This is a genomic window from Pseudalkalibacillus sp. Hm43 (assembly GCF_051842935.1).
Taxonomy (GTDB): Bacteria; Bacillota; Bacilli; order Bacillales; family Fictibacillaceae; genus Pseudalkalibacillus.
Genome location: NZ_JBPXRR010000001.1, coordinates 628,700 through 686,370, shown reverse-complemented (window position 1 = coordinate 686,370; position 57,671 = coordinate 628,700). Strand labels below are relative to the sequence as shown.

General features: G+C 43.4%; 63 protein-coding genes (2 of these 63 running past the window's edge). 16 read left to right on the top strand and 47 right to left on the bottom strand.

The window, feature by feature from the left end:
• Positions 1-84 carry the end of a PAS domain S-box protein gene (locus tag ACSVDE_RS03745; RefSeq protein WP_439299623.1) on the top strand. 2,097 nt of this gene lie to the left of the window's left edge, so the window shows 84 of its 2,181 coding nt (coding positions 2,098-2,181); its start codon lies off the left edge, out of view; the stop codon is at positions 82-84.
• Between the two features lie 260 nt (positions 85-344).
• Positions 345-1,160 (top strand): TerC family protein, encoded by an 816-nt coding sequence (locus ACSVDE_RS03740; RefSeq protein ID WP_439299622.1) that lies wholly within the window; start codon positions 345-347, stop codon positions 1,158-1,160.
• A 52-nt stretch (positions 1,161-1,212) separates the two neighbouring features.
• On the opposite strand, the gene ACSVDE_RS03735 is transcribed toward ACSVDE_RS03740, so the two are convergent.
• The 17 genes from ACSVDE_RS03735 to ACSVDE_RS03655 form a co-directional block, all read right to left on the bottom strand.
• Positions 1,213-1,782: a manganese catalase family protein gene (locus tag ACSVDE_RS03735; RefSeq protein WP_439299621.1), complete on the bottom strand. Its 570-nt coding sequence runs from the start codon at positions 1,780-1,782 to the stop codon at positions 1,213-1,215.
• A 32-nt stretch (positions 1,783-1,814) separates the two neighbouring features.
• Positions 1,815-2,078 (bottom strand): spore coat protein CotJB, encoded by a 264-nt coding sequence (locus ACSVDE_RS03730; RefSeq protein WP_439299620.1) that lies wholly within the window; start codon positions 2,076-2,078, stop codon positions 1,815-1,817.
• On the bottom strand, positions 2,059-2,304 hold the full coding sequence (locus ACSVDE_RS03725; RefSeq protein ID WP_439299618.1) for a spore coat associated protein CotJA: 246 nt from the start codon (positions 2,302-2,304) through the stop codon (positions 2,059-2,061). Before ACSVDE_RS03725 ends, ACSVDE_RS03730 begins: the two co-directional genes overlap by 20 nt.
• A 128-nt stretch (positions 2,305-2,432) precedes the next feature.
• Positions 2,433-2,828 (bottom strand): DoxX family protein, encoded by a 396-nt coding sequence (locus ACSVDE_RS03720; RefSeq protein WP_226547776.1) that lies wholly within the window; start codon positions 2,826-2,828, stop codon positions 2,433-2,435.
• A gap of 188 nt (positions 2,829-3,016) precedes the next feature.
• Positions 3,017-3,763: a type I methionyl aminopeptidase gene (gene map, locus ACSVDE_RS03715; protein WP_439301924.1), complete on the bottom strand. Its 747-nt coding sequence runs from the start codon at positions 3,761-3,763 to the stop codon at positions 3,017-3,019.
• Between the two features lie 82 nt (positions 3,764-3,845).
• Positions 3,846-4,475, bottom strand: a complete 630-nt coding sequence (locus tag ACSVDE_RS03710; RefSeq protein WP_439299617.1) for a TVP38/TMEM64 family protein — start codon at positions 4,473-4,475, stop codon at positions 3,846-3,848.
• Between the two features lie 98 nt (positions 4,476-4,573).
• Entirely contained in the window at positions 4,574-5,029 is a 456-nt protein-coding gene (locus tag ACSVDE_RS03705; RefSeq protein ID WP_439299616.1) for a pyridoxamine 5'-phosphate oxidase family protein, read from the bottom strand.
• Between the two features lie 197 nt (positions 5,030-5,226).
• The gene (gene hpaD / locus ACSVDE_RS03700) at positions 5,227-6,210 is read right to left on the bottom strand and encodes a 3,4-dihydroxyphenylacetate 2,3-dioxygenase (RefSeq protein WP_439299615.1); all 984 of its coding nucleotides are present in this window, start codon (positions 6,208-6,210) and stop codon (positions 5,227-5,229) included.
• Between the two features lie 11 nt (positions 6,211-6,221).
• A complete protein-coding gene (hpaB, locus tag ACSVDE_RS03695; RefSeq protein ID WP_439299614.1) occupies positions 6,222-7,697 on the bottom strand; it encodes a 4-hydroxyphenylacetate 3-monooxygenase, oxygenase component in 1,476 nt (491 codons plus the stop codon).
• Positions 7,698-7,778: 81 nt separating this feature from the next.
• Complete coding sequence (hpaE, locus tag ACSVDE_RS03690) at positions 7,779-9,296, bottom strand: 5-carboxymethyl-2-hydroxymuconate semialdehyde dehydrogenase (protein ID WP_439299613.1); 1,518 nt, start codon at positions 9,294-9,296, stop codon at positions 7,779-7,781.
• The gene (locus ACSVDE_RS03685) at positions 9,277-10,071 is read right to left on the bottom strand and encodes a fumarylacetoacetate hydrolase family protein (RefSeq protein WP_439299612.1); all 795 of its coding nucleotides are present in this window, start codon (positions 10,069-10,071) and stop codon (positions 9,277-9,279) included. Before ACSVDE_RS03685 ends, hpaE begins: the two co-directional genes overlap by 20 nt.
• Positions 10,071-11,000: a 2,4-dihydroxyhept-2-ene-1,7-dioic acid aldolase gene (gene hpaI, locus ACSVDE_RS03680; RefSeq protein WP_439299611.1), complete on the bottom strand. Its 930-nt coding sequence runs from the start codon at positions 10,998-11,000 to the stop codon at positions 10,071-10,073. Before hpaI ends, ACSVDE_RS03685 begins: the two co-directional genes overlap by 1 nt.
• 96 nt (positions 11,001-11,096) lie before the next feature.
• Positions 11,097-11,756 (bottom strand): GntR family transcriptional regulator, encoded by a 660-nt coding sequence (locus tag ACSVDE_RS03675; protein WP_439299610.1) that lies wholly within the window; start codon positions 11,754-11,756, stop codon positions 11,097-11,099.
• Between the two features lie 334 nt (positions 11,757-12,090).
• The gene (locus tag ACSVDE_RS03670) at positions 12,091-12,732 is read right to left on the bottom strand and encodes a response regulator (RefSeq protein ID WP_439299609.1); all 642 of its coding nucleotides are present in this window, start codon (positions 12,730-12,732) and stop codon (positions 12,091-12,093) included.
• Positions 12,733-12,749: 17 nt separating this feature from the next.
• Complete coding sequence (locus ACSVDE_RS03665; RefSeq protein WP_439299607.1) at positions 12,750-14,564, bottom strand: GAF domain-containing sensor histidine kinase; 1,815 nt, start codon at positions 14,562-14,564, stop codon at positions 12,750-12,752.
• Between the two features lie 112 nt (positions 14,565-14,676).
• Positions 14,677-15,426: an HAD family hydrolase gene (locus ACSVDE_RS03660; RefSeq protein WP_439299606.1), complete on the bottom strand. Its 750-nt coding sequence runs from the start codon at positions 15,424-15,426 to the stop codon at positions 14,677-14,679.
• A 48-nt stretch (positions 15,427-15,474) separates the two neighbouring features.
• Entirely contained in the window at positions 15,475-15,846 is a 372-nt protein-coding gene (locus ACSVDE_RS03655; RefSeq protein WP_439299605.1) for a hypothetical protein, read from the bottom strand.
• Between the two features lie 186 nt (positions 15,847-16,032).
• Between ACSVDE_RS03655 and ACSVDE_RS03650 the strand changes: the two genes are divergently transcribed.
• Positions 16,033-16,266, top strand: coding sequence for an IDEAL domain-containing protein (locus tag ACSVDE_RS03650; protein WP_439299604.1), 234 nt, complete (start codon positions 16,033-16,035; stop codon positions 16,264-16,266).
• Between the two features lie 44 nt (positions 16,267-16,310).
• Here ACSVDE_RS03650 and ACSVDE_RS03645 read toward each other — a convergent pair whose 3' ends face one another.
• Positions 16,311-16,673, bottom strand: a complete 363-nt coding sequence (locus tag ACSVDE_RS03645) for a hypothetical protein (RefSeq protein WP_439299603.1) — start codon at positions 16,671-16,673, stop codon at positions 16,311-16,313.
• Between the two features lie 159 nt (positions 16,674-16,832).
• On the bottom strand, positions 16,833-17,234 hold the full coding sequence (locus tag ACSVDE_RS03640) for a transporter (protein WP_439299602.1): 402 nt from the start codon (positions 17,232-17,234) through the stop codon (positions 16,833-16,835).
• 150 nt (positions 17,235-17,384) lie between these two features.
• Between ACSVDE_RS03640 and ACSVDE_RS03635 the strand changes: the two genes are divergently transcribed.
• On the top strand, positions 17,385-17,609 hold the full coding sequence (locus ACSVDE_RS03635) for a hypothetical protein (protein ID WP_439299601.1): 225 nt from the start codon (positions 17,385-17,387) through the stop codon (positions 17,607-17,609).
• Between the two features lie 121 nt (positions 17,610-17,730).
• Complete coding sequence (locus ACSVDE_RS03630; RefSeq protein WP_439299600.1) at positions 17,731-18,930, top strand: DUF819 family protein; 1,200 nt, start codon at positions 17,731-17,733, stop codon at positions 18,928-18,930.
• Positions 18,931-19,038: 108 nt separating this feature from the next.
• Here the strand turns inward: ACSVDE_RS03630 and ACSVDE_RS03625 are convergent, their stop codons facing one another.
• The 6 genes from ACSVDE_RS03625 to ACSVDE_RS03600 form a co-directional block, all read right to left on the bottom strand.
• Positions 19,039-19,173 (bottom strand): hypothetical protein, encoded by a 135-nt coding sequence (locus ACSVDE_RS03625; RefSeq protein WP_439299599.1) that lies wholly within the window; start codon positions 19,171-19,173, stop codon positions 19,039-19,041.
• A 12-nt stretch (positions 19,174-19,185) separates the two neighbouring features.
• Positions 19,186-19,398, bottom strand: a complete 213-nt coding sequence (locus tag ACSVDE_RS03620) for a hypothetical protein (RefSeq protein WP_439299598.1) — start codon at positions 19,396-19,398, stop codon at positions 19,186-19,188.
• 179 nt (positions 19,399-19,577) lie between these two features.
• Positions 19,578-19,850 (bottom strand): hypothetical protein, encoded by a 273-nt coding sequence (locus ACSVDE_RS03615; protein ID WP_439299597.1) that lies wholly within the window; start codon positions 19,848-19,850, stop codon positions 19,578-19,580.
• 107 nt (positions 19,851-19,957) lie between these two features.
• A complete protein-coding gene (locus ACSVDE_RS03610) occupies positions 19,958-20,476 on the bottom strand; it encodes a hypothetical protein (protein ID WP_439299596.1) in 519 nt (172 codons plus the stop codon).
• A 74-nt stretch (positions 20,477-20,550) separates the two neighbouring features.
• Positions 20,551-21,591 carry a glycoside hydrolase family 15 protein gene (locus ACSVDE_RS03605; RefSeq protein WP_439299595.1) on the bottom strand — a complete coding sequence of 347 codons (1,041 nt, stop codon included), beginning with the start codon at positions 21,589-21,591 and terminating at the stop codon, positions 20,551-20,553.
• 274 nt (positions 21,592-21,865) lie between these two features.
• Positions 21,866-24,217: a putative bifunctional diguanylate cyclase/phosphodiesterase gene (locus ACSVDE_RS03600; protein WP_439299594.1), complete on the bottom strand. Its 2,352-nt coding sequence runs from the start codon at positions 24,215-24,217 to the stop codon at positions 21,866-21,868.
• A 161-nt stretch (positions 24,218-24,378) separates the two neighbouring features.
• Here ACSVDE_RS03600 and ACSVDE_RS03595 point away from each other — a divergent pair, with 161 nt between their 5' ends.
• Together ACSVDE_RS03595 and ACSVDE_RS03590 are read left to right on the top strand one after the other, a co-directional pair.
• Positions 24,379-25,308 carry a DMT family transporter gene (locus tag ACSVDE_RS03595; RefSeq protein ID WP_439299593.1) on the top strand — a complete coding sequence of 310 codons (930 nt, stop codon included), beginning with the start codon at positions 24,379-24,381 and terminating at the stop codon, positions 25,306-25,308.
• Positions 25,301-25,888: a lysostaphin resistance A-like protein gene (locus ACSVDE_RS03590; RefSeq protein WP_439299592.1), complete on the top strand. Its 588-nt coding sequence runs from the start codon at positions 25,301-25,303 to the stop codon at positions 25,886-25,888. The genes ACSVDE_RS03595 and ACSVDE_RS03590 overlap by 8 nt, the downstream gene beginning before the upstream one ends.
• Before the next feature lie 78 nt (positions 25,889-25,966).
• On the opposite strand, the gene ACSVDE_RS03585 is transcribed toward ACSVDE_RS03590, so the two are convergent.
• The 5 genes from ACSVDE_RS03585 to ACSVDE_RS03565 all read right to left on the bottom strand — a co-directional run bounded on the left by ACSVDE_RS03585 (position 25,967) and on the right by ACSVDE_RS03565 (position 29,907).
• On the bottom strand, positions 25,967-26,182 hold the full coding sequence (locus ACSVDE_RS03585; RefSeq protein ID WP_226547800.1) for a DUF2188 domain-containing protein: 216 nt from the start codon (positions 26,180-26,182) through the stop codon (positions 25,967-25,969).
• A gap of 160 nt (positions 26,183-26,342) precedes the next feature.
• Positions 26,343-26,705, bottom strand: coding sequence for a hypothetical protein (locus ACSVDE_RS03580; protein ID WP_439299591.1), 363 nt, complete (start codon positions 26,703-26,705; stop codon positions 26,343-26,345).
• Positions 26,706-26,939: 234 nt separating this feature from the next.
• Complete coding sequence (gene copZ, locus ACSVDE_RS03575) at positions 26,940-27,143, bottom strand: copper chaperone CopZ (protein ID WP_439299590.1); 204 nt, start codon at positions 27,141-27,143, stop codon at positions 26,940-26,942.
• 24 nt (positions 27,144-27,167) lie between these two features.
• Entirely contained in the window at positions 27,168-29,588 is a 2,421-nt protein-coding gene (locus tag ACSVDE_RS03570; RefSeq protein ID WP_439299589.1) for a heavy metal translocating P-type ATPase, read from the bottom strand.
• Between the two features lie 19 nt (positions 29,589-29,607).
• A complete protein-coding gene (locus ACSVDE_RS03565) occupies positions 29,608-29,907 on the bottom strand; it encodes a metal-sensing transcriptional repressor (RefSeq protein ID WP_439299588.1) in 300 nt (99 codons plus the stop codon).
• Positions 29,908-30,050: 143 nt separating this feature from the next.
• Between ACSVDE_RS03565 and ACSVDE_RS03560 the strand changes: the two genes are divergently transcribed.
• From ACSVDE_RS03560 to ACSVDE_RS03550, 3 genes are read left to right on the top strand one after another with little or no spacing between them, the layout of a single operon-like run.
• Positions 30,051-31,592, top strand: coding sequence for a spore germination protein (locus ACSVDE_RS03560; RefSeq protein ID WP_439299587.1), 1,542 nt, complete (start codon positions 30,051-30,053; stop codon positions 31,590-31,592).
• Positions 31,582-32,676: a GerAB/ArcD/ProY family transporter gene (locus ACSVDE_RS03555; protein ID WP_439299586.1), complete on the top strand. Its 1,095-nt coding sequence runs from the start codon at positions 31,582-31,584 to the stop codon at positions 32,674-32,676. Before ACSVDE_RS03560 ends, ACSVDE_RS03555 begins: the two co-directional genes overlap by 11 nt.
• Positions 32,677-32,681: 5 nt before the next feature.
• The gene (locus ACSVDE_RS03550) at positions 32,682-33,806 is read left to right on the top strand and encodes a Ger(x)C family spore germination protein (protein WP_439299585.1); all 1,125 of its coding nucleotides are present in this window, start codon (positions 32,682-32,684) and stop codon (positions 33,804-33,806) included.
• Between the two features lie 52 nt (positions 33,807-33,858).
• On the opposite strand, the gene ACSVDE_RS03545 is transcribed toward ACSVDE_RS03550, so the two are convergent.
• The 5 genes from ACSVDE_RS03545 to ACSVDE_RS03525 form a co-directional block, all read right to left on the bottom strand.
• Positions 33,859-34,914 (bottom strand): class I SAM-dependent methyltransferase, encoded by a 1,056-nt coding sequence (locus ACSVDE_RS03545; protein ID WP_439299584.1) that lies wholly within the window; start codon positions 34,912-34,914, stop codon positions 33,859-33,861.
• 86 nt (positions 34,915-35,000) lie between these two features.
• Positions 35,001-35,756 (bottom strand): TspO/MBR family protein, encoded by a 756-nt coding sequence (locus tag ACSVDE_RS03540; RefSeq protein ID WP_439299583.1) that lies wholly within the window; start codon positions 35,754-35,756, stop codon positions 35,001-35,003.
• Between the two features lie 42 nt (positions 35,757-35,798).
• On the bottom strand, positions 35,799-36,464 hold the full coding sequence (locus ACSVDE_RS03535; protein WP_439299582.1) for a TetR/AcrR family transcriptional regulator: 666 nt from the start codon (positions 36,462-36,464) through the stop codon (positions 35,799-35,801).
• A gap of 28 nt (positions 36,465-36,492) precedes the next feature.
• Positions 36,493-37,512, bottom strand: a complete 1,020-nt coding sequence (locus ACSVDE_RS03530; RefSeq protein WP_439299581.1) for an ABC transporter permease — start codon at positions 37,510-37,512, stop codon at positions 36,493-36,495.
• Positions 37,502-38,236: an ABC transporter ATP-binding protein gene (locus ACSVDE_RS03525; protein ID WP_439299580.1), complete on the bottom strand. Its 735-nt coding sequence runs from the start codon at positions 38,234-38,236 to the stop codon at positions 37,502-37,504. The genes ACSVDE_RS03530 and ACSVDE_RS03525 overlap by 11 nt, the downstream gene beginning before the upstream one ends.
• A gap of 222 nt (positions 38,237-38,458) precedes the next feature.
• Between ACSVDE_RS03525 and ACSVDE_RS03520 the strand changes: the two genes are divergently transcribed.
• A complete protein-coding gene (locus tag ACSVDE_RS03520) occupies positions 38,459-39,529 on the top strand; it encodes an ATP-binding protein (RefSeq protein ID WP_439299579.1) in 1,071 nt (356 codons plus the stop codon).
• A 35-nt stretch (positions 39,530-39,564) separates the two neighbouring features.
• On the opposite strand, the gene deoD is transcribed toward ACSVDE_RS03520, so the two are convergent.
• Together deoD and ACSVDE_RS03510 are read right to left on the bottom strand one after the other, a co-directional pair.
• Positions 39,565-40,278, bottom strand: a complete 714-nt coding sequence (deoD, locus tag ACSVDE_RS03515) for a purine-nucleoside phosphorylase (RefSeq protein WP_439299578.1) — start codon at positions 40,276-40,278, stop codon at positions 39,565-39,567.
• Positions 40,279-40,367: 89 nt separating this feature from the next.
• Positions 40,368-42,062, bottom strand: coding sequence for a M3 family oligoendopeptidase (locus ACSVDE_RS03510; protein ID WP_439299577.1), 1,695 nt, complete (start codon positions 42,060-42,062; stop codon positions 40,368-40,370).
• A gap of 323 nt (positions 42,063-42,385) precedes the next feature.
• On the opposite strand from ACSVDE_RS03510, the gene ACSVDE_RS03505 reads away from it, so the two are divergent.
• Positions 42,386-43,255, top strand: a complete 870-nt coding sequence (locus tag ACSVDE_RS03505) for an STAS domain-containing protein (protein ID WP_439299576.1) — start codon at positions 42,386-42,388, stop codon at positions 43,253-43,255.
• Between the two features lie 35 nt (positions 43,256-43,290).
• Here ACSVDE_RS03505 and ACSVDE_RS03500 read toward each other — a convergent pair whose 3' ends face one another.
• The 10 genes from ACSVDE_RS03500 to ACSVDE_RS03455 form a co-directional block, all read right to left on the bottom strand.
• Positions 43,291-44,055 (bottom strand): class I SAM-dependent methyltransferase, encoded by a 765-nt coding sequence (locus ACSVDE_RS03500; RefSeq protein ID WP_439299575.1) that lies wholly within the window; start codon positions 44,053-44,055, stop codon positions 43,291-43,293.
• Positions 44,056-44,060: 5 nt separating this feature from the next.
• A complete protein-coding gene (locus ACSVDE_RS03495) occupies positions 44,061-44,456 on the bottom strand; it encodes an HIT family protein (RefSeq protein WP_439299574.1) in 396 nt (131 codons plus the stop codon).
• A 133-nt stretch (positions 44,457-44,589) separates the two neighbouring features.
• Positions 44,590-46,569, bottom strand: coding sequence for a S9 family peptidase (locus ACSVDE_RS03490; protein ID WP_439299573.1), 1,980 nt, complete (start codon positions 46,567-46,569; stop codon positions 44,590-44,592).
• A gap of 23 nt (positions 46,570-46,592) precedes the next feature.
• Entirely contained in the window at positions 46,593-47,462 is an 870-nt protein-coding gene (gene opp4C / locus ACSVDE_RS03485; RefSeq protein ID WP_439301923.1) for an oligopeptide ABC transporter permease, read from the bottom strand.
• 77 nt (positions 47,463-47,539) lie between these two features.
• Entirely contained in the window at positions 47,540-48,490 is a 951-nt protein-coding gene (locus ACSVDE_RS03480) for an ABC transporter permease (RefSeq protein ID WP_439299572.1), read from the bottom strand.
• A 144-nt stretch (positions 48,491-48,634) separates the two neighbouring features.
• Entirely contained in the window at positions 48,635-50,290 is a 1,656-nt protein-coding gene (locus ACSVDE_RS03475) for a peptide-binding protein (protein WP_439299571.1), read from the bottom strand.
• 93 nt (positions 50,291-50,383) lie between these two features.
• Entirely contained in the window at positions 50,384-51,409 is a 1,026-nt protein-coding gene (locus ACSVDE_RS03470) for an ABC transporter ATP-binding protein (RefSeq protein WP_439299570.1), read from the bottom strand.
• Positions 51,378-52,397, bottom strand: coding sequence for an ABC transporter ATP-binding protein (locus tag ACSVDE_RS03465; RefSeq protein ID WP_439299569.1), 1,020 nt, complete (start codon positions 52,395-52,397; stop codon positions 51,378-51,380). The genes ACSVDE_RS03470 and ACSVDE_RS03465 overlap by 32 nt, the downstream gene beginning before the upstream one ends.
• A 275-nt stretch (positions 52,398-52,672) precedes the next feature.
• Entirely contained in the window at positions 52,673-53,920 is a 1,248-nt protein-coding gene (locus ACSVDE_RS03460) for an MFS transporter (protein WP_439301922.1), read from the bottom strand.
• 118 nt (positions 53,921-54,038) lie between these two features.
• Positions 54,039-54,233, bottom strand: a complete 195-nt coding sequence (locus tag ACSVDE_RS03455; RefSeq protein ID WP_439299568.1) for a hypothetical protein — start codon at positions 54,231-54,233, stop codon at positions 54,039-54,041.
• Between the two features lie 141 nt (positions 54,234-54,374).
• On the opposite strand from ACSVDE_RS03455, the gene ACSVDE_RS03450 reads away from it, so the two are divergent.
• From ACSVDE_RS03450 to ACSVDE_RS03435, 4 genes are all read left to right on the top strand, one after another.
• Complete coding sequence (locus tag ACSVDE_RS03450) at positions 54,375-56,396, top strand: molybdopterin-containing oxidoreductase family protein (protein ID WP_439299567.1); 2,022 nt, start codon at positions 54,375-54,377, stop codon at positions 56,394-56,396.
• A 78-nt stretch (positions 56,397-56,474) separates the two neighbouring features.
• Positions 56,475-56,669, top strand: coding sequence for an alpha/beta-type small acid-soluble spore protein (locus tag ACSVDE_RS03445; RefSeq protein WP_226547824.1), 195 nt, complete (start codon positions 56,475-56,477; stop codon positions 56,667-56,669).
• Positions 56,670-56,757: 88 nt separating this feature from the next.
• The gene (locus ACSVDE_RS03440; RefSeq protein ID WP_439299566.1) at positions 56,758-57,009 is read left to right on the top strand and encodes an atypical membrane-integrating protein (Mistic protein); all 252 of its coding nucleotides are present in this window, start codon (positions 56,758-56,760) and stop codon (positions 57,007-57,009) included.
• A gap of 437 nt (positions 57,010-57,446) precedes the next feature.
• A protein-coding gene (locus ACSVDE_RS03435) for an SRPBCC family protein (RefSeq protein WP_439299565.1) crosses the window boundary here: on the top strand, positions 57,447-57,671 show its 5' end (the start). It continues 234 nt past the right edge of the window; only the first 225 of its 459 coding nucleotides appear in the window; it begins with the start codon at positions 57,447-57,449; the stop codon falls past the right edge of the window.

Below are 57,671 nucleotides of genomic sequence, written 5' to 3'. Positions count from 1 at the left end.
CAAGGAAAACTTACGTTCAGCAGTGAAATCAATGTCGGGACAACGGTTGATATCATCCTGCCGATTGAAGATCCTGAGGTTTAAAATCCTTTCGATTGGGTATCTGTAAAGGTGACTGACAAAATTGACATCAGGCTCGTTTCTATATATCACTGCCATAGAATTACAAAGGGGAGTAGCTTTAACGGTCATGTCGTCATTTCAGAGGTCTTCCTCTCGGCATGATCGGCAACTCTACGTTGTTAGCAAGACCTTTGCCTCTCATGGTAAGGTCTTTTTTGTTTATGAAGACTGGGACCATTGGAGGGATTCGAGTCTTTTTCCATATTGAAAGGAGTAATCTTATGGATTCACTATGGTTGGAGTATGCTTGGACCTTACTCATTCTGATTGGTCTTGAAGGCCTACTTTCTGCTGACAACGCCCTCGTAATGGCTGTAATGGTCAAACATCTACCGAAAGAACAACGAAAGAAAGCTTTGTTTTATGGAATACTAGGTGCTTTCGTCTTCCGATTCGCTGCACTGTTTGCAATCACATTCCTGGTGAATGTTTGGCAGGTGCAGGCCATCGGTGCTGCCTATTTGATTTATATCGGAGTCAAACATATCTACAAACAACGGAAGAAAAATCAACAGGAAGATGATGATGAAGCTGCAAAAGCGGGACAGATGGTCGGCAAAAAAGGCTTTTGGAAAACGGTCATCCAAGTCGAGCTTGCCGATATCGCATTCGCAGTTGACTCGATTCTCGCTGCCGTTGCATTAGCGATCGCCCTACCTGAAACCCCACTACCGAAAATCGGAGGTATGGATGGCGGACAATTTGCCGTCATATTCCTCGGTGGTTTGATTGGATTGCTGTTGATCCGAACGGCCGCCACGTATATTTCCAAAGTGCTGAAACAACGTCCAGGGCTTGAAACCGCGGCTTATCTTATTGTCATTTGGGTAGGTGTAAAACTCATCATCCACACGATTGCACATCCGAAAGTCGGCTGGATTGACGAACACTTCACTCATAGCATCGGTTGGAAATTGACATTCTACGGTATACTGCTTGCGATCGCGATTGGCGGATGGTTTTTATCTGGACAACAAAAAGAGGCAGAAAACCAAGGCAGCAAGAATTCCTCCAAGCACGAACCAGAAAATGCATAATCATTGAAAAGGGAAGACTCCAGTGTGAGCCTTCCCTTTTGATATTTATCGTTCAGAATATCTTCTTCCGATCCCGCTCTTCTTTTAAAATCTCAACAGCTTCCCTGAATCGTTGAGAATGGATGATTTCCCGTTCTCTTAAAAAACTCAAGCTATCATTCAAATCCGGATCGTCACTCATGTTGATGATCCACTGATAGGTGGCACGAGCCTTTTCTTCAGCTGCGATATCTTCATACAGATCGGCTATCGGATCTCCTTTTGCTGCAATATAGCTCGCTGTCCATGGAACACCGGCAGCATTACTATAGAATAAAGCACCATCATGGTTTGCATAATGCTCCCCTAAGCCAGCTTCCTTCATTTCTTCTGGAGTTGCGTCTTTTGTCAGCTTATAAATCATCGTCGCAATCATCTCTAAATGAGCGAATTCCTCGGTCCCTATATCTGTCAGTAATCCGACGACTTTATCAGGTATCGTATATCTTTGATTCAAATATCGTAAAGCAGCAGCCAGCTCCCCATCAGCCCCGCCGTACTGCTCGACCAGATACTTCGCCAATCGAGGGTCACACTTACTGACTTTGACAGGGTATTGCAGCTTTTTTTCATAAACCCACATGTCCCTTCAATACCTCCTCCTCATTGAAAATTCTACATCTGCCATGGCCACGGAGGTTTGTTCCAGTTCCATGGATAGCCGGAATAACTATGTCCATACTGTGTGAGCGGTCCATATTTCTGTTCGATTTGCTGCCTGAGCACCATACTTTTCTGAGAGTAATCATTGAACTGTTTAATTGCCTGATAGTCTTCAGGATGTGTATCCAGGTATAACGTCAATTCCACCAACACAAAGTCGACCTGTTGAAGCTGCTCCATCCAATTGTAAAATTCCTCAGGCATCCGCTCCGTCATTCTCTGAATCCTCCTCCCGATGTTTGTACGGATTGCTGTATGGGGCAAACAACGCTGGCCATAACGTTCCTTTTTTCAGTGCCGTGCACGGATCAAACTGTTGCAGACCATACGGCTGATAGCCCATGTAAAGGTTCGGAGGTGTTTCATAATATTTCACACGGATCGGGCGGCAAGGATCACAGGGTCCGATATAGGGGCGATACGATTTCCTATAGCTGTTCATACTCAAGAAGCCTCCCTATAAAAAACGAAGTCACTCTCATCCTATTCATGAAAAACTGTGATTAGAAGGCATGCAAAAAGAGCAGCCTCAATGAATGAGACTGCTCAGCTAAATGAATACTTTACTTGTTAAAATACGAGTGCATCAAGGGAGTATAGTCCGGGTCCAGCCAAGCCAACTGCCACTGCTACAGCTATGATGGCGAGGTTGTATTCAAACCCGCCTTCTGTCGCCCAATAGCCATTTTGGCCGTGTACTTTCATGATGGCAATGATCATCGGGACGATCATCAAGACAGCTCCAAGTTGCGTCAGGAATCCGAAAGCGATCAAGAGTCCCCCGACCAGTTCCCCTAGACCAGCCATGAGTGCCATCGTATAACCCGGTTTAAGTCCGAGTGATTCAAAGAATCCACCTGTGCCTTGTAAACCATGTCCTCCGAACCATCCAAACAATTTTTGAGTACCGTGTGCTGCAAATGTCACTCCGAAGACCACACGAAGAATAAGTAGTGCAATATCCATATGAAAACCTCTCCTTTTTTGTATTTGTATAGTGTGTAGTTTTTTTCACTTACTTTATGTAAGTATAATATGTCATTATACTTACTTTTGTCAAGTAACTTTTAGAACTTATTTTAAGGCGAAAAAACCACAGTCCTCTTTGTACTGTGGTTAAGGTTGGTTGTTAAATTTTAGGGATGTAGGAGAAATCATTGTTCTGTAAGGATAAGTGGACCGTTCTTCGTAATGGCGACGGTATGCTCGTATTGGGCGGAAAGTTCACCATCCACCGTCCTTGCTGTCCAGCCATCCTCTCCAATATACACAAAATAAGCGCCGCAATTCAGCATCGGTTCAATCGTAATGACCATACCTTCCTCAAGCACCGGTCCCTGTTCAACCGGACCGAAATGAGGAACAATCGGAGATTCATGGATCTGCCTGCCGATCCCATGACCGATGAAATCTTTCACTACCGAATATCCTTTGTCAGTAGCGAATCTTTCGATCGCGTTCGCAATATGACCGATACGATTGCCAACTTGTGCCTGTTCAATCCCGACATAAAGGGCTTCTTCTGATGCTTTCAGGAGTGCCTCCGCCTTCTTTCCTACCTGACCGACTCGGTATGACCATGCTGAATCTGCCAACCACCCGTTCAAGTTCACGACAAAGTCGATTGTCACGATATCTCCCTCTTGTAACGGTTCATTCGTCGGAAAGCCATGGCATACGACGTCATTAACAGATGCACAAGTCGCAAAGGGATAACCTTGATACCCTTTTTGTTCAGGTGACGCGCCATGTTTCTTCAAATATTCGTCGACAAATGCATCGATCTCCTTCGTTGAGACACCTGGCTGTATCCGTTTGAAGATTTCCTTATGGCATTGGCTGAGAAGTTTGCCTGCTTCATACATATGGTTGATTTCATCTTTTGTTCTTCGGGTAACCAGATCGATCATCCTCTCTGGAAAGTAAAAAAGAGACCATTCCATTGAATCATCTCTTCATCCTATTACTAAGTATACGCCTATGTTACTCTGATATTTTCGTATTAACCGGTTTATGCAGCTTTCGCTCTAATAATTTTCCGAACAACCACAATATGACGATGACGACCGAAATTACAATCATTTTCACAGGTTCTCTGATAATGGAAAAGAAGTCATGTCCAATATAAGAAATGAAGAAGACCATGACGAGCTTTCCTAAACTGACCGCTAGAACGAATGTCAATGTGTTGACTTTAGACAAGCCGCTGACGACATTGATCAGAGCAGATGGGGTGAATGGAAAACAATATAAGACGAACAAAAGCCCAAAACCCTTCCGTTCCACCCAGGATAGCATGGATTTCGTTTTGTTGTGTTTGGTCAGGAACCGCATGAACCTTTGCTGTGCATACCTTCGAACGAGCAAAAACACGAAGACCGAGCCGAATACGGTACCGATCCAGGAAAAAAGAACCCCCCAGAAAAATCCGTAAGCAGCCGCATTCCCAGCGACAAACAAAACGAGTGGCAAGATCGGAAGAAACGCTTCCAGCATCGGTAACAATATTCCCGGAAAAGGACCAAGGTCATTGTATTCATCCAGCCATCGTAATATATCCTCTTGCGACAAATCCGTTAAGAAGTATTTGAATTTTTCCCAGTAGACACCCATGGACTTACTCCTTCAAATCAACTCTATGTTTCGTTTCTTATCATACCACTTTTTTAAAAAAGGGCGACCCAAATATTCATTTGGGTCCCCCTCTCCATTTACTTCATCAATGCTGCATAAACGGAGTCGTCTAGTTCTTTCGCTTTTTCAGGATTGTAGGTCTTCTCGTAAGCTGGCTCTTGAGTGATTTTCGCACCCCAGAACATGCTCTCAAAGACAGCTTCAACTGTAATTTCAATTTTTGCAAGCTTCAGATTGACGCCTTCCATCGTATCTTCAAGGATTTCTGCTTTCCCTTGGATGGAATATACCGTTTCAAGCCCGATGATGTTCAAAACAACACCAGGGTTCGCTTTGATATTGTCAACGATTCTTGAGTTGTTCGTCACCGAAAAACGGATGCGCTTCTCGTCGACACTCTTCACCCAAGAGATCGCGTTCACGTTCGGAGCTCCAGTTTCTGCGTCTACTGTTGCAATGTTCACCAATTTTTCACCCTGGAAAAATTCAACGAGTTCTGGTGAAAGTTCTGTAGGGATTTCATGTTTAGCCAAGTCAAAAAACTCCTTTCAAATGATACATTCTCTAAAAATAATCATATCACGCACAAGGTGAGGTGCAAGTCTGATCTCTCACATCACACCTAAATTTTTCTTACTTACAAGATGCCCTTATTCCATATCAAACAAACCGAAATGAGAAAGAAAGCTAAGGGGTATGTTGTTCCATTCCCTTAGCTTCCACTATTTCATCATGTGACGAAATCCGGTTTCCTTTGCTGTAAGACGGGTTCAGCGGTTTTCACTTCTTCCCCAGTGTGCACATCTAGCACGACAGTCGCTTCATTGAACCAACTATCCGGTGCAGCATGCCCCCAGAAGGTTGCTCTTCTCGGATCATTCAAGTCCCATCGAATCGGTTTGAAATCCGGATCACTCGTCAAGTAATCCCCTGTATACAACTCAATACGGTTACCATCAGGATCCCTCAGATAGAGGAAAAAGGCATTGGATAATCCATGTCTGCCGGGTCCACGTTCAATCGAGTGTGCATACCCCATTGAAGCAAGCACATCACAGCAATGGATGACGCTCATCGGATCGCTTAGGGCAAATCCGACATGATGGAGCCGTGGACCGATTCCATTCATGAAGGCATGATCATGAACAGTCGGTTTCCGGTGCAGCCAGGCTGCCCAGACTCGATCGTCTTCTGTCGCCGTGTACTCTGAACATCGGAAGCCAAGTTCGTCCATATAAAACGCTTGAGCCGCTTCGACGTCAGGCACCATACAATTGACATGGTCGATTCTCTGGATACGAGCACCACGGTAAAGATCGTACCGTTGCAACAACCGCTCGACGCCATCCATCTGTGCGAAAAATTCTAGCGGCAGACCGGATGGATCCTGTACACGCAGTGTTCTACCGACTGCACGTTGCGTTCCTTGCTCCATCCATTTCGGCTTCATCCCTTTGGTGGCGAAATGTTCATGCAGTAGGTCCAGATGTTTCTCTTCTCTCACTTTGTAAGCCATCGCTTGGATGCCAGGTTTGTCGGCTTTTTTCAAAACGAGGCTATGATGAACATGCTCTTCCATTCCTCTAAGGTATAAATGTTCATCGTCCCGTTCCGTCTCAACAAATCCGAGGGCATCAACATAAAAAGCTTTCGCCTTATCAAGGTTTGTCACATTCATGACAACCCTTGCAACCCGAATGATATCAAATTCCATCAGGTCACCTCCTACACATTCACGTTCTGAGCAGTCGTCGGTTTCACCCGATCAAGGAAAGATTTGACCATTTCCTTATACGGCTCTTTATTGTACACATCATAATAGACGTTTGACATTCGGATTGGATCACCGAAGAAATAGTACTCATACAATGCTTGACGACCTCCAAAGGAACTTAACGAAATGTCCCATGCGAGGCGGAATAACTGGACTTTATCATATCCGTCGATCTGTCCGCCTTGTGTATATCGATGGACGAATTCTCCGATCTCCTCACTGTTGAAGTCTTCCTGGGTCGGTGTTCCCATCAGACCGGATGCACCAAGGATCCGTACGATTTCCACCATACGCTGATACACTTTCGGGTACCAGTTACGTGCCGCATTCAACGGTGCGAAGTCTGGTGTCATGTTTCCGTACTTGTCGATGGAAGCGTTTTGTTCTGCACGGAAAAGATGTGAACGCATCGTTTCAAGAATGATCATCACTTCAGAAGCTTTTTCTTTTACATGCTGGAATCGTTCGATACCGATCGAATCGATCATGCTCAAGATGACCCCGAGGACAAATTCCGTTTTCGCCGTATTCTTCGCGATGACCTGATGCGTCATATGTACCATCGCATTGGTCTCGACATACGTACGATTACAGATTTCAGAGCTCCCAGCTACAAAAACGCGCTCCCATGGTACGAAGACATTATCGAATATGACGATTGCATCGCTTTCCTCGAAACGTGCACTCAACGGATGATCCCATTGGTTGCGCCCGACATCGAAGGATTCACGGCAAACGAACTTCAACCCCTTCGTATTGTTCGGAATCGCAAAGGCCATTGCATATGGATCATCATCGGAAGATGCTTTGTTCAACGTTGATGGGAAAACGACGATCTCATCTGTAATTCCACCTTGTGTGGCTAGCAGTCGAGCACCGTTGACGATGATTCCGTCTTTGTTCTTTTCAACGATATGTGCGGAAATGCCAGGATCCTTCTGCTCATGCTGCAATTTCGAACGGTTGACCTGCGGATGAATGAGCGTATGTGTAAGCGTGACGTCATTTTCCCGACAATAGTCATAATACTTGCGGACGTTTTCGCCGAACATCGGATCGGCTTCCGCGAAAAATTTCTCCGCTGTACCGAATGCCATGACACTCGTGTTGAGGTAGTCTGGCGTCCGTCCCATCATACCCCCGGTGTAACGTGCCCACTCTGTGAACATTCCGCTTCTCTTCTGCAGATCTTCTTTCGTTTTCGGAGCGATGAAAGACAAACCGACCTTCTCACCAGATGTCGGAGATGTATAGAGCATTTCATCGGGCTTTTCGTGTTGCAAATCCATCAATTGCCCCATGGATTGGACGACATTTTTCAAAGCCGGATGTGTTGTGACATCCTCCACCCGTTCTCCATGAATCCAAACATTGTTTTTCGCCGCTTTCAATCCTTCTATATATTCTTTACCAGTACGTGCACCCAAATCGATCCCTCCTGATTTAATGATTACCGACAAATCAGTCTCGTTGTCTCATCTAGGTCTTTTGAATTCGCCGGAGGTCGTTCATTGGTTTTGTGAAGTCGATGACGTCAGCTGCTTCTTTCCGAACTGTGGAATATGATGATCGCCCATAGCCACATGGATCACTTTCATTTCCGTGTAAAATTCGAACGCATAATGACCGCCTTCTCGCCCGATACCGGAAGACTTGGATCCGCCAAACGGGATGCGGAGATCACGTACATTCTGCGAATTCACCCAGAGCATGCCTGCTTCAACAGCTTGTGCCACTCTATGACCTTTTTTCATGTCGTTCGTCCATACATAACCTGCTAGACCGTATCGAATGTCGTTCGCAAGCTGGATGACCTGCTCTTCAGTTGTAAATGTCATGACGGATAGAACCGGTCCGAAAATCTCCTCCTGTGCAACGCGCATATCATTGTTCACATCCAAGAGCAAAGTCGGAGCTACAAAGTGCCCGTTATCAAGTCCTGTAGGGATATGGCCTTGATAAAGCTTTGCCCCTTCTTGGACTGCAATCGCCAGGTAATTTTTCACCCGGTCATAGTGTTCTCTATGAATGAGTGGACCGACTTCAGTTTCCATATCCATCGGATCACCTACGACGATGTTGGACACTCGTTCTTTCAGTTTTTCAATGAACGTTTCTGCAATCGACTCCTGGAGGAATAATCGTGAGTTAGCGGTACAACGCTCGCCATTGAACGAGAAGATGCCCCATACACATGCATCCAGCGCTCGTTCCATATCGGCATCATCAAATACGATGATCGGAGACTTTCCACCGAGCTCCATCGAGAACCGTTTCAAGCTTGCCGCACCATTTCGCATGATTTCGGAACCTGTCGTCGTTTCCCCTGTAAAAGAAATCAACTGCACATCTGGATGTGCCACAAGTGCTGCACCAGCCGTTTCACCGAATCCATGAACGATGTTGAACACTCCATTCGGCAATCCTGCTTCATCAATGATTTCAGCAAGCTTGTTGGCTGTAAGCGGTGACCATTCTGCAGGCTTCAGCACGACCGTATTCCCTGTCGCAAGTGCCGGAGCCACCTTCCACGTTTCTAGCATGAACGGCGCATTCCAAGGCGTGATCAGCCCTGCCACACCGACTGGCTTTTGCACCGTATAATTCAGAAACTCATCATCGACCTGATACGCATCTCCAACCATCCGGTTCTTCACCATTTCTGCGTAAAAACGGAAATTGGAAGCCGCACGGGACGTCATTTTCTTCGTCTGTTTGATCGGTAGTCCGGTATCAAGAGACTCCAGGTGAGCGATTTCTTCGATATGCTCATCGATCAAGTCTGCGATTTTATTGATGTATTGGAGACGCTCGCTCACCTTCATCGAGCCCCATGGACCATTTCGGAAAGCATCCTTCGCTGCATCGACCGCAAACTCGATATCTTCTTTCTGGCCTTCTGCTACCTTATTCAACACTTCCGATGTGTAAGGGCTGAGATTTTCGAATGCATTCCCCTGATGAGCGTCTTGAAATTTCCCATTGATATAGAGTTGTACGGGATCTTTAACGGTTGGTTTCTGCATGATCGGCACCTCCAGCCGTTACCTTGTCTGTTCTACCATCCAAAATTTCATTCTCAAGCGAACCTAAGTAATCGATTTCGAGACGGACCTTGTCACCTGGATGGACGTGTGAAATGCCTTTCGGTGTACCTGTCCAAATCACATCGTTTTCTTCGAGGGTCATGAACGAGCTGATGAATTCGATGAGATCATCGATTCCGTAGATGAGGTCTTTTGTGTTCCCTTGTTGACGCAATTCACCGTTTACGTAAGAACGCAATTCGATGTTGTTGACGTCTGGGATGTCTTCTTTATCAACGAAATAAGGTCCCATCGGTCCGAACGTATCATGACCTTTCGCGCGCACCGGTGGACGGTACATGTTGTTCACGAAATCACGTACGGTGACGTCATTTGCAATCGTGTAGCCTTTCACGTAATCCATCGCATCTTCTTTTTTGATGTTTCGTCCTTCTTTTCCGATGACGACCGCTAGTTCATTTTCATAGTGCATGTATGTTGCTCCATCCGGGTAATAAACTGGTGCCTTATGTCCGACGATGGAAGAGTTCGGTTTGATGAAGAGAACAGGCTCTTTCGGTTTTTCTAGGCCTAGTTCGTCCGCGTGATCCGCATAGTTAAGGGCGAGGCCGATCATTTTGTTCGGCTTGAAAGGCGCGAGCCAGGTTTCAATATCCTTCTCTTCATACACCTTGCCGGATGAAGCTGTGATTTTACCATCTTCAAATGTTCCACATTGCTCTCTACCTTCTACAATAAAACGTGCATGTTTCATTACGCATGACTCCCAACATTTTTAGATAAAAGACCATAGTGATCCAGGACAGAACGGATTTCTTTCTGCAGCTCTTCGCTCGGCAGATCCATCGGCAAACGAAGTTGTGGGTTGATTCGGTCCATCATACCGAGTGCTGCTTTCAACGGCGCTGGGTTCGTGTCTTTGAATAGGACATCGTTCAAAGGCATCAAGTCATAGTGCAGCTCCTGCGCTTTTTGCACGTCTCCGTTGATCCAGTAGTTGTACACATCGGCTACTCGACCTGGCATGACGTTGGCGGTTGCGCTTATGTATCCCGCACCACCAATTGTGAGCATCGGATAACAGAGGAGCTCGATTCCGGAATAAAGCAAGAAATCTCTTCCGCATTCCAGTAATACACGGTTCACATGTTCGAAATCTTTGTTTGATTCTTTGATTCCTATGATGTTTTCGCAGTCTTGGTTGAGACGGGCGATCGTTTTCACGTCCATATTCACGGCTGTTCTTCCTGGGATGTTATAAATGATGATCGGAATATCTACGGTGTCGGCAATCGTTTTGAAGTGTTTGTAAAGGGCGTGTTGTGAAGGCTTGTTGTAGTAAGGGACGATGACCATGGCGGCATCGGCACCGATTTCTTTCGCTTTCTTGGTGAGGTATAACGTCTCTTGGTGGTTGGTGGAACCGGTTCCTGGTACGAATGGAACGCGTCCGTTGACGGTTTTCGCTGCGGTTTCCATGACTTCGACCCGCTCTTCAAGTGTGAGTGAGCTTGGTTCTCCAGTCGTTCCTGTAACAGAAATCCCGTGCGTCCCGCTTTCAATGTGCCAATTGATCAACTCTTTCAAGGTTTCGAGATCAAGTGAATCATCCTCTTTAAACGGGGTGATGATTGGGGCAATCGATCCTCTCAATCTTTGTTTCAACTCATCAAATCTAGACATTCTTTCCTCTCCTTTATGGTTTGATAGGCTATCAATCTTCAATTAAATAGCATGTCCAACAGGTGATGAATGAATTGGATACCTCCTTCATCGTACTTAATGTCTTTGATGGTAAAAGGATTTGACCGTATTCATTTTGTGTTCTCTGACAAAAGATTCAATGACGTGGGGTTCAGCAGTAGCGTCCAGCAAGCGGATGATTTCTTCATGCTCCTCGATGGACTCCTTCGCACGGACGGGCATGAATGTCGAACCGGATCTTCTGATTGAGTCGAGCCGTTTCCATGTCGAGCGTATGTTTTCTACGAGATAGTGGTTATCGCAGTACTCATACGTCAATGCATGAAAAGCTCTGTTGTGCTTTCCGAATGAGATGAAATCCAATTCATCCAAAGCTCGCCTCATCTGCTCGTTGATGCCTTTGAGCTCAGGGATGCGCTCTTTCGGAAAATGCTGTCCGCTGATGGATGTGGCATATCCTTCAATGACCGCGAGTACAGATAAGGTCTCCAAGTACTCGTTCTCATTAATTGGAGTGACAACCGCACCGCTGTATGGTTTGAATTGAATCAAACCATCAGATTCCAGCTGACGCAGAGCTTCACGAACCGGTATCGCACTTGTTTCTATTTCTCTCGCAATCTGGTCGATGACAATCCGGTAACCGGGTCCATACGTCCCGTCCAGAATCCGGGCTCGCAGCAACTTATACGCAAACTGCTGTTTACTGGTGGGTTTCGAGTTAAGCGCTTTCATAGATTTATGATATATAAAATCATATATGATTTCAACACAAAATTCAGAATTATAACAATAGTCACAAATATAGGTAGGTGGGATGTTCTGGGAGTGGGGAATTTATTCAGTTCTCCCGGGAATCTGTTCATTCCTCCAGTGAATCTGTTCACTCCCACGGAAAAGCTGTTCACCTCATCGCAATCTGCCCAAGTCTCGAATAATTCTACCCGAACCTCAAATTATTCTGCCCAACCACCATTTCACCACCAAAGCTCCCCCCATAAGGAAGTGAATTTCAGTGAAATTCACAACCAAATAAAAAAAAGAGCTTGAGTAATCTCAAGCTCTCTCCTTATGGAAGTGGTACGATTTGGTTTTGGACGGCGAAGATGATCGCTTGTGAGCGACTCTTCACGTCCAGTTTCTTGAAGATGTTGCTGACGTGGATTTTGACCGTCTTGTCACTGATAAAGAGACGTTCTGCAATCTGCTTATTGCTCAGCCCTTCTACCAGACAGATCAATACATCTTTTTCGCGATCGGTCAGATCCTTCGCATTTTGATTCAGTTGATTTTTCTTCTGATGATAATCGACCAACTTTTTCGCCATACTCGGGTGCAGAATCGAATTGCCTCCAGCCACCTCCTGGATCGCCTCGATTACTTCCTCAGCTGGAGCATCCTTCAGGATGTAGCCATCCGCTCCTGCTTTCAATGCGGACATGAAATATTCATCATGTTTGTACATCGTCAAAATCAATACTTTGCAATCTGGATAATGCCTTTTTACCAAACCTGTCATTTCAATTCCGTTTTTATCAGGAAGATTGATATCCATCAGGATGATATCTGGTTCTGTAGCTTCAATCGTATCCAGTACTTCAGTGCCATTGGTCAGTTCCCCGACAACTGCAATATCTTCTTCAACGGCTATGATATTTTTCAGACCATCTCTTAAAATCGCATGGTCATCTACGAGCAATACTTTGATCATAATCGTTCTCCCCTACCCTATTTTGATATTGGTACAACCAACAAAATAACGGTACCAAACCTCTCAGAACTGTTGATTTTCAATGATGCATCGATTTGCTCTGCAAGTTCGTTCATATTAAGGATACCATAATGCGCATCCGTATTTGCCTTCAATAATGCTTCATATAGCCGGAATCCTTTACCATCATCCTTCACTCGTGCAATGAGATGGCCTTTGCAATAACGGAAAGTGACTTGTAAGACGGAAGCTTGAGCATGTTTTCCAGCATTTTGCATCGCTTCTGACATTATTTCGTACACATTCTGTTGGATATGGGGAGGTAGGTCCGACCTGTCACCCATGAGCTTCATCTGAACGTCTATTCCATAGTCCCGTGAGATATCCTCCCCTTTGGCTTTGATCGCTTCTTCCACCCCGAATTTTTCAGTCGGAGAAGGTCTCAAAGCGTAAATGGACTCCCGGACCTCTCCAAGACTGCCTCGCAACTTCAAGATGCTCTCGTTTACCAGGCTGGTCCTCTCTTCTCCTTCATTCACTCGTTTGGAGGATTCCAAATTCATGACAGCCCCAGCGAGCGTTTGTGCGATACCATCATGGATTTCCCGTGCGAGTCGGTTTCTCTCCTCGAGTAGAATCCGTTTTTCCCGTTCAGAGAAAAGCATCCTCGTCTTGATGATGACTGCCAACTGATTGGCAAGCGTTGAAAGAAACTGAATATCTGTCGTATGGTAAATTTGATTCTGCTCACTACCGACAAGCAAGATACCGACAGTCTCATCCTCGACTCGCAATGGGGTGATCATCACAGATCGGATAGAAGAGTACAAATATGATGACAAGTCTAATGGAATTTGTTTTTTCGTGGTATAACGGAGCGATTCATCTACATTTTCCAGCCAGTCCTCTTGAAAAACCTGCTCAACACCATCGAGGATTCCTCCGGTCTGAATCGCAACCTTCCAGGAATGACCTTCTTCTTTTATTAAAAACAATGTTGCATCCGTCTGGATGAATTCATCGATCCGCCGTTCAACTGCAGCCGTCCAATTCTCAGAAGGTAACGTTCTGTTCAGCTCCTTCGTAAGAGACACCAGCGCTTTAAGCCTTCTCTTTTCCCTGTGCTGACGACTGATGACTGCACTGATAACGGAAGCTGCAACTAACGGTGAAAAGAAGAACAAATACGAAAACACATCGACGACGCCTCTGTTCTGACTACCGAGTGCAAACATGATGAACAAGTAGCACACCGAGATCAAGACGATGATCGTCTCTTGGATCGATTTCTGCTTCCAATCTTCCCATGCATATGGCTGTGGTCGGATCCATAATACGAAATCAATCAACAAGTTGTTGATTAAATAGAAGATGAACGTAAATAAACATAAGTGCAGATAAAAATACCCGACGCCGTCGGACAAGCTCCAGCCTGTGGCAGTCAATATCCATTCCGTTAAAATATGCGTCACGACGAGTGCGATAGCCAGCTGACCTGGATTGAACCAGACAATCTGCTTCTTCCTGCGCTTAAGCAGGTTGATCCCCAGACTCACAGCAACCATCGTGAGAACGCCCATCCATACACCGTACAAAAGGACGATTGTATAGATGAGTGGAAAACTGAGAGTCGTAATCCCCTTCCAGACAGGGATCGGATAAAGCTCTGTCAACAACAGGAATAACGTCAAGAGAAGGAGCGTCATGAGATCTCCTTCCACTCCGTCAATCTGTAGCACACTATAGAAGGTCAACATCCACCCGATGATGGATAAGCCCATGATTGTCCAATTTACGTACCGTTCACGACGGTTCACGTATGAAACTTCCATCTTTTCATGCTCCTATACTTTTAACATTCTCTAGCCCAACAATCCTTTTGAAATCCAGTACCCTAATCCGAATATGAATCCCAACAACAGAAGGATGATGGCGAGCCAAGTATTATTGATTTTCATGAATAACCCTCCTATTTAATACTTCAATCCGATCCGGAATCTCAGCCAACGACCGAATGTATTCATCTGCCCATTCCGGCTTTTCATACACATCATTCTCCACCCAAATAGTCTTCAGACCTACACGTGCAGCACCCCGGATATCGTTGTCAGGATGGTCTCCTACATAAATGGCTTCAGCGGCTTTCACGTCTAAACGCTTCAAACATCGCTCAAATATTTGTTCAGCGGGCTTTTTAATCCCTTCTTCCTCCGAAATGAGGACACAATCAAAATAGTCACGAATACCGAGCGCTTCAATCGAACGGTTTTGAAAAGTCGTCAAACCATTGGTGATCAACCCTGTCTTTAAAGTGCTGTTTTTCAAATCATTCATTAAAGTATGTAATCCGTCAATCGGTACGCAATGGTCATGGAAGGTATTCTGATAATCCGCATACAACTCTTCACTAACCCGATGATCCCATTGATACCGATCTTTCAATCTGGCATACACTTTCTCCTTGGATACATATCCATTATCATCATAGTGGAGAAAATGCTTGATATAGTCATCGCCTGAAACGGCCCCATGTCCATGCAAATAGGTATCATGCTGCTGTTTAACGAACCGGCGCAATGAACTGTTCCGGTCCAATAATGTCCCGTCTAAATCGAAAATAATCGCTTTTATCATAAGAACGCTCCAATATTCATAGTACAGTATCAAGTATACATGATAGAGCATCTCGTTCATAAAAAACTCACCTGTTCTTTTCGTCCAGGTGAGTTGAGAATGTGGAAATCAATTCTGATGGTCCCGAGGATTGTGGCTCGGTTTAATTTCTTTCAACCGGTTAAGGATGTCCATTTCTTCAATGTCTTTTTTCGTTTGGGTTGTTCCCAAGTCATAGATGGTCAAATAGATCTGATTCAGCAACCGGTCATAAATCATATTGTCCCGATCAGCAGTATCCAGGACATTCGCGAAAAAGTGGGAATGCTCATAACCGATCCGGTCCTGGTTGTTCGCTTCCGCCAAAAGTTCAATCAATAAACCCGCTTCATCTTCGTTTGCTAAAACTTCGAAATCGTAACTTGATTCACCTTTCTCACTCCGTACCTCTGCATTACTGATGCCCGCTTGCAACGTTACATAATAAGGATGTCGTTCCATCAATACCACTCCCGGTCCATGCATTTTCCTTTATTGTGGGACAGAATGAATGGAATTATTCTCCTAAATGGAACAGTTTTTAGACCAAATCTAGTAAAAAAATAAATTTATGTAATATTCTGAAAACTAATTGACATCCGACTGCATATCTTAGATAATAACTAAAAGGGTTTGGGAGGAATCCTCATGAACAAACACACCTCATCATTTCAAGCTAAGATGAAAGAGCAGGCTCAACAAAGACAAAAGAGAGCCGAACAGTTTTTTGTATCCCTTGCCGCCCAACTGGTCCTTGATGAATCATTTTTTGAACACCAAAGAGAAAAGTTGTCAGTCCTGATTGACGAGGCCCTGGAACGGAATGATTATACGTCTTTTGTAGCACTGTCTGAACAGTATCAGAAATACCAGGATAATTAAATGCTTTAAAGGAGCCGACACATTGTCTGCTCCTTTTACTGTTTTTATACGGCGATCAAAGTGGCGATCATATCTTTATGACCTTCCCCACACGGAATCGTACAATAGATTTGATACTCCCCTGGCTCAAGTGTGAGCTTCACAGAGCCCTCTCCCTCAATGTTGACGGAGTCGATCCCCCTGATACCTAAACCATGGTTTCCTTCCACACTTTTGAAGTTGATCGTGATCTTCTTTCCCGCGAAGACCTTATACACCTCTTTATTAAAACTCCAATTATCAGCTTCTACATTGATAACGGTGACAGCTCGGGTGTTTTCACCGGTTTGTGCCTGTTCCTGTGCACACCCAGATATGTTGATCAAGCACATCGATAAAAATAATAAGAAAGCCATTCTGTGCACCATTATCCTTCCTCCAGCCATGCTAATAAGACATATTATGTGTATCCTCCTCCATTTTTATAACGAGTGAGCTTCTGGACAATATGTAAAAACAGGACCTATTCAGAGCAAGTAACGGCGATAAGACCGCTAGTAACTTACTTCTGAAAAGATCCCTATTACTCAATAGCATACGAACGAGACGATTTGTCGCCGGTCGATTCCGAAATATACCCACCTGTGCCCTGTCCATCGATACCCTGCTACCGATCTTCTTCCTACAAACGTTAGCCATGCCCAGAATGAATAGCCCCCTCTGAGCCAGATGTACACATACTTTCCGACACAAGGTCGGATGGCACCTGGATCGACCGCATATGTTCCTGCGTTCGCGGTCGCTTGCATGGATGCAGGTGATTGTTTAGGTGAAAATTTAGGCGGTGGTCCTGGCGGCGGTCCTCCTCCATGCGGGAATGGTGCTCCCGGCGGCGGACCTTGTTGATTCTGGCCTCCACCACCTCCGAGAATATTTTGCAATAAGGAAGAAAGCGGGTTATTCTGCCGCTGATTTGGTCGATTGTTCAAAGACACACTCCCCCTTCCATATGGGTTTCAGACTATCATATGTGTGGACACATGAGAGAGTGCTTGGCCTTCATCCTGTAAATTGGACGCACCCCAAAATAACTTGCTTTTTACGAACACTTATATAAGACATGCCCTAGGAGGGATACTGTGTCAAAATATATCGTCCATCATAAGACACGGGTGATCCATCATTCCTCATTTGTTTGTGATGCTTGTCAAATTCCAAGCTATGAACACCGTCTTAGGGAAGACACAATTGATGAAGAGTACGTTATCGATTTACTTGAAAAGTCGTCTTATCAGACCTGTCCCTATTGTATGGACCATGATACGTTGATGATTAGAAGGGAAAAACGCACAAGAATTGTGTAGAGAATTTCTATAATTGACAATTATGCTATTAATAGGACTTTGGAAGAGTTCGTTCAATTTTCATATATAATGTCTTTCTGTGGACACCTAGAAACTCAACTCAGAAAGGAAGGACATTCATATGTTTGAATTACCAAAAGAACCCCTCATACAAGATCCAATTGCCATTTTTACTTATATTGCGGTTCTCGTTGGAGGCGTTTTCATTCTTGGGGAATCGAAGAATGAAAAGTTACAGAAGTTTTTCCATTATGCGCCGCCAATCATCTGGACATACTTTCTACCGATGCTTTCAACAACATTTGGAATCATCCCATCAGATTCAACAGTATACGGTTTCGTCAGTTCCATCATCTTACCAGTAGGTCTATTATTGCTCCTGCTTTCAGCTGACGTACCTGCAACATTGCGTCTTGGACCCAAAGCCATCATCATGTTCTTAGCCGGAACATTCGGAATCGTCATCGGAGGTCCGATTGCATTAGCCATCTTCCAGCCATATCTGCCAGCAGAAGCATGGACAGGTGTAGGGGCACTTGCAGGAAGCTGGATTGGTGGATCCGCTAACATGGCTGCAATGGTCGATGCATTGGATACGCCAAAAGATATCCTTTCTCCGATGATCGTCGTCGATACGGTCGTAGGTTATAGCTGGATGGGAATTATGATTGCATTATCCGGATTCCAGCGTCAGTTCAATAAATGGAACAAAGCCGACAATGCAGTCGTTGAGAAGGTAAACGAACAGATCGGTGTCATTGAGAAAATGAAAGCTAAACCGCTTGCGGTACCTCAACTGCTTGCGATTCTCGGATTAGGATTCGGGGTGGCTTTCATTGTTGGAAAGATTGCGCAAGTGCTACCACAAGGTGCGGTATTAAACTCCACAACATGGACGATCATGATCATTTCTGCAGTCGGGATCATCTTCTCCTTCACACCAATCAAACGACTTGAAGATTATGGTGCAAGTAAGATCGGTTACGCGGGTATTTACTTGCTTCTCGGAACGATTGGTGCGAAAGCGAACTTGATGGCTGTTGCAGATGCACCTCAATATATCCTGATGGGAATCGTATGGCTTTCCATCCACATCGTTTGTATCTTTATCGCAGCACGTCTGTTACGATCTCCAATGTTCTTCGTGGCAGTTGGTTCACAAGGAAACATCGGTGGGACAAGCTCTGCACCGATCGTCGCTTCCGTATTCCAACCAGCCTTAGCGCCAGTCGGGCTCTTGATGGGGATACTCGGTAACGTCGTAGGAACCTACGCCGCGGTACTGACCGCTAAACTCGCCCAGATGGTTGCGGGTATGTAACACATCTACAGCTTTCTAGGTACAACAAAAAAACTGATTGGAAAGTGTCTGTTTACCCTGATGGGTTCAACAGGCACTTTTTTAAATCAGTTCATCCAAGTCAAGCTGCTATTCACGTTCTTTTTGATAGGCAATCAGTATGATTTCATCGTCCTCTTCACTTTGAAGATTTTTCTCGAACTTTTGGATCTTGTCCAAGGTTTCCTCAGAAAGGTGAGCCACAGGAAAGTCATTTCGCTCCATTTTCCATCCCCCTTACTCGTTCTTGTTATGTTGCATCATTTCTTTTTCACCGATTTCATCTGCTATGATGTCTTCTTCATCTTGACGACTCAAGTTCACATCCGAAGTCCCTAAAGAAGCTTCTACATTGAATAGGTTCGTTGCATTTTGATGCTCGCCACTTTCATATCCAGGATTCAGAGCTGAATCTGAATATAATTCGCGTTTCTTTTTGGATTCTTTCATTGTCCATCACTCCTAACTCAATCTTTTGTTTATCGGATCCAATCATCCTCTTTATGCGGCTTATGATCGGCTGTGATGTTTACATTACTACTAACCTTGACTTTTTTTAGCTTTTTCATACGTTTGAAGGGACTTAAAAAGGCTGACCCTGTGAGGTCAGCCTGCTGTTTGTTCATGTTTTATCCAGATTTTCTTTTCTTCTTGGAGAGTTTGTCTAGTACCCACCCTTGACCGACTTCGCAGTACCGGAGTGGTAATTCCAGTTGAGCCAAAATAGTATCTTTTCCGACAAGTTTCAGATTTCCTGTTTCATCATTCAGAATATCGATTTGCGCAGTTTCCGTCTTGGATAACGGGACGACTACATTGCTCAGTCCCTTGATCTTGAACGACTTTCCATCGAATGAAACCTTGTGACAGTTGGGAGGTTGACCTAGTTTTATCTTTTCCAAACTTGCTTCCCTCCTATTTTGGATTGACTCTATTGTATCAGATTATCACCAAGATGGAAGGGGATTTTTTGATATTTTTTAATTTTCATGCAATTGAAATATTTTTGTCAATGAGTCTCTATTTCGACATATTTTCCCAAGAATTCGGTCAGTTCTGCAATTTGTTTTTCTTTCAATTCCGCCCGATAAATCTTGTCACCAATGATGAACCGAGCAACCCCTCCTGAAGGAAACAGATGATTATCTTCGTGAAGCCCAGTGAGTATGTCGCATCGTTCTACGTCCTCCCAATGAAAGTGGAAAATCCCGACCCTGAACCCTTTCGTTCCGACCGTGATATAAATGGTGGAATACACCTGTGTAACGAACAAGCCTAAATGCATGACAAGATAAAGGATGCTAGGCAGGTTCGGAAGCTCATCAAAGAGCACGAACAATGGGAAGAAGATGATCAACACCATCTGAATGCTACGAATGACGAAGATCTGCCCTGAATCCCCACAGTTGATCAGCTTGAACTTCCCTCTCAGCTTACGGTTGAGCTGAAAGGTCCTTGCAATATATAAAATCGATAAAAGAATGAAAACGGAGATGATGCCTGTAAATAATCCGTTCAGCCATACCATATCCAAGCCCCCTTTAGTACTAGTATACCATTATCCTTGAAAATCTTAGGAGGCGATCCAATAAAAAGACTCCCCTATCCCTGGGAAGTCTCTTGGTTATCGCGATCATGATACAGTATTAAGGTTTCTGCGTATTCCAGCAACAAGATACACATGGATACTGCCCAAGCCAGAGGCGTGTTCTCATTCGGCACATTCGCCCCACCAATGTAAAGCTCAGGTACTTCTCCATTCTCAGGTATGATGTTGTCTGTCTTCCGCACGTACTCTTCCAATTTTTCCAAGTTTCCTAACTGACCATAACATAAGCCCAACCAAGGGAATCCGAAGCACCATTCCGCTTCCTGCCCTTCATTGAAATACTGGTCACCAATGTAGCGGATGCAACCATATTGCCGTTCCAGTTTGCAAGTCACTCGATCAAGGATTTGCAGCGCGGTTTCTCTCGGTACGACCTGATACGGATAAATCAGTGACAACAGGGCCAAATCCGTTTCCTTCGTCTGACTTTCTCTAGGTAACAGGAACCGTAGGGTTTCTTCCCCTTTTTTGATCATATCTTCAGGGACGTCTACGAGCATCCGCACTTCCTTCAGCCCGGCTACGCATGCTCCGACACTAGAGGCGTGCAGCTCTTGATATTCTTCCCACATGCCATTATCCTCGTCCGACCAGTACTGGACACATTCCAGATACTCGACGAGCTTCTGAACCATTTCACGATCTTTTTCGTTACGGATCATCCGTTTACCACGAGATAGACCTGCACCGATTCCCCATAGGAAACTGCCGATGGCATCGTGTTGTGCGTGTCCCCACTCCACAGGCAATTCTTTCAGGTCGGTTGAGTAGCGTGCATGGATATATTCGTAACGATAAACCGGCCGCTTCACTCTGTGAATATCGATTTTCCACTCGTAATCCTTAAATAAGTCTAATAGTGCATAGTAAGCCTTTTCATAAGTACCGTCATTTTTGTACAAATAAGGAAGTACGGTATAACAGACATCACGGATCCATACATAGGAATAATGTTTTGAAGGACTGGCAAGGTAAGCGCCATTCGAAAGCCTCATTGAGTTCAACACATCATATAATTTCGATTTTTTAATCATATGTGATCCTTCCTCTACTTTTCCCTTGTTGTTTCCTTTATTCCCAAATTCTTTGTCATTTACTCTCGAAATTTAGAATCTCTTTTTTGCTCAATCGCCTGTAATATCGTATTCAACAGCCGTCCAAATGTCAGCCCATTTGAAGTCTCCCATAGGTATTACACCTATTTTATACGTATTCCGTTTCCAAGGTCATTGTTCGTAAAAACTTGCGTCCTTCCATTTAAAAAAGAAGCCTCGCCGAACCGAACGGCAAAGCTTCTTTTCTTGTGGATCATCCGTTGGATGTTCCTTCTTTGACAGGTAGTAAATAACGTTCTTCGATGTCCTGGACGCTCAGCGGTTTTGCAAAATAGAAACCTTGCACTTCCTCACAGTGGACAGACTTCAAGAAATTCAGCTGTTCCAGCGTTTCTACCCCTTCAACCACAACCGTCAGATGGAAATGATGCGATAAATCGATAATGGCTTTGACCATCGCAATATCACTTTGGCTCTTCGGCACATCCATGATGAATGGTCTCGCGATCTTCAACTGGTTCAATGGATAATTCTTCACATAGCTAAGCGAAGAATAGCCAGTACCGAAATCATCAATAGCAATGAGCACGCCCATCTTCGCAATTTCACGTAATTGTGCAGTCAAAATCGCCTCATCGTTCATCGCTACACTCTCTGTTATTTCGATCATAAGTTTCTGAGGAGGGAAACCATATTGATCCATCAGACCTTTTAACTTGCCAGCCAGATCACCCTCTGAAAACTGTTGAGGACAAAGATTGACGCTCAGGCGAGGCGGAGCGATACCTTGCTTCGTCCACTTCATGAATTGTGCAATGGCAGTCTCAATGACAATTTCATCAATCGGGATGATCAGATCGAATTCCTCAGCTAAAGGAATGAACTCTCCTGGAGAGATGAAGCCCCGAACTGGATGCTGCCATCTTACAAGTGCTTCGACTCCTGAAAGTCGTCCATCATGTATATCGAATTGAGGTTGATAATAGACGATGAATTCATTTCTCTTGATAGCCGAGTGAAGTTCGCTGAGCAGCTCCATCCTTCCGACTAACTCTTCGTCCATTTCTGGTGAATAGAAGACGATTTTGTTTTGACGTTCCTCTTTCGCTTTGTACATGGCGAGGTCGGCATGCTTCATCAGATCTTCAATGGATTCACTGTTATCCGGATACAGCGAAATGCCGATGCTCAATGTAATCGTCAACTCTTTATCCTGGATATAGAAAGGTGTTTCCACCGTATCTAACAGATCTTGAGCAAGCTTCACTACATCATCTTCATAGTAGACCCCGTCCAGTACGACCGCAAATTCATCTCCTCCGTGTCTAGCAAGGAAAGTATCCTTTGGAAGCTTTTGCTGGAATCGTTCAATGATTTCTAGAAGGAGCTGGTCCCCGATAGCGTGACCGACCGTATCGTTGATATGTTTGAGACGATCGACATCAATGAAGACAAGTGCAACCATGGAACGATCCTGAACCGCATCTAGTGTTTTCCATTCGATCATCTGCTCTAAATATCTCCGATTCGGCAGCCGGCTGAACGTATCGTGGCGGGCAATGTATTCAATTTGCTTGAAGGCATTCTCCAGATCTCGATGAGAATCCGTCAATTCCCGGGTGCGTTCTCCGATTTTCTTTTCTAACTGCTGATTGAAGATCTTCAAACGCCTGACCAACGACTGATTTTGAATGACCGTAATTAGATCACGACCGATTACCAATATGATTGTGACAATCATCCCGACGAAGAGGACATCATTGTTCCGATACTTGAAAACGAACTCGTAGACGAGGATCAGAACTCCAGCATACTGAATGACTGGACGAATGATCTCCCAATGCGAATAGCTGATTGTGAACAACTTCTTCTGCTTTTTTCGGTTACTCGCTTCTTTTTTCGTAAAGGAAGAAGCAATGGTGAACATCCCTAATCCATATAAAATCAGATATTTTTCACGAAAAAGTGTTCCGTCCAAGGAATCGATCACCAGTAAAACGTTAGACAACGCACAAATGGACAACCCTACTAATAGACCGTTCAAAACAGGTCTTTTGATAGGCTTGTCGATTACAAGCAATAAGGTCCCTAAGATGAAGAGAACGTATAAAGCACCTAGTGGATAGATTGTTTCAAATAGGAACTGATCGTTATCCACATAATTTTGATAAGTGACGAACCAGATGGAACCGAAAACCGTAAGGGATATATGTAAGTCGAACAACAAGTAACTTAGTTGGAAGTTCGAACGAACCCTCTTCAATACGAGTGCCAAACCGATCGATAATAAAAGGATGTGGGCGATCCAAAGGATGTCTGGTAAGATCCTGAGATCTCCCTCTTCAACAGGTGTGAAGAACCGGATGAACTCTGCTATGCTGACGACTATGATACTAGCAGCAGTATACAGGGCAATGATCTTTTTCACTCGTGTTCCAAAATGGGCTCCTTTATATAAAAACCATAAGCTTGCAACCATCAACATTCCGAAAATGAAAATCGTCAGGTGATTGGCATCGACCAGGATGGGTTGATAGTTTGCGAATAGGATGAAAAGTATCAATAAGATTGCTGAGATTAAGCTTTGAATCCGCGTCGAAGTCATACGAATTGCCCCCATATTGAGCTCATATATGTATATGTATCGACAATTATCGACGGCATGTTTAGCAATCTTTTAAATATTTTTCTCATTGGATTGGTATTTCTCATCCATCCATAGAGTGATAAACTACATATATCATCCGTCGAACAGGGGGGCATACCATGAAGCAAGAACCCGTCATCAACCCGTACATAGCGATTTTCATAGGCGTGTTATCCGTCTCCACATCCGCTATATTGGTCAAATTAGCAACCGCTCCTGCACCGATTATTGCAGGTTACCGATTATTCTTTACAACACTACTCATGCTTCCGATCATATTGATTTACTTCAGAGAAGATTTCAAACGAATCAGTAAGAGAGATCTGCTGTTTTGTCTGTTTTCTGGTATCTTTCTCGCTTTTCACTTCATTCTTTGGTTTGAATCATTGAACTACACATCGGTTGCCAGTTCGGTCGTCCTAGTCGCTTTGCAACCGATTTTCGCATTCATAGGGACCTATATTTTCTTCAAGGAAAAATTGACTATGAAGGCTTTCTTAGGTGGAGGTTTAGCGATTGGTGGAAGCATACTGATCAGCTGGGGAGATTTCAAGATCAGCGGAATGGCTTTGTTCGGTGACCTGCTTGCTTTACTGGGCGCAGTTGCGGTTACAGTATATTATCTGTTCGGGCAAACTGTCCGGAAGAGGCTTCACATCATGACATATACCTTTCTCGTTTACGGCATGGCGACGGGTACGCTGTTCATTTATTGTGTCGGTCTCGGTTATGAGTTCGGTCCTTATCCGACACAAGATTGGATTTACTTCCTGTTGTTGGCGATTTTTCCGACCTTGCTTGGACATTCGATTTTCAATTGGGCATTGAAGTATGTCAGTACTACCGTCATTTCCATGAGTATTTTAGGTGAACCGATCGGTGCTTCCATATTAGCGTATTTCCTATTAGGAGAGATTGTACGATGGGAGCAGCTTACAGGTGGCCTCATCATCCTCGTCGGTATCTATATCTTTTTAAGACGTCGTCGTCTCAAGGATTCAAATACCAAGGCGGATTTGTCTAAAGAGGAAGTACATCAGCATGGGTAATTTTTTTCGTAGTATTCTTCTCGCTTATATCTTGATAGGAGTCGCTTTTCAGTCGGATGCCTACTTTTGGATCGTATTCCCTCTTGTACAAGGGGTATTACTATTGTTCGCTTTGGTGATCAAGAGCGCGCAATTAAGGTTCCCATCCTTTAAGCAATGGGGAATAGCGATTGTGAGCGGCATCGGGATCTATGGACTTTTTGCAATCGGGAAGGTTCTGATTTTGGCAATCGTGCCTTCGATGTTTGAAAGCTTGAAAGACTTGTACGGATTGATTCAACCGAAGTCCATTTGGCATACGATCCTCGTTTTTGTGTTGATCATCCCGGCTGAAGAATGGTTTTGGAGAGGGTATGTACAAACGAGGTTACAAGGTTCGACCCCCTATCGGGTGTTCCTATCTGTCAGCCTATATGCTCTTGCCCATCTGGCTTCAGGCAGCATATTACTCGTTCTTGCCGCCTTTTTTGCAGGGTTGATCTGGGCGTACCTTTATGAATATTCGAAATCGATCATCGTCCCGCTCGTTTCTCATCTTGTTTTTGACATATTGCTGTTTGTGGTTTTTCCACTGTTATAGAAAAAGAGATTGGCCGCTGCCAATCTCTTTTTTACTATGTTTTATGTGGAATCATTGCGGTAAGGAAGTCCTATCAGATTATTTCTGGATTGTGAGCGGCAAGTACTTGTTCACTTCGCGAATCGTTCCATCTTTGCGATAGATGACGTGCTCATATCCCTTCTGTTGCGCGCGATGCTTAGCAACTTCAATTGCATCCTGCTGAGTAAGATGAGTACTAGAGGATCGGTAATTCCCGTCTAAAATATTTGCCCATTTCTTTCCTCTCTTTACGGTTACAATCATTCTAGACATGTTCCCACATCCTTTTCGATTTATTTAAGGTACTTTTATCCTATCACAGCTCTAAGCCCCTTTGTATTGGGAAAGTTATCGTGTTTTAAGGTGCAAAAAACATGTAATTTATCATGGATTTTCCCAAATCGAATCGGTTGTCGAGGAAGAAAGTTCGATTTTACCAACATAAAGAGAGTCTGATGAAGAAACACGCATCCGCATGATCCGGCTTGAATTCAATCCGGATTCCATCTGGATTCACCTGTACATTGAATTCTGTATGAACACCTTTTGACTTGATCAACTTTATGACTTCATCGGTTTTATTCAGCTCAGCTGCCTTTTTCAAGTCATGAGCGAAAGGTTTATCTTGTGAGATTGCTTTCAATAAAGCGTTGAGTTCCTGGGTTGGCACGAGGAAACTTTCTGCTGAGTACATCATAAGAGTGACATCGTCGGGATCCGTGGTCCCCATCGGAATCCTCGGAAACCATTCCCCCCAGCCGGTATAACCATTCCAATCGGCATACTCCAAGTGCATCACTTCCTTCTTTTTCACAATATTCTATTGTCTTGTACATGTTTCAGCTTCAGTTCAGGTGCTGGAATTCGGAATATAGATCGTTTGTGGTTATTTCCCATAAAAATTGCGTTATTTCCAATAAAAATCGAAAATTATAGATCAGAATCGGCGTTTTTCCATAAAAATCAGAAATTATAGCTCAAAACACAAAAAAAGACCCGGCATCGACCGGGTCTTCTCCTGATTAATTTCTTACTTCACATCGTAGCCTTGTTCTTCTACGGCGTTTTTCATATCCGATTCAGAGACCTTTCCTTCTTCGTATACGACAGAAGCTTCTCTTCTTTCCAAATTCACATCTACGTCTTGCACACCGTTCAACTCTTTCAATGCGCTCGTTACAGCAGATTTACAGTGATTGCATGTCATTCCTTCAACTTTCAGTGTTTTTTCCATCTCATCATTCCTCCTAGATTCATATTATAATTTCACTCTCTTCAAGCGAAGAGCGTTACTCACTACAGATACAGAACTGAATGCCATCGCCGCGCCTGCAACCCAAGGGGCCAGCAAACCTAGTGCGGCTACTGGAATACCAGCTGAATTGTAAAACAGTGCCCAGAACAAGTTCTGTTTGATGTTCTTCATCGTCTTCCGACTAAGATCAATCGCTTTACTCAATAGCTTCAGGTCGCCACCGACGAGTGTGATATCCGCGGTTTCAATTGCAACGTCTGTTCCGGTTCCAATTGCGACGCCGATATCCGCAAGGGCCAACGCAGGTGCATCGTTGATCCCATCGCCAACCATCATGACACGCTTACCTTGTGACTGGAGCTCCTCGACTTTAGTGGATTTATCTTCTGGTAAAACTTCCGCAAAAACCCCGTCGATGCCGACTTGGGATGCGATTGCTTTTGCTGTACGTTCGTTGTCGCCGGTGACCATGTACACATCAATACCCATTTCCTTTAGCTGTGTAATGGCTTCTTTCGATGTATCTTTAATTGTATCGGCAACCGCGACGAGTCCAACTAAAGTACCTTCCATCCCCATCATCATAACAGTTTTACCGTCATTTTCTAGTTCTCCGATTTTTTCGGAATGTGTATGGATATCAATGTTATGGTGTTTCATAAGTTTCCGTGTACCAACGAAGATTTCCTTGCCTTCAATCCGTGTTTGGATTCCGTGGCCTGGAATAGCTTCAAACTGTTCCACTTCTTTCTCAACAACTTCATTTTCCTGACCATATGCAACAATTGCATTTGCAAGTGGATGCTCGGATCCACGTTCCGCTGCAACCAAATAACTTAGAGCGTCTTCTTCACCTAAAGGAATCCAATCCGTCACTTCAGGTTTTCCTTTTGTGATTGTACCCGTCTTATCAAGTAAAATAGCGTCTATTTTATGTGTACCTTCCAGATATTCTCCACCTTTGAAAAGAATACCCTGTTCTGCCCCTTTCCCTGTTCCCACCATAATGGAAGTCGGGGTCGCAAGCCCTAATGCACAAGGGCATGCGATGACAAGAACAGCAATAGAAGCTTCGAGGGCAAGGGTCAACTCACCTGGTGCTGCGAGGAAATACCAAATGAAAAACACCACAACACTTATACCGACTACGATCGGTACGAAAATTCCTGAAATGATATCTGCCATACGCTGAATCGTAGCTTTTGAGCCTTGAGCTTCTTCTACGATCCGTATGATGCCTGCTAGTGCAGTATCTTTCCCGACTTTCGTTGCTTCAATTGTCAGTGCACCATTTTTATTAATGGTAGAACCGATTACGTTATCATCCACATTTTTTTCGACTGGGATAGATTCTCCTGTGATCATTGATTCATCAACTGAAGATTGACCTTTGATGATTTTACCGTCTACAGGTATTTTATCACCAGGTTTAACGAGAAGAGAATCCCCAACCTTCACCTCATCGACCGGAATCTTCTTTTCCTTACCATCTTCTAAAATCGTCGCTTCTTTCGCCTGCAAGTTTAACAATGATTTTATAGCTAAAGTCGTACGTCCTTTTGCTAGGTATTCGAAATATTTTCCTAACAAGATTAACGTAATGAGAATTGCACTTGTTTCGAAGTACAGTTCAGGTTCATAGTTCGGTAGCCATAAGATGCGAAAAGCTTCCACAAGACTGTAAAAGTAGGCCGCCGAAGTACCAAGAGCCACCAACACGTCCATATTGGCACTCTTATTAGCTAAGGCACGATAAGCACCGACGTAGAATGGACCACCGATGTAGAACTGGACTGGCGTTGCCAAAATCAGTTGCAACCACGGATTCATCAGAATATGCGGCACAGGAATTCCCGTCTCAAATGGCATGTGCCCAAGCATTGTGTATAAGAGTGGTGCAGAGAGCAAAATCGACAACAGAAGTGTTCGTTGCTTCTTTTTCAGTTCTTTATCTTTAGATGCTTGTTTCGTATCCCGATCCTTTTTGACCTGTGCGGAATAACCGAGTTTTTTGATGCGTTGCTGCATATCTTCAACGCTTACGAGACCCGGCTTATATTCGATTCGTCCCGTTTCGGTCGTTAAATTGATGCTCGCACTCCTGACACCATCCATCTTGTTGACCACTTTTTCAATCCGGTTCGAACAAGCCTCACACGTCATCCCATCGATATCCAGTTCAACAGTTTCCGAAGGCACATCGTATCCAAGCTTTTGAATGCGCTCTACGATTTCTTTAGAAGAGACCTTTTCTTCTTCGAAAATGACCTTCGCTTTTTCAGTCGTCAGATTGACGGAAGCTTCTACCCCGTCCATCTTATTCAACACTTTTTCAATTCGGTTCGAACACGCGGCGCAGGTCATTCCGGTGATCGGAAAACTTTTTTCGATTGCTTTGGATTGTAGCGATTGCGCTTCATTCATACCCTACACCCGCTTTCTATTAGGACTTCGAAAATTGGCGAACCACTTTCATCAATTCATCAATGTAATCTTCACCGTTTCCAGATTCGATTGAATGTTTGACACATGTGTTGGCATGCCGCTCCATCAGTGAGAAGCCGACTTGCTTCAACGCGGAATTGATGGCTGAAATTTGGACGAGGACATCCATGCAATAACGGTCATCTTCAACCATCTTTTGCAAACCTCTCACTTGCCCTTCAATCCGTTTCAATCGGTTCAAAACTTTTATTTTTTCATCCTCTGTTCGAGGAATGATTGGTGAGTCATGTTCAGGCATACACTTCACCTCTTCTTAGATTGGTTACTTTTACTATACCCCCCTATAGTATTATTTGCAACAAATTTGCTTATACATTTTGGATATTATTAGCATGGATGGGAACTTTAAGAATTAGCATAATTCAGAGGTGGTGTGGATTCATGAAGAGAAGGAGATACCCGAAGCAAATTCGATCGAAATCCAAGCAATCGATGAATTCATATCAAACCCAGTTGAACACAGAAACTCAACCTTTTTTTGAAGAACTGGACAAGAATATATCATTTATTAAAGATTCTTTTTTCAATGCAGATGATGTTGAATTCAGAACCTTTACGTTCAACGAAAAGAAGTGTGCAATCCTCTATTTATCGACTCTTGTCAATAAGGAAGTCATGAATGAGTTTGTCATTAAGCCTCTTCAAGAAGCGAAATCCGGAAATATTGCAAATACAATCAATACCGAACAAGTGGATCATTCATACGATTTGATGAAAGTTGTCAGGGGGATGATTGAAGGACAGTGTGCAATCTTGACGGAAGGAAATGAGCACGCTTATCTAGTCAATGTCTTTTTGACGAATTTCAGAAACATAAGTGAACCGACCAATGAATATGTCATCCGAGGTTCACATGAAGGGTTTATTGAAAGTCTTCAGACGAACATATATCTGCTCCGTAAAAGAATCGAGAACCCGAATCTGTATATGAAATACGTGACCATTGGGAAAACGACAAACACCAAACTCGCAATCATGTACATTAAGGACTTGGCAGACCCTGAATTAGTAAAAACGATTGAAGAACGACTGAACTATATTGATACAGATGCCATCCAAACCCCTGGATACATTGAGGAATTCATTGAAGATTACCCATTATCTCCTTTTCCTCAAGTACTCAATACAGAAAGACCCGACCGCGCAACCGCCAATCTTTTGGAGGGGCGAATTGCCCTTCTGATGGAAGGAAGCCCGACAGCCATCATTTTACCGATTACGTTTTTCAGCTTTTATCAGTCACCAGACGATTACAACAGCCGATGGCTTGTCGGGACTTTTCTTAGAACGATCCGATTGGCTAGTTTTCTCATTGCAATTGGTCTACCCGCTGTATATATTGCACTGGTTTCTTTTAACTTGGAAGTGATACCAGTTGAACTTGTTTTCTCAGTGAAAAATTCACTTGAGTTCATACCCTTCCCACCTTTATTGGAAGCCTTCATCATGCAACTCACACTGGAGTTACTGAAAGAGGCTTCCGTACGTCTTCCAAGTCCGATTTCCCAAACAATCGGTATTGTTGGTGGACTTGTCATTGGTACAGCCGTTGTGCAAGCAAATCTCATTTCAAATGTCATGTTGATTGTGGTCGCCATCACCGGGATTGCTTCTTTCGTTGTCCCTTCGAACGAGATGACCACAGCTGTTCGAATTTTAGGATTTCCGCTGATGATCATGGCTTCCCTGTTCGGATTTGTAGGGATCGTTTTCGGATTGATGATTCTGCTCATGCATATGTGTAAATTGGAGCCTTTCGGACATCCGTATTTCGCGCCTTTTGCTCCATTTCATATGCAGGATTTCAAGGACACAATCATCCGTTTGCCGCGTTGGCTAATGAACACTCGTCCATTAGATGCTAAACCGCAACATCTTAGACAAGAATGGCCTTCAAGAGGATGGAAAAAGGATGAAAAATAAAAGCGAATCCATCACAAAATACCAATTGTTATTCATGATCCTCCAGACTCAAATCGGGGTAGGTGTATTAGGGTTGCCCTATTCCGTCCATAAAGTATCTAAAAGTGATGGATGGATTTCTGTTATTTTAGCTGGATTAATCGTCCAACTCATGATTTTAGTCATTTGGGCATTGGTTCGTAAATATCCCGGTGAAACGATTTACGGCATCGCTGAACAGGTCACGGGCAAGTTTTTTGGAAAAATCATAGCGGGGCTCTATATCCTATACGCGACTATCATATCTACACTCATATTAATCCTGTTCCAAGACATCCTGAAGCTATGGGTCCTACCAAACACACCAAAGTCGGTAATCATGTTCTTAATGTTGTTCGCTTCTCTATATTTAGTGAAAGAAAGAATCAGGGTAATCGCCAGGTTCTATTTGTTTGTAACATCCATGGTCCCTGTTCTGATCATTCTGACATTCATCTCATTTCCAGATGTCGCCGAATATCGTTATCTTTTTCCGATCGGTCAGGCTGGAGCACTAAAAATCTTAGTAGGGGCTCATTCCGTCCTGATATCAATGCTCGGTTTCGAGATGTTGCTTCTTCTTTTCAAATATGTGGATGCAAATGATCGAAGTATTATCAAGTCTGTCAGTATAGCAAACGGAATAACAACCGTTATCTATGTTTTCTTGACAATAATAAGCTATGTCGTGTTTTCACCTAAGGAAATTGAAATCGTCCCGCAACCTGTTCTATATATGTTGAAAGCCATTACATTCAAAATTGTTGAACGAATCGATTTGCTGTTCCTATCAATATGGATTGTCATCGTTACAACTTCATTAATGAGTTACTTATTGTTTGCTTCGAAAGGTCTTTCTCATTTTATGAAAAAAGAGGAACACAAAAAAGCAGCTTATGTATTGGCTATACCTATTTACCTTTTAGCTTTAATTCCACAAGATAAATTCCAGATTGAACAAATCAGCACTTACATCGGATATGCGAGCTATCTTTTTATTGCCATCTTTCCGATTGTTTTATGGATTCTTTCAAGAATGACTTCAAGTAACTCCAAACGGAGGTAATCAATATGAAAAAGGTAATGATGGGTTTCATTTTGCCACTCTTACTTTTAACAGGTTGCTGGGATCAACATCTGATAAAAGATGCCCATATTGTATACATTGCAGCATTTGATAAAGGAGATAACGGGAATATTAAAGGTTCAGCAATCATCCGAGGGTTCGTTGCTAGTGGTGGTGAAGTAGGTGGAGGAACACCGCAAAATGAGTATGTCGTCGCAGAAGGTAACAATGTAAGGAATGTACGGATGAATATTGACCGAGCTGTATCTGGAACTTTTACAGCATCGAAGACGAGAGTTTTTTTATATAGTGAAGATATTGCGAAAGAAGGTCTCTATCCATATCTAGACATTTTTTATCGTGAACCTTCCAGTTCTTTAAATGCTCGATTGGCGATTACAAAAGGTGAAGCCAATAAGATATTGGAAATGAGACGTGTTGAAAACACCTTGATCGGAGAGCATACTGAAGAACTGATTCGCAGTTCAGAGGTCAATACCATCGTTCCTAAACTGGATATACAAGCGGTTTGCCCTCTTTTCTTTGATCCCGGTAAAGACCCTATCGTTCCCTATATTGTAAGAAAAGAGGATAAAGGAGAGGAAGTCATTGATGGGCTTGCCCTGTTTCAAGATGATAAACTTACCGGTATATTAGGCTTGAAAGATTCGACTTTATTACTTCTATTAATGAATAAAAAAAGTAAGGTAGCCCGTATTGTACGCAAGGTTCATAATGATAAAGAACTCGATATTGAGAATTATGTAACCATTCACGTGAGTAAAAGCCAGAGCAAAATGACTGTCAATGCATCGAATGGTAACATTGAGAATGTTTCTTTTAACATAAAAATCAAAGCCAATATCGTAGAATACCCAGCAGATAATTTAGGCAGCAAGAAAGAAATCGATCAAATAAGTAAAAAGCTTTCAAAAATCCTAACGAAAGACATGAATGCCATGCTTCAAAAAGTACAGGAGGCGAATAGCGATCCTGTTGGTATTGGACGTGAGTTGATCGCATTCCACCCTGAAGTTTGGAAAAAGCTAGAGTGGAGGAAAGATTATCCTACTATCCCGATCACAGCTAAAGTACAGGTGAAAATCGGGGAGAACGGGATCATCAATTAGTTTGAAATATGAAAGCCAGCTCCTCCCATTAAGGAGAGCTGGCTTTTATCTCTTACCGCGGTCTTGCTACAATCCCATTATGCACCTTCATATATCCGTGCCGTAGGATATCGAATCCGGATTGATATACGTACAGCCCCATCTGACGAATATCCATCAGCTCCCGATAAGTATGGTTCATCACATCCGCCATGACACGGTAATACATCCTCGACTTCCACTGATTTCTTGGAGTCGTCATGATGACATAACCACCTGGCTTCAAGAAACGGCGGTGGAAATCCAAGATTTCTTCCTTATAAGCATCAGGGACATGCTCAAGCAGACCGACGCTGATGACGATATCGAATTCTTTTCCAAATTTCAGGTTACGGATATCTTCTACGACGTATTCTATGTTCATCTGATTTTTATACCAGACTCGTGGACTTCCCGTCTGTTCATTCGTACCTAGGAAAGGATACGTATCTGGGAATTCAGCGAATCGATTCGTTTTACAAAAAGCATCATAATCGACCATCACGACTTGTCCGCCTGGATACATGGCTTGCAGCTGCATCGCTTCATATCCTTCTGCAGCACCTAAGAACAAGATATTCGGTTTCTGAACATCAAGTCCCTCGAACAAAGCTCGTTTCCCTCTTGGATCCCATATACCGTCCTCTACTCGATGCGCATAATTCCATAAAGAGAGCCGCATAAAGTCTCCTACACTTGCCTTCACTTCTCTCACATTGAATTGTTTCAAATGATGGATCAGGTCTTCTTTTGCAAGAGTACGTTCTGTGGGTACGTCCTTTACGAACCATTCATGGAAAGAACGATTGAAATATTCCCAGGCCGTTTTCACAGGCATCTTTTGACCATGTTCCTTTTCCCAATCCGTCCGATCCACTGACATCGTCTTCACTTCGTATGGCTTTCCGACGTCTTTCCAAGATAATTGTGACCAGTCACTGACCACGTTCGCATTGAAAAATCGATCGGGCAGCTCGTTTTTCGGATTTCTCAAATCCACCCGATAACTCGGAAGTACCTCTGTCCTATCAAAATGGGATTCGTCATAAGGCATGTCCAAAGAACGGTCTAGTGTTTCCAATCCACTCATTGCGCTTCCTCCGTCCATTCCGTCTTATATAGAATATTACATATTCTGGACGCAGGGTCAATTTATATTTTGTAATTTTCAGACGATTAAAATGTCCTTCGTTCTTGTTCTCTACGATAGAACGTATACACGGTGAATACCGCCAATAACACCGCCATTCCAATCGCTGTATTCTTCACAATCATATAATCTTGTTGTTTAACGGCGATACCGATATAAGCCCATACGAAAACAAGCGGATAAATGGCATCTTCATTCTTTACTGAGAAAATCATCGCGAGTAACGTTCCACCGATCAAAAGAATGACCGTCCATGTCACATCTGATAGACCCCAACCATTCCAGTTGTTATGGAGGAGAACCACTCCTGTATTCACGATCGTCGCGACTGAAATCCAACCGAGATACACAGAAAAAGGCAGCCGGTCCAGCAGTCTACGACCAGAAGAATGCTGAATTAAAGAATAGAGAATGATCAATGAAAGTAGCAATCCGATCATCACAACAAGGGTCCAATTGAAATATTCATAATGCCACAGTACGATCCAGGTAGCATTCAATAATGAACTGATGACAAACCAGAGCCCAGTCTTCTGGAAAACGTTATGATTGACGCTTTTCGGAAAAAGCAGGTAGATGAGCCAAACAGCAAGCAAGATGTATATGACGGACCAGATGGAAAACACATAGCCAGCTGGTGTGAATAATACCGGGAACCGATCCGAAATTTCACCAGTCGTCTGACCGTTCAACGGAAGTATATTAGCGAGTGCGTTGATGCCGACCATCAGGAAATAAGATAGGACAGACAAGATATATAGGACAATGACATTTTTGTTCATTGGTTTCACCTCTATCTCATACATTCCTCAACTAGGACACATTTATTCTTCTATTCTACCTGAACCATAGACACCATATAAAATCATTTGAATCGTTTCTTCGACCGCTTGCTCATCATTCCATTCTGTTTCAGGAAAAAGGATGAACCTTCCGATTAAATATCCGAATAACGAAGAAGCTGTGAACCGGACGATGGCAGTAGGCGGCATATCGATGAGCTCCCCCTTTTGCTGAAAGGACTTCACAATTCCAGTCACTTTATCAATCACATGCTGAGCAATTGTATCCGAGAATTGCTGCTTCAACTCGGGATGAAAAGGGATTTCCTGCAACATGATTTTCACGACGTTCAGATGGTTCCGGATAAAATCCAATCGATTCATGAACAATTTACGAAGAAAAGCTTCATAGGAATCGAATTCCTGATCGAAAACCTTATGAAGATCTTTGATGATGAAGGGTGCCATGAACTTTGCCATGACCGGAGCAACAATCGACAACAACAAATCCTTCTTCGTCTTGTAATGCCGGAAGATCGTCCCCTCCGCTACGCCTGCTTTCTTCGCAATTTCGGATGTGGATGAACCTGCATACCCTTTTTCAGCGAAAACTTCAATCGATGAGAGAATGATTTTCTTCTGCTTCTCCGTCATCTTGTCATCCTCCAGCATTTGAAAAAACTCATCCGCCCAGGCATTGAATTCCATACGCGTAACTCCTTTGTCTGGTCTTAGTTTAAAAACTCCTGTACTTCCGCAATGCGAGGATGTTGGCTACTGAAAATACAACAGAAAAACCAAGTAGAATCAACAAATTCATCGCAATCTCCTCAAATCCAAGTCCTCTTATCATAACATCTCTAAGCGCATCAGCTGCATAGTAAAGTGGTGTGATCGGTCCAATCCAGCTTACCCAGTTTGATATCGCCTCTAAGTCGAACAAGCCTGAGAAAAAGACTTGTGGAACGACGACGATTGGAATGAACTGAATCATCTGCAGCTCGTTCTGGGCGTATGCAGATAACAACGTGCCGAGGGACAATGCTGTAAAAGCACATAACAACGTGACAACGAGCACCCAGATGAAGTCTCCAATCATGAGGAGATCCAACACATAGATCGAGTAAAAAACAATCAAAACAGATTGGATGATGGTAAAGAACCCGAATCCAAGTAAGTAGCCTATGACGACTTCTGATTTTTTGACCGGACTCGCCATCAAACGCTCCAAGGTTCCACCTGTCCGTTCTCTGAGGAAAGAAACCCCAGCAATGAGGAAGACAAAAAAGAATGCGAAGAAACCGATCAACACCGGACCGAAATTATCAAAGCTCGTCATATCTTCAGCACCGAAGAAATACTCTATCTCAAGCGCTATGCTTTGTTGAGTCTCGGACTGCATGCCATTTTTGACTGTTGCGAGCACACGCTGGTTCATCCCCGGGTCACTACCTTCAAGGACAATCCGGAGTTCTTGCCCCTCCATCGTCAGCCAGGCATCCAATTCCCCTTTATCCAATCTCTCTTCCGCTTCTTCTTCACTCAATTCTTCACTGTCCACTTCTACATCCTTCACCATTTCTTCAACTGGCGCAGGTAATTGATCATAACCAATCGCCGGTACGACTTCTTCTCCATTGAACACGAGTGATATGATCGTCAAAATTAATAATGGTGCAACAAGCATCATACCAAGTGTGCGCTTATCATGGAAAAACTGTTTGATGATCCGAATTGTAAGTGCTCTAATACGCATGCTTCGCACCCCCATAGTGTAAGAAAGCTTCTTCAATCGTATCGGTTGCGGTCTCATCCTTCAGCTCGGAAGGGCTGCCGACTGCAATGATCGACCCTTCTCTCATCATCGCGAGACGATCGCATTTTTCCGCTTCATCCATGACATGGGTGGTTACAAGGATGGTCATCCCTTTTTCTTTCAAATTGTATAACTCATCCCAAATCGATTGACGCAATACGGGATCAATGCCGACCGTCGGCTCATCCAATACGATCAGATCCGGTTCATGCAGTAAAGATACCGCAAGAGACAAACGACGCTTCATACCTCCGGAATAATTCCGTACAAGCTTCTTCCGGTGATCGGTCAAATTCACCAAATCCAATACATGAATGATCCGGTCTTTCATCAAATTTCCTTTCAAACTATACATCGCCGCAAAAAATCGAAGGTTTTCCTCCCCGGTAAGGTCATGATACAGTCCGTCAGTCTGTGCCATATATCCAATGCGTTTAATTGGAGCAGCGGACGGCATCTTTTGATCGAACAGCATCAATTCTCCACCAGATTGCTTCTCAATTCCTGATATGATTTTGACTAGAGTCGTCTTTCCTGCCCCAGATGGACCGAGCATCCCGAAGATTTCGCCCTTTTGGATGGAAAGGGTCGTTTCGTGAATGACAGTCGTTTTACCGAAAGCTTTTGTTACATCCGTTAGTTGAATGATGGTTTCCATACTCATTTCACCTCATTATTATAAAAGTGAGTAATCACTCACTAACAGTATTCTAGAATGTAAAACTTCATTCCTTCTTTTGTAAAAAATTTATTTAAAATACAACTTAAGCAGGATTGTATACGAAAAAGTCGAATCATGTATTTAAGTTAAAAGTATTCCATACACCCGTGCGATTATTCTAAGCTTAATAATCGCTTTTCGAATTGATTCGAGAGGAGGTACTTCATGATAACGGAAATCAATGGTAAGAAGTTGGATTTCCATCAGTTGCTTGAGTATTCCATTACTGCAAAATTCATTGTAAAGGCGAATGAGATTGTCTATGCGAACAAAGCTTGTCTACGACTGCTCGGTCTGAACAAACCAGAAGATATTTTGAACAAACCATTCAGACAGTTCCTGCATCCAGATTTTCACATACTAAATGAAAGATATCTCCATCAAGTATGCGAACTTGGGAAGACAGTTGAACAAGTAGAATGTTGTATCGTAGATGCAGAGGGAAGGATCATTGAAGTCGAGTCCACTTACGGAGTGTATGAGTTTGACGGTGAAACGCTCGTCCAGGTCATTATGCAGGACATAACAGACCGGAAAGAAACGGAAAAGCAATTGATGCAGTCTGAGAAATTATCCGTGATGGGTGAATTGGCGACGGGCATCGTTCACGAAGTACGCAACCCGTTGACCATCCTAAAAGGATTCTTGAAAATCATGGATAAAGAAACGTCGCCTAAAGGCAAAGAATACATCAAGATCATGCTCGGAGAATTAGATCGGATCAATACGATCGCTAACGACTTGTTGTATTTCTCAAAGCCTCATGACTCCAATATCCATCCGCATAATATCGTAAGAATCATCCAGGAGGTTATATTCCTTTTGGATACTTCCGCTTTCAGAAAGCGTATTTCTATCCATATTCATTCAGAGGAAGATCATATAGAAGTAGTCGGTGATGAAGTCCAGTTGAAACAGGCCTTCATCAATTTCATCAAGAATGCAATTGAGGCTACCTCACAGGAAGGACACATCTCAGTCCATATCGACAAGGGTTTGAAAGACATCTCCATTTCGATTATGGATACAGGGTGCGGGATGACCGGTGAACAACTCGAGAAACTCGGTACATCCTTTTATTCCACGAAGGAAAATGGAACAGGGTTAGGACTCATGGTCACCTATAACATCATCAAGAATCACCATGGCCACGTCACTGTCGGAAGCACTGTCGGTCAAGGGACGACTTTTACAGTTCGTTTACCGATATCCACACAGGAATATGCCATCGTATAGAAAAAAGCACCCGTATCAGGGTGCTTTTTGTCCGTCTATGCAGATTGTTCCACTGCCGTATCTAGGGCAACTTCGATCATTTCGTTGAATGTCTTTTGTCGTTCTTCAGAAGAAGTTGTTTCTCCAGTAAATACGTGGTCACTAACCGTCAATACAGAAAGTGCATTGACTCCGAACTTGTTGGCCAAAGTGTAAAGGGCCGAAGTCTCCATTTCGACTGCCAGAACTTGATAATCCGCTAATTGCTTAGCTAGATCCATTGTGTCGTTATAGAACGTATCACTTGTAAATACGTTACCGACTTTCACTTCAAGTCCTCGTTCTACTGCTTTTCCGTATGCACCGTGAAGGAGTCCGAAATCCGCAGTCGGAGCGAAATCAATACCACCGAAACGATGACGGTTCGTCGATGAATCTGTAGAAGCGGACATTGCAAGGATGACATCACGCACTTTTACATCCTTCTGGAAAGCACCGCAAGTCCCCACACGAATCAAGTTTTTCACGCCATAGCTTTCAATCAATTCATGTGCGTAAATTGAAATGGACGGTACACCCATTCCTGTCCCTTGCACGGAAATACGCTTTCCTTTATACGTTCCAGTATAGCCGAGCATCCCTCGGACTTCGTTATAACACTTCACATCTTCTAAGAATGTCTCTGCAATATACTTAGCACGCAGAGGGTCCCCCGGTAGTAGAATCGTTTCTGCAATTTCGCCTTCTTTTGCTCCAATATGAATACTCATATATTATCTTCCTCCTGTTTTCTGCAAATTCTGGTGTGAATACTGTTAGTTAGGGTACCCTGTTCCAATGATACATAATCCTCTAATGATCAGAGAGCCTTGTCATCTACCTGATCCAGCCATTTTTCTATATCGGTGACGACCGTTCGGATACAATCCGTATCAAATGGGGATTTCAAGCCCGCGTAATCGACGAGTTCTGTAAAAGCTTTGCTTCCGCCCTGTTTGCACAGGTTCAAGTAATCCTCCCATGCCGCTTCCCGATCTTCATTGGCTTTCTTCCAAAACTGGAACGCACAGATTTGAGCCAATGTATAATCGATATAATAAAACGGCGTACGGAAGATGTGGCCTTGCTGATGCCAGAATCCGCCTCGCTCTAGAAAATCATTCTCCTCATATGTGCGGTGCGGTAAGTACTTCTTCTCGATCCTTCTCCACGCTTGCTTCCTCTCAGCTGGAGTCGCTTCTGGCGTTTCGTAAACGAAATGCTGGAATTCGTCGACCGCCACCCCATAAGGGATGAACGTTAGTGCAGAACTCAAATGACTGAACTTATACTTTTCTGTATCCTCTTCAAAGAAAAGTTCCATCCATGGCCATGTGAAGAATTCCATACTCATCGAGTGTATTTCAGCTGCCTCATATGTGGGGAAGCTATATTCCGGTACCGATAAATGACGACTTGAATAAACTTGGAAAGCGTGACCGGCTTCATGGGTCAACACATCGATATCATGTGAAGTCCCTACAAAGTTCGAAAAGATGAATGGAGACTGATACTTACTGATGTATGTACAGTATCCCCCCGATCGTTTTCCACTTTTACTCACGAGATCCATAAGTCCATTATCGTTCATATATTGGAAAAATTCATCCGTTTCAGGTGATAATTCCGCATACATCGTTTTACCATGATCGATGATCCACTCAGGATCGCCCTTTGGTGTCGGGTTCCCAGATTTAAACTTAAACGGTACATCATAATAGGTCAAGGTTTTGAGACCGATCCGTTCCCTTTGTCGTTCATATAATTTCTCGGTAATCGGAACGATGTATTCCTTCACCTGATCCCGGAAGCGACGTGCCTCCTTCGCGGAGTAATCTGAACGGACGAGACGGTCATATCCAAGTTCCACGAAATTGCGATACCCTAATTTCTTTGCGATTGTCGTCCGTACTTTGACGAGTTCGTCATAAATCTGATCGATTCTTTCTTCATTCTCTGTTAAGAAAGCATATTTTGCTTCACTTGCTTTCCTTCGGGTCTCCCGATCTTTTGATTGGATGAAAGGAGACAATTGAGGTAGGGTTCTTATTTCTCCTTCAAATTCAATCTTCGCAGATGCGATCAGTTTCGAATACTCCGAGGAAAGTTTATTCTCTTTCTTCAAGTCCTCCACGATTTCATCGGAATACGTCTTCAAGGATAATTCCGCAATACGGAACAATTGGGGTCCCCACTCGTCTTCCAACTGGTTGCGATACTTGGAATCTACCAATTTACGATAAAATTTGGATATGAACCCTTCATAAATGGGGGTATGTTCATCAAAAAAGTCGTTCTCTGTTTTGTAAAAATCATCATTTGTATCAATGGAATGGCGGACGGAACAAATCGTCATCATCGACTCGAACTCATTTCTCATGCTGACGATCTCATTCAAGTGATCGCTTTGTTCTTTATAACTTCCGGCTTGTTCAAATTTTTTCAATAAAGAAAGAAAGGCTTGTTCAAATTCTTTCATATCGGGTCTTCTATACTCGTATTCACTAAATTTCATGGCGGAGTCTCCTTTTTTGAATGTATAGTCCGTATACGTCCTTCTACATTTCGTATTGAAATTCCTTGTGTCACTTTTTTGTCCTGCGGTTTTCATAGAAATATAGCCGTGGGAGCTTGGAGTAAACCCAATGATCATGAAACAGGGAGACCGTCACGAATGCAACCATCTGCCAATCAATCCCTTTCATCGCCATCCACCTCTCCTCATGTCCTCTTCTATATTATGAAAGTACTAGGCTGTCTTATATATTTATTTTGTATGAACAGTTCATGTATAATAAAGAAAACAAATTCCAAACGATAATTGATGGAGGAAGTCAAATGCGTGAGAACATGAGATTGATAGGAGAAAAGATTATAGAGAACAGATATGAGATATCCAGCCTGTCCATGAAGTTCCGTATGCAGGAAGATCCAGCGACAGTGGAAAGAATTCAATCCAGATCATTATCATCTATGACCCCTGAAGAAGCGGAAGAATTCACAGGTACATTCGTACGTTATTTAGGTGAAGCCGTATTTGGTGACGAAAAGCTGTATTTCGATCTGATTACAGATTGGAGTGCTAAGGCTGGGGAAATTGCTGTCAAGGAAGGCATTCCTCTAGAGGAGTCATTGGATGGTTTGCGCTTTTTCCGGAAAGCGATTCTTAGCATCTTGAAACAAGAAGCGGACCAACTCAACTTGAGCATCGAGGACCTCATTGACACATGTTCCGTAATTGATCCTCTGATTGATCGTTGTATCTATAGTTTCAGCCTAGTGTACTTAGATGACCATGAAAAAGTATTGCGAAAGGCGCATGCAAATGTTCAAGAATTGTTGATGCCGATTGTCCCCGTCACAAATGGTGTTGCTGTATTGCCGATCATAGGGGAGCTGGATGAAGAACGGTCGCAATATATCCTGGAAAAAGCCCTTGAACAGAGCAGCCATTTGAAATTACGACACCTGATCATTGACCTTTCTGGAATCATCGTAATTGACACAATGGTCGCTCATAACCTATTCCGAGTCGTCAATGCGTTGAAGCTTCTCGGTGTTCAATCCATCATTACCGGTATGCGCGCTGAGTTGACCCAAACCGTCGTATCATTAGGTATCGATTTCAAAGAGATCGTCACTTACAGTAATCTTCAAAAAGCGTTAGAATCAATCGGATTCGTACAAAGACCGTTACAGGTCAGATAAAGCATGAAAGCCCAGCGCTAGCCGCTGGGCTTTGTTTATTTTGGCTTGATACATGAGAGATAAAATCGATGTTCACTCACGTCTAAATACCCTTTTTCTTGAATCATTTCTTCCATTTTCATCAGTTCACTCAAATGAGATTGAACAGAGAAATTAGGCACCTGCCAAGGTATGGCTTTCAAGTGATAAAGAACAGCCCCGATGTCATAGAACCTCACATAAGGAAACGACTCGTACGCCTCTTCTACTTCAAAACCGGATTGTTCAAGTTCCTTGCGTGCATATTCGAGTGTCCAATACGAATAGCCGAAATCTGTATCCTCTCCAAGAAGTTCGTTCAATCTTGTGGCATCCTGTCCACCTACCTGTTGAGTGATGAACCTTCCTCCAGGCTTCAGGATCCGCATCACTTCCTTTACCGAATAAGATTCATGCTTATTGATGATCAAGTCGAATTGTTCGTCGTGAAATGGGAGCGGTTCTTCTTCCTCAATCGGGACTACACTCACTCCAAGTGGCGTCAACCTCCCTGTAGCAATGGAGAGATTCGGTGCATATCCTTCTGTAGCCCAAGTGTTTTGTGGAAGTGGCTGCAATTTAGACAGCAATTCACCCCCGCCGGTTCCCATATCCAACATATTCTCTGAATGACGAATGTAAGGAAGCACCTTACTGCCATAGCTCCACGGCAAAGGTTCTGAGGCAACCCTCCCTGTGTCTATCAAAAAGCTAAAATCCCAGCCTTCAAAAGGCTTTTCAAATTGTTCTATGTATTGATGTTCCTTCTCTTTAATCTCCATGTTCTTCACCTCGATGTTCGTTGATTTTCCGGTTGTTTCAACCAATATCGAATACCTTTCCCGGCATGAGGCTCATCCTGATATCTCGGTATGATATGGAAATGAGCATGATTGATGACCTGGTTGGAAACTTTACCAACATTCCAACCTAGTGTAAAACCATCTGGATGGTAGGTATCGTCCAGGTACGATTTGGCCTCATGTAAAAGCTCATATATCGCATTCCATTCTTCCGATGTCATTGCGAATACATCTGTACGATGTGCTTTCGGTACGATGACACCCGACCCCGTTAATACACCTTGATGTTTCGGATGTTGGAGAAAATAAGCATACTCATTCTCACAAACAATCTTTTGTTCTGGATCTTTTTTCGGTTCACAAAAAGGACATTCTGCCATCTTTCTTCTTCCCCCCTCTTATCCCTTTAACTTCCATATTCGATTTACGTAGTCGATCTCCTCTGTAACGAAGCTCTTTCCACAATGAAAAAACGGCTCATCCTCGACTTGGAGGCTTGGGCCGTTTCATTCTTCATTGTACATTTGCTACACGAGACGATTTCGGTGACAACCGGTAATGATCAAACCAACCACTGATCTGCTCCAGTCGCGCCATTCTTAAGGATGGATCCCCATTTCGAGAGAGGTTATGATCTGCATCCGGGAATCGGACCAATCTCGTTGGCTTATTTTGTTGTTTAAGTGCAATGTAGAGTTGTTCCGCTTGTTCAATCGGACAACGGAAGTCCTTCTCTCCGTGTAAAATCAACAAAGGTGTATCCACATTTTTCACTAAACGAATTGGTGAATGGTACCACAGTTTCTCCGGATCATTTTCCAAGTGTGCACCGATTTCTCCTTCTGTAAAGAAGTAACCGATATCACTAACGCCATAGAAGCTTTGCCAGTTACAGATAGATCGTTGAGTGACGGCAGCCTTGAATCGATCTGTACTGCCGACGATCCAGTTGGTCATAAATCCTCCATAACTGCCTCCTGTGACATACAGCTCTTCAGAATCGATCCAATCGTACGTATCTAACGCATGATCCACACCGGACATCAGATCTTGATAATCTCCACCACCGTAGTCTCCACGGCAAGCGTTCACGAACGTCTGACCGTATCCATGACTGCCACGTGGATTTAAATAGAGAACTGCATAACCTTTGGCAGTCAATACTTGAAACTCATGGAAGAATGTATTTCCATACATCATATGAGGTCCGCCATGGATGTATAGGATGGTCGGATATTTCTGTCCGGAACGGAAGTCGTTCGGTTTGAGCATCCACCCATGAATGACGGTTCCGTCCTGGCTTGGATATTGGACCGTTTCTGGAACGGACAACGTTATGTCACTGAGAAATTCTTCATTGTGGAACGTAATCGGTTGCTCCATCAGACTGTTGATATCATGACGGACGAGATCTCCAGGATGAGATGGCGTACTGACCGCTAAATAGACATCCTTCGCTCCATCATCCATCGCATATTGGAAAATATGGCGATCCCCTTCCACAATTTTATCAACGTTCCCAAACAAGTCGATGGAATAAAGTTCTGTATTCCCAAACTCACTAGCCAAGAAATACAAATGCTCACTCGTGCTGTTCCAAACTAAGCCCGGCGACATTTCGACCGAATGAAGATCACTAATCATCACATCACCGATTTGGATGTCTAATTTTTCGGTGAGGCATAGCGTCGAACCATTCTCCCGGTCATACACCCACAATTCATTATAGGTAGCCGGTCCATAAGATTGATCATGACCTACATAAGCGATATATCTCCCATCCGGTGAACAGATCGGATGAGAGACCGTTCCTTTTATTGTAGATATTTCGACCGGGTTTTGCCCTAATTCTTGTAAGTATATTTTCGATTGGCGGTAACTGCCCGGTTCATCTTCTCCAAACTTAGCATAAACGATCCCTTTGCCATCAGATGTGAAACGGGCATATAGATGATCTGCCTCGTCTTTCGTCAACACATCGGTTTTCTTCGATTTGAGAGAAAGTATTCCAATATGCTCATACGATTGTGAAGTCAGTGTCGGTTTGCCATCCGCTTTGTATCTCAATGTATCAACAATGATTGGACCCTCTTCTTGCTCTGCTTTTTCAGTGAACGTATAAAGGATGGAGTGTCCATCAGGGTGCCAGGATGGGCTGGATACGCCGTTTTCGGAATCTGTAACTTGCTCTGGTTCACCACCTTGAGAAGAAACCTTCCAAACTTGCATCTTCTCAGAACGGTTCGAGAGGAAGAGCAATTCCGCACCATCTGGTGACCACCTAGGATAGAAGTCCATTGACTTCCCACCGGTCCATCTGACGGATGTTTGTGTACCGACGTCCATGATATATAAATGAGATTGATACTTTTTGTCTTCATTGATTTCTTTCACCACATAGGCTAAACGATGTCCATCTGGAGATAATTGAGGATCACTGACAAACTTCAGCTTCAACAAGTCTTCTATCTCCACTCCATTTCTCTGATTCATCAAACTTCCTCCTTATGAAGCATTTAGGATTTCATTTTAGGGTCGAATGCATCTCTTAATCCATCACCAACGAAGTTGAATGCAAGTACGGTAACCAAAATCATGAGTCCTGGGAAAATCGGGTACCATGGCGCCTCATACATGATCGTCAAGCTTTGAGCATCTTGCAACATATTCCCCCAACTTGGCGTAGGCGGTTGGATACCAAGTCCCAGGTAACTAAGTGCGGATTCTGCCAATATGACGATACCTACGTTCAGGGTAGCCGTTACAATAATTGGCCCCATCGCATTCGGTAAAATATGTGAGAAGATGATCTTTGAGCTTTTGACACCCATTGTTTTGGCGGCAAGGACAAATTCTCGACTTCTTAAGGACAAGAACTCCCCTCTCACAAGTCTTGCTGTCGCCGTCCATCCAAATAGAGCAAATGCCATGATCAACTTATCAATTCCTGGTTCAAAAATGGTGACAAGTGTAATCAACAGGAACAAACTTGGGAAAGCGAGGAAGACATCGACTACACGCATTAAGAACGCATCGACCTTACCTCCATAATACCCCGCGATCGCTCCTACAATGGTTCCGATGAATATCGACGCAGCCACTGATGCGAAACCGACCAATAAGGATACCCTTGCTCCATATAGCATACGCGTGTACATATCTCGCCCAAGTGTATCAACCCCAAGCCAGTGTTCTCCATTCGGTGGTGTCAGTTTTTTCAATAACTCCTGCGTACTAGGTTCATACGGCGTTAACAACGGTGCAAAAATGGCTGATAAAATAATGATAACAAGCAAAATCAAACCGAGGACAGCCAGTTTGTTTTTCATGAACTTGTCGACAGCGATCCTAGTTAACGTGTCAGGTTTTTGAGGCATTGGTGCCATTGGCTCTGGAGAAACGGGTACATTGGGTTGTATATTTGGTTGTAATTGATTTTCAGGCTGTGACATCATAATCCCCCTTAATACTCAATTCTCGGATCGAATACCGCATATAGAATATCAGCAATGAGATTCCCGACAACCGTCAGTACAGCTGCAATAATCGTTATCGCCATAATGACTGGGTAATCCCGCTGAAACGCAGCATCTATAAACAACAATCCGATTCCAGGCCAGTTGAAGATTTTTTCGACTATAACCGTTCCTGCAAAGAAAGAAGGTAGTAATAATCCAAAGATTGTGATAATAGGGATCAAACCATTCCGAAGCCCGTGTTTGTACACAACCTTCCTTTCTTTGAACCCTTTTGCTCGCGCGGTCCGGATATAATCCTGCTTTAACACTTCGAGCATACTTGTTCGTGTATATCTTGTTAACATCGCCATATCAGCTGTCGCTAACACGATTGCAGGCAATATCAAATGGTGAATCCGATCCCAAAGACTGAACGGTTCATTTAGCGTTGCAATACCACCTGTCGGGAACCAACCAAGTTGAACACTTAAAAACATGATCAATACAAGACCAAACCAGAAGTTCGGAGTAGCAAGCCCTAAGAATGAAGTGAACGTAACTGAGTAATCAGTAAGTGTGTAAGGTTTACGGGCTGATAGGATTCCAAAAGGAATGGATATGATCAGGGCAAGAAATGTAGCAACAAGCATCAGAAATAACGTGTTAGGCAATCGTTCTGTAATCAAGAAGGAAACATCCGTCCCTTGTCTGATCAACGACTGACCGAAATCTCCTTGAACCATGTTGCCTACCCATTTCAAATATTGAATATGTGGTGGATCGTTCAGTCCATACTTTTCTTTGTAAGCTTCCATGTCTTCCGGTTTGATGTTTGGATCCATCATTAAAGCCGTCGGATCACCGGGTGCCAGATGAATGATGCCAAATGAAAGAATGGAAATGCCAATCAATAATGGTATTGCCATGATGATACGTCGGATGATGTATGAGAGCAATTGAAATCCCCCTTTTTATCTACTTGCTTTCGTAGTCATTATGTAGGCGAGAAAAAATCTTCTCATGATTCAATCCATAAAACAGGAGATGGATAAAGCATCAGCTCGTAACACTTTATCCATCTTCATCCTGTTTATATTGGATTACTTATCCATCCACCATTTTTCGATTTGGTAGTACTCACTTGATGGATGATGTACGAATCCTTTGATGCTTGAATCTAGAGCATAGTGATCGTTCGGGTAGTACAAGAATGTATACGGTTGTTGTTCCGCAATACCTTCTTGGATTTTTGCAATCGTATCTTTACGCTCTGATTGCTCTAATTGCTTCGTGTTCTCATCCATCAACTTATCCAATTCAGGATCAGAGAAGTGGACGAAGTTCAAACCTTCTTCACGTTCTTTCGAGTGCCATAATGCAGTTGGATCTGGATCTGCAGAGAGGCTCCAACCAAGGATAACTGCGTCATACTTCCAGTTTGGAGCTGTTACATCTCCGATGAACGCACTCCACTCCATGATTTTCGGCTTCACTTCGATACCGACTTGCTTCAATTGCTCTTGGACGATCTGTGCAATCTGTTCACGAGCCTTGTTACCCTGGTTCGTCTTCACTTCAAATGAGAATTTCTTACCGTCTTTTTGAAGGATGCCATCATCTCCAGGAGTCCAGCCCGCTTCTTCTAACAATTGCTTCGCTTTTTCAACATCATAATCGAATTTGGCAACATTTTCGTTGTATGCCCAGCTCAATGGACTTGCAGGTGCATGGGCAACTTCACCGTCTCCGTCTAATACAGCTTGAATCATTGTTTCACGGTCGATTGCGTGAGTTAATGCTTGGCGAACCTTTACGTCTTGGAACAATTCATTCTTTTGGTTGTATCCAAGATATGTGTAAGCTAGAGATAAATCAGTTGATAATTGGATTTTTCCTTCTTCTTGAAGTTTTTCAGCCGTCTTCAAATCAGGTGATTGGACGGATGCTTGATGTACATCTCCGTTAGCCAATTGTGCCATAAGTGCGTTTGCATCAGGTACAATCTTGTACGTAATGGAATCCAAGTATGGACGTCCATTGAAGTAATCATCGTTTGCTACAACTTTAACGTATTGTCCTTCTTTCCATTCTTCGAACTTGAATGGACCAGAACCAACAGGGCTCTTCGTATTGAATTCATTTTCGCCTAACTCAGCAACTGGAACATCCTTCAAGATGTGCTCAGGAAGAATTCCATAAGTAAGCGTCGTCAAGAATGGAGCATAAGGCTCAGACAAAGTGATTTTAACAGTCGTATCATCTACAGCTTCAATCTTATCGATTTTTTCAAAGTCAGAAGCACGAGGACCTGTATATTCTTCGTTCAATGGTAGGCTGTAAGTGAACACTACGTCATCCGCAGTCAACGCTTCACCATCATGGAACTTGACACCTTCATGAAGCTTGATTGTCCATTCAAGACCATCATCAGATGTTTCCCATTCTTTTGCTAGAGCACCTTGAGGAGCAAGGTTCTCATCGAATGACACTAGGCCATCATATAACCATCCAGAAATGTCAGAACTGGAGATATCCGTCGAATACAAGTCGTTGAACAACGTTGGTGCCCCGATGGATCCTACGATGAGGTCACCGCCTTGCTTCGGTTCACCAGAAGCTTGTTCTTCATTCTCGGATGTGTTCTCTTCATTATTCTCACTTGGTTCAGATGCTGGGTTTGCATTACACGCTGCTAAGAAAATCGACAACACAAAAGTTAATAGAACCAACCAATGTAACTTCTTATTCACCTTCAAATTACTTAACCCCCTTAGTTTTTAAAACGAATTTGACTGCTCCAACACAACTGACAATCTCCCTCCCTCCGCGTGATAAAATTATGTAACATCTCATTCGTAGAGATGACACGCAACGTAATGATTCGGCTGTACTTCCTGAAACTTCGGAACTTGTTGTTTACAAACATCCATCGCTGCTGGACACCGTGTATGGAACACGCATCCTTTTGGAGGATTGGATGGGCTCGGCAAATCGCCTGACAAGATGATCCGCTCCCGCTTGGCATAACCCTTCTTGCGAGGTACCGGTACAGCAGACATGAGTGCCTGAGTATACGGATGCATCGGTTCTTTATACAAGTCATACTTGTCGGCAAGCTCCATCATATTACCGAGGTACATGACGCCTACTCGGTCGGATATGTGTCTGACAACCCCTAAATCATGTGATATGAATAAGTACGTGAGGTTGAATTCCTCCTGTAGATCTTCCATCAAGTTGATGATTTGCGCTTGAATGGATACGTCCAGGGCAGATACAGGCTCATCCGCAATCATCAGTTCAGGGTTCAAGGCCAGTGCCCGGGCAATTCCGATTCTCTGTCGTTGTCCTCCAGAGAATTCATGCGGATAACGGTTGGCATAGGACGGATCGAGTCCGACCGTATTAAGTAGGTCCTCTACTTTTTCCTTCCGTTCACCTTGACCGCCGATCTGATGTGTCTTCAAAGGTTCCATGATGCTTGTTTCAAGGGTCTTCCTTGGGTTTAAAGAAGCAAATGGATCCTGGAAGATCATCTGCATTTCACGTCTGACAGACTTTCTGAGATCACCTTCCCTAACGGAGGTGATATCCTGATTGTTGAAATGGATACTTCCTTCAGTAGGCTTGTACAATCGGATGATCGTCCGTCCTAGCGTGGATTTCCCACAGCCTGACTCTCCAACAATCCCGAGTGTTTCCCCCTTTTTCATCTTGAATGAGATGCCGTCGACGGCTTTTACATGACCGACCGTCTTTTGCATGATTCCAGCTTTGATCGGGAAATGCATTTTCAGGTTCGAAACTTCTAAAATCGTTTCTGAAGCAGATCCTTTCTGCTGATCAACGGTGAGAGTATTGGTCCTTCCTTGCATGTTCAGCCCCCTTTTCCTCATCTTCATACAAGAAACAACGGACCGTTCTTGTACCATACTTTTTCTGTAATAGTTGAGGTTCTTCTTTAAAACATCGATCGAAAGCATGCGCACAACGTGGTGCAAATCGGCATCCTTCTGGCATCTGGTCAGGTGTCGGGACATTTCCTTTAATCGGATTCAACCGTCCGATTTCTGCATCGATATCCGGTACCGATTCGACCAGGCCTTGCGTATATGGATGGAGTGGTTCCTCAAACAGATCGTCTACGCTTGCTTGTTCTACGATTTGTCCGGCATACATGACGATGACGCGTTCAGCCAGTTCCGATACGACCCCAAGGTCATGTGTAATCAACAAGATCGATGTATTCACTTTTTTCGATAAGTCTTTCATCAGGTCTAGAATTTGTGCTTGGATGGTTACATCAAGTGCTGTGGTAGGTTCATCTGCTATAAGTAGTTTAGGATCACAACTCATTGCCATAGCGATCATGACACGTTGTCTCATTCCGCCAGATAAACGGTGTGGGTAATCTGAGATGATGGATTCCGCCCTCGGTATTCCGACAAGCTTGAGGAGTTCTATCGCTTGTTGGACCGCTTTTCTCCGAGGCAGCCGTTTGTGGTATGTAATAACTTCTGTAATCTGTTCACCGATGGTAAGTACGGGATTCAAGGAGGTCATCGGTTCTTGGAAGATCATCGAGATGTCATTCCCCCGGATCTTACACATTTCATTTTCGGTGTAACGGACTAGATTCTTGCCTTCTAAGTGGATCTCGCCTTCAACGATTTTCCCATAAGGTGCAGGTACGAGCTGCATGATGGATAGTGAGGTCATGCTCTTTCCACAACCCGATTCTCCAACCAGAGCTACGGTCTCCCCCCTATTAATGGCAAAATCGACTCCATCTACAGCTTTAATGGTCTTTTTTTTGTCGAAAAAATAGGTCTTTAAATTTTCGACGCGTAATAACTCTTCCAATCAAGCCCCCCCTTTAGTATGAGCGACTAGAAGCTCATTGTTTGAACTTTTTATATTTTTTGAATTATTTTAAAACATTATAAAATTATACCGGGGAACATTCAAGATGTTTTTCTGATAAATTTAAACAAAATGTAATTTTTGAAATAAAACTTTCAGTGATGACGTCGAAATATCTCTTATATATCAAGCGATAGACCCGATTTTGTGACAAAATAAAAAAACACGAAAAAAGACGCAAAACTTTATTTTGCGCCTTGTGCTTGTTTCGACATTTATTTTGGTATAGCGACAGGATTCTTCTTTATCCTGCCGTTTTCCGTTACGTTTCGGACAAGGAGGAAAGTAACAAATACGAAGGAACTGATTCCAAAGCTGATGACCATCATCTTGAACCCGATCGTATCTAGGAATAACCCCGTTAGAAGCATTAAAGCCTGGAAAATAATATTATCCACCATTCCTTTAATCGAGAAGAATCGTCCATGATAATCAGATGGAACGTCCGTCTGGAAGATCGTCGTAACTACCGGGAATAGTGTACCAGCTGCAAGACCGAAGATCCCGAACGAAATGACGGACATGATCTGTTGATCTGCGAACACTAAGGATAACTGTGCGGCAGCGATGATAAATGTTATTCCGAGCATATAGGAAAGCTTCGGGTTTTCTTTGAAGAATCGATTTGCGATGAATGTCCCAAGAAATACACAAAGTCCTTCTGTCGTATACAAGATCCCTTTAATCCCAGGATTATTCTGCAACTCGCTGATTTCGATGACCATTAGGTTGAATCCTGCAATAAACAAGAAAGCCGGGATTAATACGAAAATACCGTTTACGACCATTCTTTGATTACGTACGACTGGGTAGAGATCTTTCAATGTACTGATAAAGTTTTCTTTCTTCTTATTCTCATCGGTCTTCTTCACATCTTCTTCAACGTGGATGAAGAAGGTGGCAATCAATAAGATGACGTAAGATATGAGCGTGACGGTATAAAGAGAGAATAATGACATGCCGACCAACATGACCCCACCGAGTGCGGTTCCTACGATTCTTGCGCCAGTGAAGATGTTTACGTGAACGCTGTTTGCTGCCAGAAGTTGATCCTTCTTGACGATAAGCGGTATCATCGTCTGCATCGCTGGATTAGAGAACGTCCCCGAGATTCCGATTACAAATGTATAAATGAGCATCCACCAAACCGAATTGGTTGCTATGGCTAAATACATGAACAAGATCGCGATACATCGCGCAAACCCTGCATAAATCAAGATGTTCCTTTTATTGCTCCTGTCGATCACCCTTCCTGCCATCGGTGCCAGGAAGATTCCAACAAGAAATCCTGCGAGAATAATCAATGCTTGCAGGAATGAGGACTCCACATTCTTTTGTAGAAATTCAAGATTCCCAATGATTCCAACCCAAAGCCCCATACTTGAAACCGCCAGACCAAACATCAGAAGTAAGAAGTTCCGGTTTCTCCACACTTTTTTCGATCCCCTCTCACCCGAAAAAATTATTTCGAGCCTCTAAATATATTACTATTATAAAATGAAATGACCCCCAATGCACTCATTTTGATGAGGGTTTCCAATAAAAAATGGGGTGAGCTTCATTCGCCACCCCATTGCTGGATTAACCTTCGTTGTTTTCCCCATTTTCACCGCCTTCTTCAGGCATCTCTTCATCAGCTGGCTCTTGTTCCTCTTCAGCAGGTTCTTGTTCTTCTGTTGGCTCTTGCTCTTCTTCACCACCACCAGCACATCCAAACAACAAACCTAGAGAAAGAATCGCTGACATACAAGCAAATAAGTATTTTTTCCAGTTCATGTTCACCCCTCCTTTCATCTAGCATTTCCTATAGGCTTTCCTTCATTTTAGGAACTATGCATCTACAAATTGATTTCACCTTTCAGGAATTAATGTTAATCTTTTATCAAGTGAGGTTTACATATTGAAGGGGGCTTTTCATTGAGTTCGAAGACCATACATCGATCCGTGTGTCCATTGGACTGTCCGGATACATGCAGCTTGCATGTCGAAACAGAAAACGGCAAAATCACGAATGTGACTGGCAACCCGGATCACCCTGTAACAAAAGGTCTGATATGTCATAAGGTTCGTAAAATGCCTGAAAGAGTCAATGACCCTGAACGGATCCTATATCCACTAAAGAGAGAGGGTTCAAAAGGGAATTTTTCTTTCAAACGAATTACTTGGGAAGAGGCATATAGGGAGATTACTCAACGCTTTCATCACATCATTTCTCAATATGGAGCAGATGCTATATTACCATATAGCTTCTTTGGAAATATGGGGATTGTGAACAGTGAAGGAATGGACAGACGTTTCTTCAATCGGCTTGGATCCCGAAAGCTCGCCAGAACCATTTGTAATGCAGCGGGTGCTGAAGGATATATCCAGACGATGGGAAAATCTGCGGGAATCGACCCGGAAGATACCATACATTCGAAGTTGATCGTCATCTGGGGCTGTAATTTGATCAGTACGAACTTGCATCAAGTCGTCTATGCCAACATGGCGAGAAAAAACGGCGCAAAGATCGTCGTCATCGATGTCCATCGCAATCGCACAGCAAAATGGGCGGATCAGTTTTATCAAATCAGGCCTGGAACAGATGATGTTCTAGCTTATGGCATCATGCACGTGTTGATTGAGAATGGTTGGACCGATTCTTCCTTCATCGACCGTTATACGGAAGGGTTCGATGGATTGCAACAAAGAGTGAAGGAATATACGCCTGAAGTCGTCTCTCATAAGACGGGGCTCTCAATAGATGAAATTTTTGAATTAAGTAAAATGTACGGGACCATCTCTCCTACCTTCATCCGGATCGGAAATGGTTTGCAGCATCATGTGAATGGAGCAGCAGTCACTCAAGCGATTTCCAGTCTCCCTGCACTCACCGGTCAATGGGGAAAGCTGGGTGGTGGTGCTCTTAAAGGAAATGCAGGGTACGCGGAATGGAATACTGAAAAACTTCAGCGCCCGGACCTCCACCAGAATACTGAAGCTACAACTACGAACATGAATCAGTTAGGAAGAGCACTTGTCGATGATCAAAACCCGATCAAAGCACTATTCGTTTATAACTGTAATCCGGCTCAGGTCGCGCCTAATCAGAACCTAGTCCGTAAAGGAATGCTTCGGGAGGACTTATTCACCGTCGTCCATGACTTGTTCCTGACAGATAGCTGTCGTTTTGCGGATCTCGTATTGCCAGCGACCAGTCACTTTGAAAACATGGACATTTACAAATCCTACTGGCATCTATACGTCCAATTGAATGAACCTACAATCGAACCTATGGGCGAATGTAAGTCCAACTTCACCCTTTTCAAAGAGTTGGCCGCACATATGGGCTTTGACGATGCCTGCTTTCAAGATACCGAAGAGGATATGATCAGAGATGCGTTGGCTAACCCCGATAGTCCCTATTTGAATGGATTGACCTACGAAACGTTGCGAGAACAAGGCTGGGCGAAACTGAAATATGATAAAAGTACATCAGTACCTGAAAAAATCCATACTCCATCAAGTAAAATCAGATTAGATAACCGTTTTCCCCGTGAAAGTAGTCAAACACAAGTTGCTGAGCAGTACCCGCTTCAGTTGATTTCAGGACCGAACCATCAGTTCATCAATTCGACTTTCAGCAACCAAAAGTCTCTGCAAGCTCTTGAAAAACCGGTCGTCTATATCCATCCTGAAGATGCACGCATACGTAATATCGAATCCGGGACGATGGTAGAAATCTTCAATGATCTCGGTCATGTACGGATGAGAGCAGAAGTGACGGAGGATGTGAAGGAAAGTCTGATTGTCACGCAAGGGTTGTGGTGGGATGATGAGGATAACGAGCGGTTTTCCATTAATCATTTAACCCCTGACACTCTATCCGATGCCGGTGGTGGTGCAACTTTCTTCAATTGTTTTGTGGATGTGAAAATTTACCACAATTTACCTGAATAAAATACAGAAGGGGTAAAATACTGAGTTCAAGAGGGAAAAATTTCCCTTTTAAACGTCCAATTGAAGGAGGCAATCTTTATGGCACAAGAAAGCAACCAATTAGTGGTTCCTCGTGCACAAGCCGCAATCGATCAAATGAAAGCTGAGATATGTTCAGAATTTGGCGTCCAACTTGGTCCTGAAACAACCTCTCGCGCAAACGGATCTGTTGGTGGAGAGATTACAAAGCGACTTGTACAGATGGCTCAACAGCAATTAGGCGGGGGAAGATAACTCAACACCCGGGATAAAAGAGGTTGACCAACTTACGTTTGGCCAATCTCTTTTCTATTTTTCCAGTATGTACGGAGGTGGCTTTACTTTGAAAGCCGAAAAGCGAGAATACAATGAAATGAGCCGGGCCATCGATCGAGTGTCAGAAGGTCTTGACTCCATTATAGAGATGTATAATGAAATTGAAGAAGATAAGCCGATCATCAAGCTCGATGATCAAGTCCTTTCCGATCTTGAAGAAGCGAAAGAAAAATTTGGTGATGATTTTATTGATAAAAAGCTGAACAATCTGATCAAGGAAGCCTTGTCCTGGCTCGATGCACCAGCAGATGAAGAGTAGCTCTTGTCATTTTGTGAAGCAAATTACCCAGGAAATAGGTCGTTATTCTGTCGGATCATGGAAAAATGCGGAGAATTCAGTCCTAATTCCACATAAAAAGGCTGCCTCAAAAATTTGAGACAGCCTTTACACATTTTTACCGTTGCTTTGGACTTTTTCAATATGCAGTTCATTCATTCGTCGTTTCTTTCGTTTCCATATAGAAGCCGCATTCAGGACATGTTTTCTTTGGTTCCAGTTCAATCGAATATTCGATCCACTCACATTCTTCACATATGTATTCAAACATGCCCTAGCCTCCCTGCATCAATCCTAATTATTTCCATTATAACGTAAGGTGTATGAAATTGGATCTCTTTTTTCTGGGTTCTTAAAGGTCATTCGCCATCCGTGTAGAATAAAAGGACAACGAGAAAAGTTCTGGGAGGTATTTGTAGATGAAAGACATCACCTATACGATTGAAATACATGCGCCAATTGAAACTGTGTTCCACTGTCTCAATGACAATGAAAAACAGAAAATCTGGATGGAAGGCCTACAAGACACACAATATCCAGATGGTTTAGACCTTGAAGATCCCGTCGGAACGAAATTCATTCAAAAGATCAAAGAAGGTGGACGGGTGATGGAGTACAATGGGGAAGTCATTGCCTATGATGAG

Excerpts from the sequence above, each read along its gene's own strand:
- ACSVDE_RS03500 (WP_439299575.1), bottom strand. The coding sequence starts at position 44,055 with ATGGAGATTAAAGAGAAGGAACATCAATACATAGAACAATTTGAAAAG.
- hpaI (WP_439299611.1), bottom strand. The coding sequence starts at position 11,000 with ATGTCTAGATTTGATGAGTTGAAACAAAGATTGAGAGGATCGATTGCC.
- ACSVDE_RS03655 (WP_439299605.1), bottom strand. The coding sequence starts at position 15,846 with ATGGAACGACATCCTTATTATGTAACGTTGCAAGCGGGCATCAGTAAT.
- ACSVDE_RS03595 (WP_439299593.1), top strand. The coding sequence starts at position 24,379 with ATGAAGCAAGAACCCGTCATCAACCCGTACATAGCGATTTTCATAGGC.
- ACSVDE_RS03580 (WP_439299591.1), bottom strand. The coding sequence starts at position 26,705 with ATGCACTTGGAGTATGCCGATTGGAATGGTTATACCGGCTGGGGGGAA.
- ACSVDE_RS03525 (WP_439299580.1), bottom strand. The coding sequence starts at position 38,236 with ATGAGTATGGAAACCATCATTCAACTAACGGATGTAACAAAAGCTTTC.
- ACSVDE_RS03495 (WP_439299574.1), bottom strand. The coding sequence starts at position 44,456 with ATGGCAGAATGTCCTTTTTGTGAACCGAAAAAAGATCCAGAACAAAAG.
- ACSVDE_RS03675 (WP_439299610.1), bottom strand. The coding sequence starts at position 11,756 with ATGAAAGCGCTTAACTCGAAACCCACCAGTAAACAGCAGTTTGCGTAT.
- ACSVDE_RS03570 (WP_439299589.1), bottom strand. The coding sequence starts at position 29,588 with ATGAATGAAGCGCAATCGCTACAATCCAAAGCAATCGAAAAAAGTTTT.
- ACSVDE_RS03620 (WP_439299598.1), bottom strand. The coding sequence starts at position 19,398 with ATGAAAGAATCCAAAAAGAAACGCGAATTATATTCAGATTCAGCTCTG.
- ACSVDE_RS03685 (WP_439299612.1), bottom strand. The coding sequence starts at position 10,071 with ATGAAACATGCACGTTTTATTGTAGAAGGTAGAGAGCAATGTGGAACA.
- ACSVDE_RS03445 (WP_226547824.1), top strand. The coding sequence starts at position 56,475 with ATGGCACAAGAAAGCAACCAATTAGTGGTTCCTCGTGCACAAGCCGCA.
- ACSVDE_RS03720 (WP_226547776.1), bottom strand. The coding sequence starts at position 2,828 with ATGGATATTGCACTACTTATTCTTCGTGTGGTCTTCGGAGTGACATTT.
- ACSVDE_RS03740 (WP_439299622.1), top strand. The coding sequence starts at position 345 with ATGGATTCACTATGGTTGGAGTATGCTTGGACCTTACTCATTCTGATT.
- ACSVDE_RS03585 (WP_226547800.1), bottom strand. The coding sequence starts at position 26,182 with ATGTCTAGAATGATTGTAACCGTAAAGAGAGGAAAGAAATGGGCAAAT.
- ACSVDE_RS03590 (WP_439299592.1), top strand. The coding sequence starts at position 25,301 with ATGGGTAATTTTTTTCGTAGTATTCTTCTCGCTTATATCTTGATAGGA.
- ACSVDE_RS03735 (WP_439299621.1), bottom strand. The coding sequence starts at position 1,782 with ATGTGGGTTTATGAAAAAAAGCTGCAATACCCTGTCAAAGTCAGTAAG.
- opp4C (WP_439301923.1), bottom strand. The coding sequence starts at position 47,462 with ATGGCACCAATGCCTCAAAAACCTGACACGTTAACTAGGATCGCTGTC.
- ACSVDE_RS03555 (WP_439299586.1), top strand. The coding sequence starts at position 31,582 with ATGAAAAATAAAAGCGAATCCATCACAAAATACCAATTGTTATTCATG.
- ACSVDE_RS03725 (WP_439299618.1), bottom strand. The coding sequence starts at position 2,304 with ATGAACAGCTATAGGAAATCGTATCGCCCCTATATCGGACCCTGTGAT.
- ACSVDE_RS03645 (WP_439299603.1), bottom strand. The coding sequence starts at position 16,673 with ATGGTGCACAGAATGGCTTTCTTATTATTTTTATCGATGTGCTTGATC.
- ACSVDE_RS03650 (WP_439299604.1), top strand. The coding sequence starts at position 16,033 with ATGAACAAACACACCTCATCATTTCAAGCTAAGATGAAAGAGCAGGCT.
- ACSVDE_RS03665 (WP_439299607.1), bottom strand. The coding sequence starts at position 14,564 with ATGGAAGTTTCATACGTGAACCGTCGTGAACGGTACGTAAATTGGACA.
- ACSVDE_RS03520 (WP_439299579.1), top strand. The coding sequence starts at position 38,459 with ATGATAACGGAAATCAATGGTAAGAAGTTGGATTTCCATCAGTTGCTT.
- hpaE (WP_439299613.1), bottom strand. The coding sequence starts at position 9,296 with ATGCAGAAACCAACCGTTAAAGATCCCGTACAACTCTATATCAATGGG.
- ACSVDE_RS03670 (WP_439299609.1), bottom strand. The coding sequence starts at position 12,732 with ATGATCAAAGTATTGCTCGTAGATGACCATGCGATTTTAAGAGATGGT.
- ACSVDE_RS03455 (WP_439299568.1), bottom strand. The coding sequence starts at position 54,233 with ATGAACTGGAAAAAATACTTATTTGCTTGTATGTCAGCGATTCTTTCT.
- ACSVDE_RS03600 (WP_439299594.1), bottom strand. The coding sequence starts at position 24,217 with ATGACTTCGACGCGGATTCAAAGCTTAATCTCAGCAATCTTATTGATA.
- ACSVDE_RS03550 (WP_439299585.1), top strand. The coding sequence starts at position 32,682 with ATGAAAAAGGTAATGATGGGTTTCATTTTGCCACTCTTACTTTTAACA.
- ACSVDE_RS03530 (WP_439299581.1), bottom strand. The coding sequence starts at position 37,512 with ATGCGTATTAGAGCACTTACAATTCGGATCATCAAACAGTTTTTCCAT.
- ACSVDE_RS03470 (WP_439299570.1), bottom strand. The coding sequence starts at position 51,409 with ATGCAAGGAAGGACCAATACTCTCACCGTTGATCAGCAGAAAGGATCT.
- ACSVDE_RS03630 (WP_439299600.1), top strand. The coding sequence starts at position 17,731 with ATGTTTGAATTACCAAAAGAACCCCTCATACAAGATCCAATTGCCATT.
- ACSVDE_RS03610 (WP_439299596.1), bottom strand. The coding sequence starts at position 20,476 with ATGGTATGGCTGAACGGATTATTTACAGGCATCATCTCCGTTTTCATT.
- ACSVDE_RS03535 (WP_439299582.1), bottom strand. The coding sequence starts at position 36,464 with ATGGAATTCAATGCCTGGGCGGATGAGTTTTTTCAAATGCTGGAGGAT.
- ACSVDE_RS03625 (WP_439299599.1), bottom strand. The coding sequence starts at position 19,173 with ATGGAGCGAAATGACTTTCCTGTGGCTCACCTTTCTGAGGAAACCTTG.
- ACSVDE_RS03565 (WP_439299588.1), bottom strand. The coding sequence starts at position 29,907 with ATGCCTGAACATGACTCACCAATCATTCCTCGAACAGAGGATGAAAAA.
- ACSVDE_RS03560 (WP_439299587.1), top strand. The coding sequence starts at position 30,051 with ATGAAGAGAAGGAGATACCCGAAGCAAATTCGATCGAAATCCAAGCAA.
- ACSVDE_RS03605 (WP_439299595.1), bottom strand. The coding sequence starts at position 21,591 with ATGATTAAAAAATCGAAATTATATGATGTGTTGAACTCAATGAGGCTT.
- ACSVDE_RS03730 (WP_439299620.1), bottom strand. The coding sequence starts at position 2,078 with ATGACGGAGCGGATGCCTGAGGAATTTTACAATTGGATGGAGCAGCTT.
- ACSVDE_RS03545 (WP_439299584.1), bottom strand. The coding sequence starts at position 34,914 with ATGAGTGGATTGGAAACACTAGACCGTTCTTTGGACATGCCTTATGAC.
- ACSVDE_RS03540 (WP_439299583.1), bottom strand. The coding sequence starts at position 35,756 with ATGAACAAAAATGTCATTGTCCTATATATCTTGTCTGTCCTATCTTAT.
- ACSVDE_RS03710 (WP_439299617.1), bottom strand. The coding sequence starts at position 4,475 with ATGGGTGTCTACTGGGAAAAATTCAAATACTTCTTAACGGATTTGTCG.
- deoD (WP_439299578.1), bottom strand. The coding sequence starts at position 40,278 with ATGAGTATTCATATTGGAGCAAAAGAAGGCGAAATTGCAGAAACGATT.
- hpaD (WP_439299615.1), bottom strand. The coding sequence starts at position 6,210 with ATGGAATTTGATATCATTCGGGTTGCAAGGGTTGTCATGAATGTGACA.
- ACSVDE_RS03505 (WP_439299576.1), top strand. The coding sequence starts at position 42,386 with ATGCGTGAGAACATGAGATTGATAGGAGAAAAGATTATAGAGAACAGA.
- ACSVDE_RS03490 (WP_439299573.1), bottom strand. The coding sequence starts at position 46,569 with ATGAATCAGAGAAATGGAGTGGAGATAGAAGACTTGTTGAAGCTGAAG.
- ACSVDE_RS03510 (WP_439299577.1), bottom strand. The coding sequence starts at position 42,062 with ATGAAATTTAGTGAATACGAGTATAGAAGACCCGATATGAAAGAATTT.
- ACSVDE_RS03660 (WP_439299606.1), bottom strand. The coding sequence starts at position 15,426 with ATGAACGAGATGCTCTATCATGTATACTTGATACTGTACTATGAATAT.
- copZ (WP_439299590.1), bottom strand. The coding sequence starts at position 27,143 with ATGGAAAAAACACTGAAAGTTGAAGGAATGACATGCAATCACTGTAAA.